Source organism: Streptomyces sp. NPDC013455 (assembly GCF_040632975.1).
Classification (GTDB): Bacteria; Actinomycetota; Actinomycetes; order Streptomycetales; family Streptomycetaceae; genus Streptomyces.
This window is the reverse complement of the sequence record NZ_JBEYCX010000003.1, coordinates 287618-345288: the sequence shown is the minus strand read 5'-3', so window position 1 is coordinate 345288 and position 57671 is coordinate 287618. Positions and strand designations below refer to the sequence as shown.

The window sequence follows — 57671 nt, the reverse complement described above, 5'->3', positions numbered from 1 at the left end:
GGTCTTGCCGTGGGTGCCCGCCACGGCGATCGGGCGCAGGCCGGTCATCAGCGCGGCCAGCGCGTCGGAGCGGTGCACGACCGGGATGCCCAGCTCGGCGGCGCGGGCCAGCTCGGGGTTGTCGTGGCGGATCGCCGACGACACGACGACACAGCTCGCGTCGTCGGCGAGGTGCTCCGCGGCGTGCCCGATGTGCACGGTCGCGCCGAGCGCGCGCAGCGCCTCGGCGGTCGCGGACTCCTTGGCGTCGCTGCCGGCCACCGCGGCCCCGCGCTGGGCGAGGATCTTGGCGATACCCGACATTCCGGCGCCGCCGATGCCGATGAAGTGCGGTCGGTCCATGGCGGTAGGAAGGCCGGGTGCCATGCGTTTCTCCCCAGAGACGGTACGAGCGGAAGCAGACCTAGCCTATGCGCTCGGGCACCGGGTGCCTCGCAAGGAGGGGCACCGGCCGGGGCCGACAGGTGCGGGGACCCGCGCGGTGAGCCACCCGGCACCCGCGACCGCACCCGGCTCCGACGCCCGGCCCGCAGCCCCTGCTCCCTGCTCCCTGCTCCCTGCTCCCTGCTCCCTGCTCCCTGACGGTGCTACGCCTTGCTGTGAGAGAAGAGCTTCAGCACCGGCACCCCCACCTTGTGCCGGGCCCGGGACGCCCAGTCCCGGTGGAAGAACTCCTCCACGTAGTGGGGATCGGTCAGCACGATCACCTCGTCGGCGTTCACCTCGGCGACCAGTGACTTCAGCGCGTCCAGCGGATGGTCCTCGACCAGCCGCCCCTCCGCCCCGCTCCCCGCGGAACGCAACGCCTGGAGCGAGACGTCGAGGGCCTGCCGGCCCACGCTGCGCGCCTCGTGACCCTCCGGCGTCTCCCCTTCCCGCACCGCCTCGTCGAGTTCGCCGAGCGCGATGTCGTCGATGGCCCGCAGCAGCCGGTCCGCCTGGTCGCCGCGGGGCTGGAGCAGCACGTGGAAGGAGACCGGCTCGTCCCCGTGCAAGGTGGTGACGAACTCCACGTCGGCGGAGGTCAGGGCCTTCTCGATCATCAGAACGCTTGTGAACACCAGGCGCCTCTTTTCCTTGGAGGGCCCGGCAGGGCCCCTGCGGAAACCATCCTTCCCCGTGATCGCACGGGTATCGCCGGCCTGTGTCCGCCCAGCCGCCAGCCAACCGGAACAGCAGACTCCGCTACCGTCAGGACCGACGGTAACGACTGAACAGGAATCCGTCCTCCTCCAGCAGGGACACGAGGGAGAACCGGCGCGGCACGGCGACCGACGGCCCCCCGGCGATGCGCTGCGCGTCGCCCGCGGTGAGCATCGGCGAGACGGTCAGGCACAGCTCGTCCAGCACCTCGGCGGCGATCAGCTGGCCGAGCAGCCGTGGGCCGCCTTCGGTGAGCAGCCGGGTGTGCCCGAGTCCGGCGAGGGTCTGCACCGCCCGGGCCGGCTCCACGCCCATGCCCTCGCCGGCGATCACCACCCGGGCGCCGGCCTTCTCGGCGGCGGCGACCCGGTCGGGGGCGGCCGCGGCCCCGGTCAGGATCAGCGTGGGCACCAGGGGCGAGGTGAACAGCGGCAGGGTGAAGTCGAGCTCCAGGCTCGCGCTGACGACCGCGATCGCCGGGACCGGACCCTGTCCGGCCGCCTCTCGGGCCGCGGCGAACTCCGCACGCGCGCGTGCCGGACGGTACCCCTCCTGCCGTACCGTTTCCGCGCCGACCACGACGACGTCCGCGAGGGCCCGCAGCGTGCCGAAGATACGCATGTCGGCGGCGCTGGAGATGGGCTGGGAGCGGCCCTCGTGCTGGGCCGCGCCGTCGAGGGAGGAGACCATGTTGGCCCGCAGCCACGGCCGCGGGCCGCCCGGTGCGGGTGCCGGGTAGGCGTAGGCGGCGGCCAGCTCGGCCAGGCTCCACTCCCGGTCCACGAGCGCGGCGGCCCCGGCCGGTCCCGCGGCGCCCGCCGCACCGGCGCCGGCACCAGTACCGACAACGGCACCAGCACCAGCACCAGCACCAGCACCAGCACCAGGGTGCGCCTCGGCGCCCCCGCCAGGCACCGGGGACCCGGTGGCCACAGGCGCCCCACCGGCGAAAACGCCCTGGCCCGAGGTGGTCGTCCCCTCCCCCGCCGGGCCCCGGCCGGTGGACTCGGCCCCACCGCCAGGGGCCTGGGCTGCTGTTTCTTCGGTCACAGGGAACAGGCGTCGCATGTCGTGCAGTCTGACACGGCGCTTAGCATGAAACCCGTGTCGTCCTCCACCGCCGCCCCTGGATCCAGCCCTCTGCCGGACGCGGGCCCGCTGTCCCTGTGCGCCCGCGAGCCGCACGTCCCCGCCGACCGGCTGGTCGCCGAGATGGTGCCACCACCGCGCTTCGACTCGGTCCGCTTCTCCACGTACATCCCGGACCCGAACCAGCCGAGCCAGACCGAGGCCGTCGGGATCCTGGAAGGCTTCGCGGCCGGGCTCGGCGGGGCGCACGCCGTCGGCGGCGGCAAGCGCGGCCTCTTCGGCTTCGGCAGGCCGAAGGCCCCGAAGACCCCGGCCGGCCCCCGGGGCGTCTACCTGGACGGCGGCTACGGCGTCGGCAAGACCCACCTGCTCGCCTCGCTCTGGCACGCCACCCCGGCCGAGCCCGCGCTCAAGGCGTTCGGCACCTTCGTCGAGCTGACCAACCTGGTCGGAGCGCTCGGCTTCCAGAAGACCGTGCAGACGCTGCAGGGCCACCGTCTGCTGTGCATCGACGAGTTCGAGCTGGACGACCCCGGCGACACCGTCCTCGTCTCGACGCTGCTCGGCAAGCTGGTCGAGGCGGGCGTGGCGCTCGCCGCGACCTCCAACACGCTGCCCGGCAAGCTGGGCGAGGGGCGGTTCGCCGCCGCCGACTTCCTGCGCGAGATCCAGGGTCTCTCGGCCCGCTTCCGCACCCTGCGCATCGACGGTGAGGACTACCGCCACCGCGGCCTGCCCGAGGCGCCGGCGCCCTTCTCCGACGAGGAGGTCATGAAGACGGCCTTCGCCACCGAGGGCGCCTCGCTGGACGACTTCCCGCACCTGCTGGAGCACCTGGCCAAGGTGCACCCGAGCCGCTACGGCGCGCTGACCGACGGGGTCCGGGCGGTGTGTCTGACCGGCGTCGAGCCCGTCCCGGACCAGTCCACCGCACTGCGGCTGGTGGTCCTCGCCGACCGGCTCTACGACCGCGAGGTCCCGGTGCTGGCCTCGGGGCTGCCCTTCGACAAGCTGTTCAGCGAGGAGATGCTGAAGGGCGGCTACCGCAAGAAGTACTTCCGCGCGATATCCCGGCTCACCGCACTGGCCCGGGACGGCAAGGACCTCCTGGGCGCCTGAGCCGTACCTGCCGCGCCCCCTCGGCGCCCGAGCCGTACCTGCCGCGTCCTCGGATCCGGGCATCCTCGGATCCGGGCCTCCTCGCGCCCTCACGTCTCCGCTTCCCCGCGCCCCCGGATCGCCGATCCGGGGGCGCCGTCGCCTGATGCCCGGCGAGGCTCGGAGCGAGCCGCCGGCCGCGGTGGCGGTGGCGGTGGCGGTGGCGGTGGCGGTGACACACGCTCAGAACCCTCCCCCCCCCGGGCACGCCTCGGGTAGCCGCGACAGCGGCCGCTGCCAACAAGTGGCCGGTTTTGGGCATATGACGCTGGCTCAGTCCGCGGTAGCGGACGGCCGTACACCCCTGCGATGGGCAACTCCCGCCGCCACCCGTCGCGGCCGCCAATAGTCGATCCAGCCCGTGCGGGGCAAGAGCGAGTTCACGCCACGTCACCCGCACTTTTCACGCTCTCTTGTGCGCGTAACTCGCAGTTAACCCTGCAAACGGTTTTGCAGGGTTAATGTGTTTCTTGACCATCCATTGACCAAGGCTTGGTCTGGACAAGAAACGTGAACTCTACGGAGGGGGGCTCATGTTCCGAGGCACGACAACCCGGAGCCTGCTTGCCCTCCTCGGCGTGGCCATGCTCGCGTTCCAGCTCTTCACCCCCGCCGGAACCTTCGCATCCGCGCACACACCCGGTCAGGTGTTGGCCAAGGCTGAGCGACCGGAATCGATCCCTCCGTGCCACCAACGCGCGCGAGTCAAGGACACCGTCCGCGCTCCCGGCCACGCGGGGCAGCCCTTGGGCGCACCGCACGCACGCGACCGCCACCGCGGTCCCACCTTCGGCTGGAGCCAGCAACCCTGCCTCATATACGGCCGTTCGGCCGGGGCGGGTTCACCGGGGCCCTGCGCTGCCCCTCACCCCCACGCGCCCAGAGCCTCCCGAGCCCATACACCAGCGGCGCTTCAGGTCTTCCGCTGCTGAGAGCCGGGCCGCTCTCTCTCCCCCCCACATACGAAGCTCGTTCAAGTCCGACGCGCCAGGCAGGCGCGCCAGGAGGAACCCATCACATGCAGCCCCTCATCGACAACGCCCGTACCTTCGGACAGCGCCCTGAGGAGTTCGCCAAGCTCGCCGAAGGCCAGTCCCCGCAGGTGCTCTTCATCACCTGCTCCGACTCCCGGGTCGTCCCGGCCCTGATCACGGGGGCCCGACCCGGCGAACTGTTCGAGCTGCGCACCGCGGGCAACATCGTCCCGCCGTACGCGTCCGAGCACCCCACCAGCGAGGCCGCCACGATCGAGTACGCCGTGGAGGTGCTCGGCGTCCGCGACATCGTGGTCTGCGGCCACTCGCACTGCGGTGCCGTCGGCGCGCTGGTGCGCGGTGACGACCTGAACGCCGTACCGGCCGTGCGCGACTGGCTGGTCACCGCCACCCCGCGCCCGGCCGGCGCGGCCGAGGACCCGGAGGTCGCCGAGGGCGTCCAGAGCCATGTCCTGACCCAGCTGCTGCGCCTGCGCTCGTACCCCTGCGTCGAGCGGAAGGTGAAGGAGGGTCAGCTCGACCTGCACGCCTGGTACTACGAGGTGCACACCGGCGCCGTACGGACGCACCGCCCGCAGACCGACACCTTCGAGTCCCTGTGAGCACGCCGATGACCGACAACCGCACCCTCATATCCCGTTTCCCGCACCTGAAGGAGGACTTCGCGGCCTCGCTCGTGGTCTTCCTGGTCGCGCTGCCGCTGTGCGTGGGCGTGTCCGTCGCCTCCGGGGCACCGGCCGAACTCGGCCTGGTCACCGGCATCGTGGGCGGCATCGTCACCGGATTCATGCGCGGCAGCAGCCTGCAGGTCTCGGGTCCGGCGGCCGGCATGACCGTGCTCGTCTACGAGGCGGTCAAGGAGTTCGGGCTGCCCGTGCTCGGCGTGATCGTGCTCGCCGCCGGCGTCCTCCAGGTGGCCATGGGCCTGCTGCGGCTGGGCCGCTACTTCCGCGCCATCTCCGTCTCCGTCGTCGAGGGCATGCTGGCGGGCATCGGCCTGGTGATCATCGCCGGACAGCTGTACCCGGCGATGGCCACCAAGGCGCCCGACTCCGGTCTGGACAAGATCTTCGGGGTGCCCGGCGCGTTGTGGGACGCCTTCGGCGAGACCAAGGCCCTGGCGTCGCTCGCGGTGGCCGCGGGCACCATCGCGGTGATGCTGCTGTGGAAGCACACCCCGGCGAAGGTCCGCGCGCTGCCCGGTCCGCTCGCCGCGGTCGGGCTCGCCACGCTGGCCACGGTCGCGTTCGACCTGCCCGTGGCCACGGTCGAGGTGCAGGGCCTGCTCGGCTCCATCCAGCCGCCGCCGCTGAGCGCCTTCGGCGAACTGGCCGGCGTCGGCCTGCTGGGCACGGTCATCGCCTTCACCCTGATCGCGTCCGCCGAATCCCTGTTCAGCGCGGCGGCCGTCGACCGGCTGCACTCCGGTCCGCGCACCGAGTACAACAAGGAGCTCCTCGCCCAGGGCGCCGGCAACATGGTGTGCGGAGTGCTCGGCGCGCTGCCGATGACCGCGGTGATCGTGCGCAGCGCGACCAACGTCCAGGCCGGCGCCCGGACGAAGGCCTCCAGGGTGCTGCACGGCGTCTGGCTGCTGCTGTTCGCCGCCCTGCTGCCGGACGTGCTCGCGTACATCCCGATCCCGGCCCTCGCCGGCGTCCTGATCCACGCGGGCTCCAAGCTGATCCCGGTCCGGTCGCTCGCCGGGCTGTGGCGCGAGCACCGTGGGGAGGCGTTCGTCCTGGCCGCCACGGCCGTCTCGATCGTCGCGGTCAGCATGTTCGAGGGCGTGCTCATCGGTCTCGCGCTGGCGGTGGTGAAGACCGCCTGGGAGGCCTCGCACGTCAAGCTGGAGGTCGTCGACAAGGGCGCGGGCCCGATCGAGGCGTACCTCGCGGGGAACGCGACCTTCCTGCGGCTGCCGAAGATCCTCGACAGCCTGGAGTCGCTGCCCCAGGACCGTCCGGTCCGGCTGGACCTGTCCGGGTTGCACCACCTGGACCACGCCTGCCGTACGGCCCTGGACAACTGGGCCGAGCGGCACAGCGCGGCGGGCACCGAACCGGTCAAGCTGCTCACCACGGCCGCGTGAGCGCCCGTAGCTGAGCCCCGCTCGTGGGGCCGGGATCCCGGGACCTCTCGGCATCCCGGCCCCACGGGCCTATCGTGGCAGCAGTGGACAGAACCGGCCTCTGTGCGAGGAGGTCACCATGGTCGAGGACCTGCTGCTGATCCTGGCGGGGGTGGGCTCCGCCGGGGTGGTGTACCTGGCCGCGGCGGCGCGGGTGGTCAAGCAGTACGAACGCGGGGTGCTGTTCCGGCTCGGCCGGCTCGCGGGGGACGTGCGGGCGCCGGGCCTGACCCTCATCATCCCCTTCGTTGACCGGCTGCAGAAGGTCAACATGCAGATCGTGACGCTGCCGGTCCCGGCCCAGGAGGGCATCACCCGCGACAACGTGACCGTCCGGGTGGACGCGGTGGTCTACTTCCGGGTGATCGACGCGGCGAGCGCCCTGGTGAAGGTCGAGGACTACAAGTTCGCGGTGTCGCAGATGGCGCAGACGTCGCTGCGGTCGATCATCGGCAAGAGCGACCTGGACGACCTGCTCTCCAACCGCGAGAAGCTCAACCAGGGCCTGGAGCTGATGATCGACAGCCCGGCGGTGGGCTGGGGCGTCCAGGTCGACCGGGTGGAGATCAAGGACGTGTCCCTGCCCGACACGATGAAGCGGTCGATGGCCCGCCAGGCCGAGGCGGACCGGGAGCGCCGGGCCCGGATCATCAACGCCGACGCCGAGCTCCAGGCGTCCCGGAAGCTCGCCGAGGCCGCCCAGCAGATGTCCGGCACACCTGCCGCGCTCCAGCTGCGGCTGCTCCAGACCGTGATGGCGGTGGCCGCCGAGAAGAACTCCACGCTGGTCCTGCCCATCCCGGTGGAACTGCTGCACTTCCTGGAGCGGGGCGGGCAGCCGACGCTGCGGGAACAGGCCCTCGAGCCGCACGCCGACGGCGGACCGCCCCCCGGCTAGCGTGCCGGGGCGCCCTGCGGGAACCCGGCCGTCGCGCCCGGGCCCCCGGGAGGCAGCCCTGACGGAAGGAGCGTCCGTGCCGAAGAACCCGGCCGGGGAAAAGGACCAGGCCCTGCGGGAGCTGCTGCGGCTGCCGCAGGGCGAGCGGATCGACCTCGCCGGGTACGACGCCGGGGCCACGCCCGGCGCCCCGGACGGCAAGGAGGCCGCGCTGGCGGACGCCGCCCGTACCGGCAGACGGCTGGCGGGGCTCCAGGAGCGGCTGTGGGCGGCGGGCACCGCGGGCGACCGCCGCCGGGTGCTGCTGGTGCTCCAGGGCATGGACACCAGCGGCAAGGGCGGCACGGTCAAGCACGTGATCGGCCAGCTCAATCCGGCGGGCTGCCGGATCACGGCGTTCAAGACGCCCACCGAGGAGGAGCGGCGGCACGACTTCCTGTGGCGGGTGCGGCGCGCGCTGCCCGCGCAGGGCGAGATCGGCATCTTCGACCGCTCGCACTACGAGGACGTCCTCATCGCCCGGGTCCGGCACCTCGCCCGGCCCGCCGAGATCGGCAGCCGCTACGGCCTGATCAACGACTTCGAGCGGTCCCTCGCCGAGGACGGCGTCACCCTCGTCAAGTGCTTCCTGCACCTGTCCCCCGAGGAGCAGAAGCGCCGTCTGCTGCGCCGTCTCGACCGGCCCGACAAGCACTGGAAGTTCGACCCCGGCGACATCGAGGAACGCGCCCTGTGGCCCGCCTACCAGGAGGCGTACGAGCTGGCCCTGGAGCGTTGCGCGGCCCCGTACGCGCCGTGGTACCTGGTGCCGGCCGACCGCAAGTGGTACCGCAACTGGGCCATCACCCGGCTGCTGGTGGAGCACCTGCGGGAGCTGGATCCCCGGTACCCGGACGCCGGGTTCGACGTGGCGGAGTGCCGGGAGCGGCTGCGGAAGCAGACGTGAGGACGTGAGGCCGGCCGGGCGGGGTACCCGTCGGTCATGCGTGAGCAGCGGAAGGTCACCGATTCGTACTGGCTGCGGACCGCCCCCGGGCCGTCCCACCCCGCCCTCGACGAGGACGTCGACGTGGACGTGGCCGTCGTCGGCGCGGGCATCGCCGGGCTGAGCACCGCCCATGAGCTGGCCCGGGCCGGGCGGCGGGTGGCGGTGCTGGAGGCCGGGCGGGTCGCGGCCGGCGTCACCGGCCACACCACGGCGAAGGTGACCGCCCAGCACACCCTGGTCTACGACCGGCTCCGGCGCACCCGGGGTCCGGAGGCGGCGCGGCTGTACGCGCGTTCGCAGTCGGAGGCGATCGGGCACGCGGCGGCGCTGGCGGCCGAGCTGGGTGCCGACTGCGAGTGGGAGACCAGGGACGCCTACACCTACGTCGTGGACCGGTCGCGGGTGGAGGAGGTACGGGCCGAGGCGGAGGCCGCCCGGGAGGCGGGGCTGCCGGCCGAGTTCACCACGGAGACCGGGCTGCCGTTCGAGGTGGCGGGCGCGGTCCGGGTGGCCGGGCAGGCCCAGTTCCACCCCCTCAAGTACCTGCGGGCGGTCACCGCCGACCTGCTCGCGCGGGGCGGCCTGGTGTACGAGGGGACGCGGGTCACCGGCCTGACGGAGGGGGATCCGTGCCGGCTGACCACCGAGGCGGGCGCCACGGTCACCGCCCGGGACGTCGTGATCGCCACCCACTACCCGGTCTTCGACCGGGCCCTGCTGTTCGCGCGGCTGTCCCCGCGCCGGGAGCTGGTGGTGGCCGGGCCGCTCGGCGACTGCCCGGACCCCCGGGGCACGTACATCACCCCCGACGAGAACACCCGCTCGGTGCGCACCGCGCCGTACGGGCCCGACGGGCGGCGGCTGCTCATCGTCACCGGCGAGCACTTCACGCCGGGCACCGGCGATCCGCAGGCCGGTTTCGACCGGCTGGCCGCCTGGGCCGAGGAGCACTTCCCCGGCGCGACCATGGAGCACGCCTGGGCCACCCAGGACAACTCGTCCACCGACACGGTCCCGCTGGTCGGCCTCTTCCACCCGGGCGCCCGGCACACGTACGTGGCCGCCGGCTTCGGCGGCTGGGGCATGAGCAGCGGCGTCATGAGCGGACTGCTGCTGACCGCCCTGATCACGGGCCGGGAGTGCGCCTGGCGGGAGCTGTACGACCCGCGCCGGCTGAAGCCGGTGGTGCGCGAGGCCGGATCGCTGCTGAAGACACAGGCGGAAGTCGCCGGGCACTTCGTCGGCGACCGGCTCAAGCCCGCCGCTTCGGTGGAGGACCTGGCCCCCGGCGACGGCGCGCTGGTCCGGTCGGGCGGTGAACGGCTCGCCGTGCACCGGGACGGCGACGGGACCCTGCACGCCCTGTCGGCCCGCTGCACCCACCTGGGCTGCCTGGTCGCCTTCAACAAGGCCGAGTGCGCCTGGGAGTGCCCCTGCCACGGTTCGCGTTTCGCCGTCGACGGCACGGTGATCCAGGGGCCGGCGGTCAAGCCGCTGGAGCGGCGCAAGCTGGACTGACGGAGGCGGTTCCCCGCCACGCGGGTGACCGCACGGCCGCGCCACCGGTCATATCAACGTATGAACGGATTTCCCGCTCTACGTTCGTGGGGTGATCCCACGAGTACGCCGTATCGCCGCCGCCTGCGTCCTGGGCGCCGCGCTCACCGCCTGCGGCGCGGGCGGCGGGCGCCCGGCCCCGGCCACGCCCTCCGCTTCCCCCTCGCCCGCCCGGCCGCCCGTGCTGGCCCCGGGCCCCGGCGGGCTCACCCCGGTCTTCGAACACGGCCCGCGCACCCGGGGGAAGACCGTCGCGCTCACCTTCGACGCCGACATGACCGCCGACCAGGGGCCCCGCGCGGCCTCCGGGGAACACTTCGACAACCCGGGACTGATCGGCGCCCTGCGCGCGCTGAAGGTGCCGGCGACCGTCTTCATGACCGGCCGGTGGGCCGACCAGTACCCCGCCGAGGCCCGCGGTCTCGGCCGCGACCCGCAGTTCGAGGTGGCCAACCACTCCTGGAGCCACTACGCCTTCACCGACGACTGCTACGGCCTGCCGAGAGTCGCCGCCGACGGCATGCGGGCGGACGTCCGGCGGGCGTACGCCTCGCTCCGCGAGGCGGGCGTACCGAACCCGATGCCGTACTTCCGCTTCCCCGGCGGCTGCTACGACCGGCAGGCGCTGCGCGCGCTGAGCGACCTCGGGGTGACCGCGGTGCAGTGGGACGTGGTGAGCGGCGACGCGTTCGCCACGGACGCCGACGCGGTGGCCCGGCAGGTGCTCGACGGGGTGCGGCCGGGCTCGGTGGTGGTCATGCACTGCACCCGCAGCGCCGCCCCGACCACCGAGCGGGTCGTCCGCACGGTCGTGCCGGAGCTGCGCCGACGCGGCTACCGGTTCGTGAAGGTCTCCGAGCTGATCGCCCAGACCGGCCAACGCCCCTGACGCCGTCCTACGCTGGAGGCATGAGCGACGAGGACTACTGCACGATCACCGGGGCGGTGAAACCGGCGAAGGCCGACGGACCGCCGTACGCCGAGTGTGTGCTGTGCCGGGAGCCGACGGAGTACCCGGAGTCGTACAAGGGGATCACGCTGTGCCCCCGGTGCGAGTGGCAGGAGGCCCAGCGCACCGCGTGTTCCGGGTGAACCGGCCCGCTGCGCGTTGCCGTCGGACCGGCCCGCTGCAGCACCGCGCGTTGATCGGCCCGCCCGCGGCTTCGTAGGGTGGGCTTCCGTGAGCCACCTTCCCGCACCCTCCGCCGACAGTCCCATGCGGCCCGCCCGCCACGCCCGCGACGAAGCGCCGCAGTTCGTGCTGCCGCTCGTCGTACGCATCGAGCGCGGCGCGCCGCCCGCCCGTACGGACGCGCTGGAGACGGCCGCCCGGGCCGTCCTCGTGCTGCTCGGCGACGAGCGCGCGCACGGCGACGGGGAGTGGGCCGAGGCGGTGCGGAACTGGGAGGACGCGCGGATCCGGAAGGTCGTGCGGCGGGCCCGGGGCGCCGAGTGGCGGCGCGCCGGGACACTGCCCGGGATCACGGTGACCGGCGCGTCCGCGGAGGTCCGTGTCTTCCCGCCGATCCCGCTGGACGGCTGGCCCAAGGACCTGGCGAAACTGCAGGTGTCGGGCACCGAGCTGGACGACCCGGAGCCGCCCGCCACCGCGCGAGCCGGGGAGCCGGTGCTGTGGCTCAACCCGGACCTGGAGATGTCGGCGGGCAAGGCGATGGCCCAGGCCGGCCACGCCGCCCAGCTGGCGTGGTGGGGGCTGTCGGAGACCGAGCGCGCCGCCTGGCGGGAGGCCGGCTTCCCGCTCTCCGTCCGCACGGCCGCCCCCGCCGACTGGCCCCGGCTCACCGCCGGCGCGCTGCCGGTGGTGCGCGACGCCGGCTTCACGGAGATCGCGCCCGGGTCGTGCACCGTGGTCGCCGACCACCCCGCGCTGCGTTGAGGGGCCGGAGCGGGCACGGCCCGCACGGCGCCGGGGAGCCGGGCGGTGCGGCCGGGCCGCCGCCCCGTCAAGCTCAAATGTTGCTCTGAACCCGGGGCGCGGGAGGTTGGGGGCCGCGCGCCGGGGCCATACCCCCGTCACTCGACGCGCGAGCGTGATGCCGAGGAGGGGGAGGACGCATGCGGCCACTGGGGACCGGGATCGGATGGCGGCCGGAGATCGCGGACGCCGTGGAACGCATGCCGGGCATCGACTGGGTGGAGGTCGTGGCGGAGAACGTCTGCCCCGGCCACCTCCCGGAGTCGCTGCTGCGGCTGCGCGAGCGCGGGGTGACGGTGGTCCCGCACGGGGTCTCCCTCGGACTCGGCGGCGCGGACCACCCCGACGAGGGGCGGCTGACGGCGCTGGCCGAGCGGGCGCAGGCCCTGGGCGCGCCCCTGGTCACCGAGCACATCGCGTTCGTCCGGGCCGGCGGGGCCCTCACCGCGTCGCCGCCGCTCGAGGCCGGTCATCTGCTGCCCGTGCCGCGCACCCGGGAGGCCCTGGACGTGCTGTGCGAGAACGTCCGCATCGCCCAGGACGCGCTGCCCGTACCGCTGGCGCTGGAGAACATCGCCGCGCTGTTCTCCTGGCCGGACGAGGAGCTGACCGAGGGGCAGTTCCTGTCCGAGCTGGTGGAGCGGACCGGCGTACGGCTGCTGATCGATGTGGCCAACCTGCACACCAACCACGTCAACCGCGGTGAGGACCCGGCCGAGGCGCTGGCCGCGCTGCCCCTGGAGGCGATCGCCTACGTCCATGTCGCGGGCGGCTTCGCACGCGACGGCGTCTGGCACGACAGCCACGCGCACCCCGTGCCGCGCCCGGTGCTCGACCTCCTCACCGGTCTCGCCGCCCGGGTGGCACCGCCCGGGGTGCTGCTGGAGCGGGACGAGAACTTCCCCGAACCGGCCGAACTGGAGCGGGAATTGACGGCCGTCCGGGAGGCCGTGGCCGCGGGCCGGGCACGCGCGGCACGGGGTACGGCGGCCGGCGGCACGGCGCCGGCGGGCACGGCCGGGGCGGTGGCCGGGGGCGTCGGGGTCCTGGCGCGGCCGGCGGCCGGCGTGCGTGAGCGGGTCGGGGTGGCGCAGACCGCCGTGCTGTCGTCCCTGGTGGCGGGGACGCCGGTGCCGGAGGGGTTCGACCGGATACGCATGGGGGTGCAGGCCCGGGCGCTGGCGGCGAAGCGGGCGGGCGTGGTGGCGAAGGTGGCGCCCGAGCTGCCGGTGATCCTCGGGGCGGGGTACCGGCAGGCGTTCCTGGACTACGCCCGGCAGCGGCCGATGCGGGGCGGGTACCGGCAGGACGCGCTGGACTTCGCCGGGCACCTGCTGAAGCTGGGGCGGCCGGCGGACGCGGCGGCGCGGCGGGCCCTGCGGGACTGGTGGCTGGACCGCTCCGGACCCGCACCGCGACGACGGGGGCCGGCGGCGCGGGCGCTCACGGCGCGCTGGTTCCCGCCACGGGGACGCGCGGCGCGGTCGCTCGGGGCACGGCTGCCGCGGCGCGCGGTCTGACCGGGTGCCCCCGGGGGACGACGACCATCCGGGGCACCGCCGTCGCGCACGGCCGCCGCGCCCCGCGCCCGCGGGCCCCTCCCGGACCCCCAGTAATATGCCAGGGCCGCACCTCCGGCGTGCGGTGCAGGAGGCACCATGCGACCGCGTCCCCCCGTCGGCGGCCGAGGCATATTCAGCGGCACCGGGCTCATCATCACCGCCCTGGCGGCCACGGCCGTCGCGCTGCTCGTCCCGCTCTGGTCGTACGCCGACCGGCAGGACCCGGCGAGCGCGAGCGTGCTGGGCGCACGCACCGTGACGACCCCGTACGGCCCGCTGTCGGCGCAGGACCGGGACTTCATCACGAAGGTCCGCCTCGCGGGCCTGTGGGAGCTGCCCGCCGGCGAGCTGGCGCAGCGGAAGGGGACCACGGCGGCCGTCCGTACCGCGGGCGGACACCTGGTGGACGGCCACACCTCCTTGGACGCGCACGTCCGGACGGTCGCCACCCAACTCGGCACGGCCCTGCCGAACGAGCCGAACGACCAGCAGAAGGAGTGGCTCGCCACCCTGGAGGCGGCCGAGGGGCAGGACTTCGACCGCCGGTTCGCCGCCATCCTGCGGCTCGCGCACGGACGGGTGTTCTCCCTGGTCGCGCAGGTCCGGGCCGGCACACAGAACTCCCTGGTCCGCGATCTCGCCGACAACGCCAACGCGACCGTGCTGGATCACATCAAGGTCCTGGAGGCGACGGGGTACGTGGACTTCGCCGCGCTGGCCGAGGAGCTCGCGGCCTCCGCGTCCCCGGTGCCCGCCCCGCCGGGGGTCGACCCGAGCGCGGCGGTGCCGGTCGGGCCCGCGCCGGCGGCCGCCACACAGACGGGCGCCTCGCAGGGCACCCCGCCGCAGGACGACACGTCACGGGCGGGCACCTCGCAAGTGGAGGCCCCCGTCTCCTCGCCGCCCGCCGTCACCGGCCCGCCACCGGTGACGAGCAGCCGCTGACCGCGGCCCGCCGCCCCTGGGCAGCCCGGCGGCCGGTCCGGCAAACGGAACGTCACATACCCACAACACTCGGTCCGCATGCTGGAAAAGGCATGGCGTCCGCCCGGCCCCCTGGCATACAAACACGTCATGTTCTGGGTCCTTCTCCTGCTCCTGGCCTGGGCGTTCGCCGGTACCGCCTGTGCCCGGCTGTGCCTGACGGCCGTCCGCGCGGCCGCCGTGGAAACGCGTGACGCGCCGGCGGGCCGGGAGCGTGATCTGACGCTGTACGAGGCCGCGTTCCTCTCCGGCGGCCCGGCCCGGGTCGCCGACGTCACGCTGGTCTCCATGGCCCGCCAGCGCCGGCTGCTGCTCGCGCACACCGGCTGGGCCACGGTCGTGGACCCGCGCGGGCGCGACGAGATGGAGGAATCCGTCATAGGGGCCATAGGGCCTGAGGGGCAGTCACGGATCGCGCCGGTACGGGCGAGGGCGGCGGGCGCGGAGGCCGTGCGCCGGCTGGCCGACGGGCTGGTGCGGGCGGGGCTCGCGGTGCCCGAGGGCGCGGGGACCGGTGTGGGGTCCGCCGTCCGGCAGGTGCGGGTCGCCGCGCTGGCCGTGGCGGCGCTGGGCGTGACCGCGCTGCTGCTGCCCGTCCCGACCGACACGCCCCGCCTGCTGGTGGGCCTGTGGTTCGCGCTGCCCCTGACGCTGTCGCTGAGCTGCCTGGCCATCGCCCGGTTCGAGGTGCACCCGTATTCGCGCTGGGCCTCCCCCGCCGGGCAGCGGCTGCTGGGCGCCCTGACCGGGGGGCCGGCCGGTGACGAGCGGTCGTTCCTCACCTCGGTCGCCGTCCGGGGCATCCGCGCGATCGGCGAGCCGGAGCTGCGCGCCGCCTTCACCCACCGCGACCAGCCGTGGCGGGAGTGAGGGCGGCTGGGAGGGGCTCATAGGGGGCATTGGAGCCGACACCGGCCGGGTGGTGCTTGCCTTCCCCCGCGGGCGAACGAAACATCCCTTGTGTGCCGCCGGGCCGTGGCCGCCACGCCATCGCCGCCGCGCACCGAAGGGATACGCGATGAAAGCTGCCGCCCTCTACTCGGCCGCCGGGTCCTTGCTCCTGACCACCCTGGCCGCGGCCCCGGCGGGCGGCGCACCCGGCACCCCGGGCACACCGGGGACCGCTCCCGACGCGGCCGAGCGGCACGGCACCGCAGTGGCCTCGGCCCGCGCCCGGGCGGCCGGCATCGACTTCGGCCCCTGCTCCGCCGACGACGTGCCGCAGGCGCCGGCCGGTGTGCGGTGCGGCACGGTGACCGTCCCGCTGGACTACGCCCACCCCGACGGCCGGCAGATCCAGCTGACCGTCAGCCGTGCCCGGGCCACCCAGAAGGACCCGCACAACAGCAAGCGGAAGGTCCCCCGGCGGGGCGCCCTCGTCTTCAACCCGGGCGGCCCCGGCGCGTCCGGCATGTACTTCCCGCTCGTCGGCGCGGTCCCGCAGTGGAAGCGGATCGCCGCCGCCTACGACCTCGTCGGCTACGCCCCGCGCGGGGTGGGCCGGTCCGCGCCGCTGAGCTGCGAGGACCCCAAGCGCCATGTCAAGGCGCCCACCGCGTCCCCGACGCACCCGTCGGAGGCGTACAAGCGGCAGCGCATCGCCCAGGCGAAGGCGTACGCGCGCGGCTGCGCCCAGCGGTCCGGGAGCCGGCTGCGGTTCTACACCTCGCTCGCCAACGCCCGGGACCTGGACGTGCTGCGGGCGGCGCTCGGCGAGGACCGGCTGACGTTCATGGGGGCGTCGTACGGCACCTACTTCGGCGCGCTGTACGCGGCGATGTTCCCCACGCACCTGCGGCGCATGGTGCTGGACTCGGCGGTGAACCCCGACCCGGAGAAGATCTGGTACCGCAGCAACCTCGACCAGTCGGCCGCCTTCGAGGAGCGCTGGGCGGACTTCCGGGACTGGATCGCCCGGCACGACGACGTCTACCGGCTCGGTGACACACCCGCGAAGGTGCAGCGCAGCTACGACACCGCGCGCGAGCGGCTGGCCGGGAAGGCGGCGGGCGGCAGGGTCGGGCCGGGCCAGCTGCAGAACGTGTTCCTGGCGGCCGGCTACTACGACGACTTCTGGCCGAGCCGGGCCGAGGCCCTCTCGGCCTACCTGCGCGGCGAACCCGGGAAGCTGGTCGAGCTGGCCGCGCCGAGCCCGGAGTCGGCCGCCGGGACGGAGAACGGCAGCGCGGTCTACACGGCCGTCGAGTGCAACGACGCGCCCTGGCCGGCCGACTGGAGGGTGTGGGACCGCGACAACACGCGCCTGGCCCGGGTGGCGCCGTTCGAGACCTGGGACAACGCGTGGATGAACCTGCCGTGCGCCTACTGGCCGGCGCCCCGGCAGCGGCCGCTGGACGTGCGGACCGGGCCGGGTGAGCTGCCGCCGGTGCTGATCCTGGCGGCCGAGCGGGACGCCGCCGCGCCGTACGCGGGCGCCCTGGAGATGAACCGCCGGCTGGCCGGTTCGGTGCTGGTGACCGAGCGGGACGCGGGCACGCACGGCGTCGCGGGCGGCCCCAACAGGTGCGTCAACGGCTACCTGGACGCCTATCTGCTGGCGGACCGCCTCCCGGCGCGGCACGCGTGGTGCGCGCCGCGCCCGGAGCCGGCCGCCTCCGGCGGTCCGGCCGGGGAAGAGGCCCGGCGGGACGGCCTCCGGGGGAAGGCCGGGCGGCGTTAGGACCACCCGGTGGGGTGCCGCGCCGTGCCGTCGGCGGCCGGTGGCGGCGGGTCGCGCCCCCGCGGCCAAGCCGCACGCCGCTACGGCCGCGCGCCCCCGCAAGGGCTCAGGCCAGCCCCGCCACCAGTTCGCCGATGTCCTTGCGGCGGCCGGTGAAGAACGGGATCTCCTCGCGGACGTGCATGCGGGCCTCGGAGGCGCGCAGGTGGCGCATCAGGTCGACGATGCGGTACAGCTCGTCGGCCTCGAACGCCAGGATCCACTCGTAGTCGCCGAGGGAGAACGAGGCGACCGTGTTGGCGCGCACGTCCGGGAAGCCGCGGGCCATCTTGCCGTGGTCGGCGAGCATGCGGCGGCGGTCCTCGTCGGGCAGCAGGTACCAGTCGTAGGAACGCACGAACGGGTAGACGCTCACGTAGTTCCGCGGCGTCTCGTCGGCGAGGAACGCCGGGATGTGCGAGCGGTTGAACTCGGCCGGGCGGTGCAGGGCCATGTTCGACCACACGGGGGTGAGCGCGCGGCCCAGCTTCGTGCGCCTGAAGAGGTTGTACGCCTCCTGGAGCTGGTCGCTGGTCTCGGCGTGCCACCAGATCATGAGGTCGGCGTCGGCGCGCAGGCCGGAGACGTCGTAGGTGCCGCGGATCGTCACGTCCTTGGCGGCGAGCTGGTCGAACAGCTCCTGGACCTCGTCGGCGTATCCCGTGCGGTCCTCCGGCAGCGCGTCCTTCAGCCTGAAGACCGACCAGAGGGTGTAGCGGATGACCTCGTTGAGGTCCTTGGCCAGCTTGCCCTTGTTCGGGATCCTGCCGGACTCGGTGGTGGGGGCGTCGTCACTCATGGTCCCTATTCTCCCGCTCCGCCGTGCAGGCTCTGCACCGGGTTGGCCGTGAGCTCGCGGACGCCGGCCGGGTCGCCGTCCAGCCGGTCCACCGCCGCGTACGCGCTCGCGATGCACGCCGGGATGCCGACGCCGTCGTACGGGGCACCGCACACCGCGAGCCCCGGGAGCTTGGCGACCTGTTCGCGCACGCGGGCCACGCGCGCGTGGTGCCCGACGGGGTACTGGGGCAGGCCGTCGGTCCAGCGGGTCACCCTGGTCTCCAGCGGTACGGCGTCCAGGCCGGTGGCCTCCCTCAGGTCGTGCCGGGAGACCTCCACGAGGTCGGCGTCGTCCCGGCCGAGCACCTCCGTCTCGCCGTGGCGGCCCACGGAGGTGCGCAGCACGACCACGTCCGGGTCCTCCTCGGCGATCCAGCCCCACTTCTGCGAGGCGAACGTGGACGCCTTGATGGTGCGGCCGTCGACGGGCGGCACCAGGAAGCCGCTGCCCTCGGGCAGACGCAGGCCGGCGCGCCGGTAGGCGAGCGTGATCAGGGCCATCGAGGCGTACTCGACGGCGGCCAGCTCGGCGGCGGCTGCCGGGGACTCGGCGCGCAGCAGTCCGGCGGCGGCCGGGGCGGGCACGGCGACGATCACCGCGTCGGCGTGCAGCACGCGCTCCCCGGCGGTGATCCGCCAGCCGCCGGCCGCCTCCCGGCGCAGTTCCCGCGCCGGTGTCCCGGTCAGGATCTCGCCGCCCCGGGCGCGCACCGACTCGGCGACGGCGAGCGGCAGCCGGCCGACCCCGCCGGCGATGCCCATGAAGACCGGCCCGGTCTGCTGCTGCGCGGCGGCCTTCGCCTGGATCTCCCGGACGCCCTCGGTGAGGGAGGTGTGGGCGCGCGCGGCCTGGAAGAGCTGCGGGACGGCCGAGCGCATCGAGATGCGGTACGCGTCGCCCGCGTACACCCCGCCCAGCAGGGGTTCGACCAGCCGGTCGACGACCTCGCGGCCGAGCCGGGCCGCCACGTACTCCCCCACGGCCACGTCGTCGCCGACCTCGGTGCGGGGCAGGTCGGTGTCGCGCTCGATGCGGGCCAGGCCCTCCTCGGAGAGGACACCGGAGAGCACGGCGGCGGTGCCGGGCACGCCCATCACATGGCCCTTGGGCATGGGCCGCAGGGCGCCCCGGGTCCAGATCGAGGCGGTGGCGGTGGCCGGCGGCTGGAGCCGCTCGCCCAGTCCCGCCTCGCGTGCGAGGGCCACCGCCTCGGGGCGGCGGGCCAGCATGGACTCGGCGCCCAGGTCGACCCGGACGCCGGCGATCTCGCCGGGCAGCAGCTTGCCGCCGACGCGGTCGCCGGCCTCCAGCACGGTCACGCGGGCCCCGCGCGCCAGCGACCGGTGCGCGGCGGCCAGCCCGGCGATGCCGGCCCCGATGACGACGACGTGCCCCAAGCCCCTACCCGTTGCGCTCATGCCTCCCACTCTCTCAGACCCCGCCTGCGCCCCCGCCGGGACCCGGTGGCCGGCCCGAGTCCGGACCGTGACCGCATCGGGACCGGCGGCGCCCAACGTTCCCGCCCGCTCCGGCGTCGAAGGACCGTCACAGCCCACAGCCCTCGGGGGGTACCGCCCATGCGCACCACACGCACCTCACGCACCACCACACGTTCCGCCCGCTCCGTCCGGGCGCTGTCCGGGGTCCTGCTCGCCGCGTCCCTCGCGCTCGCCGGGTGCAGCGGCGCGGACGACTCGGGCGGCGGCACGGCGAAGTCCGCCGCGGACGACGCCGGCGCCGCACCGGCCGAGGCCCGGGGAGCGGAGAACGGGAAGGCCGCGCGCAAGGCCCCCGAGCTCACCCCGGACGCGATCATCCGCACCGCGTCCCTGACGGTCGAGGTCAAGGACGTGGCGAAGGCCCTGGCGGAGGCCCGGACCACCGCCGAGGACGCGGGCGGCTACGTCGGCAGGGAGAGCACCGGCCGGGACGCCGACGGCCACGAGCACACCCGGGTCGTGCTGCGCGTGCCCACCGAGAGGTACGACGAGGTCCTCGCCGGCCTCCAGGGCACGGGCCGGCTGATCGACCGCACGGCGAAGGCGGTCGACGTCACCGACCAGGTGGTGGACGTGGACAGCCGGATCAGGTCGCAGCGGGCCAGTGTGGACCGGATCCGGGCACTGATGGACAAGGCGACCAAGCTGAGCGACGTCGTCGCCCTGGAAGGGGAGTTGAGCAGCCGTCAGGCCGACCTGGAGGCACTGCTGGCCCGGCAGGCGTCCCTGAAGGACCGCACGAGCCTGGCCACGATCACCCTGTCGCTGTCCGGGACCCCGGCGCGGCAGGCGGACGACGACGGGCCCGGCGTCACGGACGCGCTCGCGGGCGGCTGGCACGCGTTCGTCGCCGTGCTGCGCTGGATCGTCCTGGTGCTCGGCGCCGCCCTGCCGTTCCTGGCCCTGGCCGCGCTCGTGGTGGTGCTGTGGCTGCGGGTCGTGCGTCCCCGGCTGCCGCACCGCACGCGGTCCGCGCCCGCGCCGGCCGCGCCCGCGCTCGGCCCGCTGCCGTCGGCCCGCCCGGCACCCGGCTTTGCGCAGGAGGCGGAGCGCGACTGACGTCCCGCGCCCCGTAGCGTGTGCGGCATGAGCATGAGCGGTGGACGGGACGGCAACGGCAGGGAACGGCTGGTCGTGATCGGCGGCGACGCCGCGGGCATGTCCGCGGCGTCGCAGGCACGGCGGCTGAGGGACCCGGGGGAACTGGAGATCGTGGCCTTCGAGCGCGGCCACTTCACCTCGTTCTCCGCCTGCGGGATCCCCTACTGGGTGGGCGGCGAGGTACCCGAGCGGGACCGGCTCGTCGCCCGTACGCCCGAGGAGCACCGGGCGCGCGGGATCGAGGTGCGGCTGCGCACCGAGGTCACGGAGATCGACGTGGCCGGGCAGCGGGTCCGGGCGCGGGACGTCGATTCCGGCGCCGAGTCCTGGACGCCGTACGACAAGCTCGTCATCGCCACCGGAGCCCGGCCGGTCCGCCCGGACCTGCCCGGCGCGGACGCCGCCGGCGTGCACGGCGTGCAGACCCTCGACGACGGCCAGGCCCTGCTGGACACCCTGACCCGCACGCGGGGCCGCAAGGCGGTGGTCGTCGGGGCCGGCTACATCGGCGTGGAGATGGCAGAGGCGCTGATCAACCGGGGTTTCGAGGTGACGGTCGTCAACCGCGGCAGGGAGCCGATGTCGACGCTCGACCCGGACATGGGCCGGCTGGTGCACCGGGCCATGGAGGGCCTCGGCATCACCATGGTGAACGACGCCGAGGTCACCAAGCTCCTCACCGGGGAGGACGGCCACGTCCGCGCGGTGGCCACGGAGGACGCCGAGTACCCCGCAGACCTGGTGGTGCTCGGTATCGGCGTCCGCCCGGAGACCTCCCTGGCGCGGGCGGCCGGCCTGCCCCTCGGCGCCCACGGCGGGCTGCTCACGGACCTCGCGATGCGGGTGCGCGGGCACGACAACATCTGGGCGGGCGGCGACTGCGTGGAGGTGCTGAACCTGGTCTCCGGTCAGACGCAGTACGTCCCGCTCGGCACCCACGCCAACAAGCACGGCCAGGTCATCGGCACCAACGCCGGCGGCGGCTACGCCACCTTCCCGGGGGTCGTCGGTACGGCGGTCAGCAAGGTCTGCGACCTGGAGATCGCCCGCACCGGCCTGCGCGAGAAGGACGCCCGCCGGGTCGGGCTCCGCTTCGAGACGGTCACCATCGAGTCGACCAGCCGCGCCGGCTACTACCCGGGCGCCGCCCCCATGACGGTCAGGATGCTCGCCGAACGCCGTACGGGCCGGCTGCTGGGCGTGCAGATCGTCGGCCGGGAGGGAGCGGCGAAACGGGTCGACATAGCGGCGGTGGCGCTGACCGCGCGGATGACGGTGGAACAGATGACGGCCCTGGACCTGGGCTACGCCCCGCCGTTCTCACCGGTGTGGGACCCCGTGCTGGTAGCGGCGCGGAAGGCCGCCTCCGCGGTGCGGGCGGCCGAGATCCCCTAGGCCGTCCCGCTGATCCGCGGCAGGGACGTGACCGCCGTGGAGGCGGCCGCCGGCTGCTCGCCGGAGGGCCTGGCGTGGGAGGCGGACGGCCGGGCCGAGCGCAGGCGGTGGCTCACCGCCTCGTCCAGCGTCACCGGCCGCTGCATCTGCGAGGCGAGCCGCCCCGCCTCCTGACCGAGCCGCGCCAGGTCCTCCCAGGGGAGCCGTACCACCAGGGAGAGCTCGGCCTCGCCGTCGGGCAGCGCGTGCATCGCCGGAACCTGCGGAGTGTTCGTCATCGCCTGATCCTCACGTCGGTTGAGGAGACATACGCACACCCGCCCGGCGGCGTTCACCGATTCACCCGCCCCGTCGCGGGCACTACTCCTGTGTGGTCATCCCCGTCCATGACGTGAATCCGGTGCGCCGCACCCCCTGGGTGACGTACGCCCTCATCGCCGCCAACGTGCTGGCGTTCATCACCACGCCCGGCATAGCCGGTTCCGTGGCCGGCACCGGCGAGCTGGTCCAGCTCTGCCACCTCCAGGCCTTCATGGACCACTACGCCGCGGTCCCCCGCGAGCTGATCCACCATCAGATGCCCAGGGTCGTCCCGACCGGCGAGGTCGCCGTGGGCCCGCACGGCCCCGGCTGTGCGGTGGGACCGCCCGCCTACGACAAGTCGCCGGCGCTGTCGGTCTTCACGGCGATGTTCCTGCACGGCGGCTGGCTGCACCTGCTGGGCAACATGCTCTTCCTGCTGATCTTCGGCAACAACGTCGAGGACCGGATGGGCCACATCCGCTACTTCCTCTTCTACGTCGCCTGCGGCTACGCGGCCGGCTACGGCTTCGCGCTGCTCAACGACGGCTCGGGCGACCCGCTGATCGGCGCGTCCGGCGCGATCGCCGGCGTCCTCGGCGCCTATCTGGTGCTGTACCCGAAGGCCAGGGTGTGGGTCCTGGTGCCGTTCCTGGTCTTCCTGCCGCTGCGGCTGCCCGCCTGGCTGGTGCTGGGTTTCTGGTTCGGGCTGCAGGCGGTGTACTCGTCCGGGCACGGGGTCTCCGGCACCGGCACCGTGGCGTACGCGGCCCACGTGGCCGGCTTCCTGGCGGGCATGCTGCTCGCCTGGCCGCTCAAGCCGGGCACCCCGCCGCCGCCGGAGCCGCCCGGCCTGCTGTTCGGCAGGCGCGCGCGGCCCCACTACTCGTGGTGAGCCGGCGGGCGGCTCAGCGCCTGGTGGCGGTGTGGACGTACTCCACGAGCCGGGTCAGCGCGTCCGGGTCGGTGTTCGGCATGACGCCGTGGCCGAGGTTGAAGACGTGCCCCTCCAGGCCGGCGGCGGCGTCGAGGACCTCGCGGGCCTTGGCGGCGACGGTGTCCTTGTCGGTGAACAGGACCGTCGGGTCCAGGTTGCCCTGGAGCGCCTTGCCGGGGCCGATCCGGCGCCGGGCCTCGTCCAGCGGGACGCGCCAGTCGACGCCGACGACGTCCGCGCCGGCCTCGCCCATGAGGCCCAGCAGCTCGCCGGTGCCCACACCGAAGTGGATGCGCGGGACGCCGTACCCGGCGACCGCGTCGAAGACCTTTGCCGAGGCGGGCATGACCGAGCGCCGGTAGTCCGCCGGGGCCAGGGCGCCGGCCCAGGAGTCGAAGAGCTGGACGGCGCTCGCGCCGGCCTCGATCTGCACCTTCAGAAAGGCGGCCGTGATCTCGGCGAGGCGGTCCAGCAGGTCGGCCCAGAGCTCGGGGTCGCCGTACATCATCGCCTTGGCGTTCTCGTACGTGCGCGAGGGGCCGCCCTCGACCAGGTAGCTCGCGAGGGTGAAGGGCGCGCCCGCGAAGCCGATCAGCGGGGTGGCGCCCAGCTCGCGGGTGAGCAGGCCGATGGATTCGGTGACGTAGGGGACGTCCTCGGGGCGGAGGTCGCGCAGCCGGGCGAGGTCGGCGCGGGTGCGGACCGGCTGCTCGACGACCGGGCCGACGCCGGGCTTGATGTCGAGGTCGATGCCGATGGCCTTCAGCGGGACGACGATGTCGCTGAAGAAGATCGCCGCGTCCACGTCGTGCCGGCGCACCGGCTGGAGGGTGATCTCGGTGACCAGCTCGGGCCGCATGCAGGACTCCAGCATGGGAACGCCCTCGCGCACCTTGCGGTACTCCGGCAGCGAGCGGCCGGCCTGCCGCATGAACCACACGGGGGTGTGCGGAACGGGCTCGCGCCTGCACGCCCTGAGGAAGGCGCTGTCGTACGTCGCTGTCGGCTGCGTGGTGTCATTGGCGGTCACGGGGCAAGTCTCGCACGACACCGGTGACCGGCGGCGCGGGGTGTCTTGCCCTCCACGGGGCCCCGCTTCCCCTTACTCTTCCCCGCATGGCTGCGGCTCACGGACGAATGTCGGACAGCGGTGATGGAACGGACGACGTGAAGGACACCGAGGAGGCGGACCGGCACTCCAGTGCCTCGGGTCCGCCGGCTTTCCGCTCCGCGGTCGAGGCCCTGCGCGGCAGCCGGCTGCGGCCGCAGGTGGAGGTGGAGCCGACGCCCGCCCCGCAGCGGCTCGCCCCGTACGCGTACGCGCTGGAGGCGGTGGTGGTCGACGGTGAGCAGGAGCTGGCCGACGGCCGGCTGGTGCTGCTGCACGACCCGGCCGGGCACGACGCCTGGCGGGGCACGTTCCGGCTGGTGACACTGGTGCGCGCGGAGTTGGAGCCGGAGATGGCGGCCGATCCGCTGCTGCCCGAGGTGTGCTGGTCGTGGCTGACCGGGGCGCTGGCGGCGCGCGGGCTGGGCTACGGCGAGCCGAGCGGGACGATCACGCGCGCGAGCTCGCACTACTTCGGGGGGCTGGCCGAGCGGCCGGCCGCCTCGCAGATCGAGATCCGGGCGTCCTGGACGCCCCGGGAGGGGCTCGGCGGGGTGCCGGACACCGCGGCCCATCTGGCCGCCTGGTGCGATCTGCTGGCGCAGGTCGCCGGCCTGCCGCCGGCCGGTCCGGGCGACGCGTCGGTGGTGACCCTCCCCCAGCGCAGGGGCCCGCAGTCCCGCTGATCCGCTGATCCGCTCCGGCGGAGGAACACCCGGCCCCGCCGGTCCCGCCGCGGCACGGGAGCACGGAGACCCGCCGAGCCTGCCGCGGCACGGGAGCACGGAGACCCGGCGAGCCTGCCGCGGCGCGGGCGCACCAAGACCCGCCGACGCCCGCCGCGGCGCCGCGGGAGCCCCAAGACCCGTCGAGCCCCCGTCAAGCCCCCGTCGACCCCTGGCAGCGACCCCTCGCAGCGAAACGCCCCATTGACCATCTCTTTGTCGATACGGCCACTTTCCGCACTCGAATCGCACCCGCTTGAAACGACTCGATCTTCGGATGATCGATCGCGTGTCCGAATTGCACAGATTGTTACTCACTAGATCGTGATCATTCTCTAAAGGCGGACGAGTTTGCTGCCGAAGACGACTGTGACCTTGAAAGCACGGTTCGTCCCGGCTTCATCCCCACAAGCCGGCCCCGTCCCCCACCCAGGAGGCCTGGTGTCCGTTCTCCTTGAGCAACCCGCAAGCCTGGTCGCCTACCGCCCGAACAAGCCGACCGCCATGGTGGTCGTGGCCGACCCGCGCGTCCGCTCCACCGTCACCCGCCACCTGTGGGCGCTCGGCGTGCGCGACGTCATCGAAGCCTCGTCCATCGCGGAGGCTCGTCCCCGCATCGGCAACCCCCGCGACATCTGCGTCGCCGACGTCCACCTCCCCGACGGCTCCGGCCTCACCCTGCTGTCCGAGACCCGCGCCGCGGGCTGGCCCAACGGACTCGCCCTCTCCGCCGCCGACGACATCGGCGCCGTCCGCAACGCCCTGGCCGGCGGCGTCAAGGGCTACGTCGTCACCGGCACCCGCACCAACATCGGGCTCCCCACCCGGCCCGGCGCCGCTCCCCTCGGCGCCGCCGCCCGTATGCACCGCCGCCCCCCGGGTGCCCCGAGCCACCCGGGCGGCTACCGCGAACTGTCCGGACGCGAGGTCGAGGTGCTGCGGCTGGTCGCGGAGGGCCAGTCGAACAAGGCGATCGGCGTCTCCATGGGCCTGTCCGCTCTCACCGTCAAAAGCCACCTCGCCCGCATCGCCCGCAAGCTCGGCACGGGCGACCGGGCCGGCATGGTGGCCGTGGCCCTGCGCACCGGGATCATCCACTGAGCCCACCGGATGCCCCCATCGGCGGAACCGGGCGTTCATCCAGGTGAACGGGACAGAGCCCGGAGCTGACTGGTTTACGCCCCTGCGGCGCCCGTCGACGGAACGTTCCGTCGACGGGCGCCGTCCACACACGGATACCCTTGACAGGTGACCGACGCCCAAGAGACCGCAGCAGACAGCTCCCTGCGCACCGCCGGAGGCACGCCTCCGGACGATGCCGGATCTTCTGTGATGGGGGCGCCGACTCCGCTGCTCGAACCCCGCGAGGGAATCCCGCCCGTGATCGCCGACGAGGCGGGCCTCGCCCGGGTGGTCGCCGCCTTCGCCGCCGGTACCGGCCCGGTCGCCGTGGACGCCGAGCGCGCCTCCGGCTACCGCTACGGCCAGCGCGCCTACCTGGTGCAGCTGCGCCGCGAGGGCGCCGGCAGCGCGCTGATCGACCCCGTCGCCTGCCCCGACCTGTCCGGCCTCGGCGAGGCCCTCTCCGGTGTGGAGTGGGTGCTGCACGCGGCCACCCAGGACCTGCCCTGCCTGCGCGAGATAGGCATGGTCCCGGCCCGCCTGTTCGACACCGAGCTGGCCGGCCGGCTCGCCGGCTTCCCGCGGGTCGGCCTCGGCGCCATGGTGGAGGGCGTCCTCGGCTTCGTCCTGGAGAAGGGCCACTCCGCCGTCGACTGGTCGACGCGGCCGCTGCCCGAGCCGTGGCTGCGGTACGCCGCGCTCGACGTCGAGCTCCTGATCGACCTGCGGGACGCGCTGGAGAAGGAACTGGACCGGCAGGGCAAGCTGGAGTGGGCGCGCCAGGAGTTCGACGCGATCGCGTCCGCGCCCCCGGCCGAGCCCCGCAAGGACCCCTGGCGCCGTACGTCCGGGATGCACAAGGTGCGCCGGCGCCGGCAGCTCGCCGTCGTACGGGAGCTGTGGGAGACGCGGGACCGGATCGCGCAGCGCCGGGACGTGTCGCCGGGCAAGGTGCTGAGCGACGCCGCCATCGTCGAGGCCGCGCTGGCCCTGCCGGGCAATGTGCACGCCCTCGGCGCGCTGAACGGGTTCGGGCACCGGATGGGACGGCGGCAGCTGGAGCAGTGGCAGGCCGCGGTGGACCGGGCCAAGGCCCTGCCGGACACGGCGCTGCCGCAGCCGGGCCAGCCGGTGACCGGGCCGCCCCCGCCGCGGGCGTGGGCCGACAAGGACCCCGCCGCCGCGGCCCGGCTGTCCGCCGCCCGGGCGGGGGTGACCGCTCTGGCCGAGCGGCTCGCCATGCCCCAGGAGAACGTGATCTCCCCCGACACCGTGCGGCGGATCTGCTGGGAGCCGCCGAAGGTGGTCGACCCCGGCTCCGTCGAGGCGGCGCTGGCCGGGTACGGCGCCCGGCCGTGGCAGGTCGAGCTGGTGACCCCGGTACTGGTGGACGCGCTGGCGGCGAAGGGCGGCTGAACCGCGTCACCTCGTCGCCGCACGGAAGCGGAACAGCAGCGTCGAGATCACGCCAAGATCCTGCGACGGCACCGGGGGAAGGGGTCTCCCGGTGCCTTCCCTTCGTCCCCCCGGCCTCGGACGTGAAGCCGGCCGGGGGCCGGAAAAACGTCGCCGTCACCTTCGCATACGTCCGGTGGAACGGCTGCCGCGCGCCGGGGCCGTCGGCGGCCGGCCCGGTGCCGGCCCCGGCGGGTCGACGGCGTCACGAGGGGTGTGACCTTCGCCGCTCCACGGGTGGGGACTGTGCAGCTACGTTACTCATAAGTAGCATGGGTCCTGAGCGCGCGCTCAGCGCATCGCAGCAGTGCCATCCCGCACCCTGGAGGAGAGCCATCGTGCCTCGTACCGTCAGGGACGTCGTCTTCGTCGACGGCGTCCGCACCCCGTTCGGCAAGGCGGGCCCGAAGGGCATCTACCACGAGACCCGTGCCGACGACCTTGTCGTGAAGGCGATCCGGGAGCTGCTGCGCCGCAACCCCGGTCTGGACCCCAAGACGGTCGACGAGGTCGCCGTCGCCGCCACCACGCAGGTCGGTGACCAGGGCCTCACGATCGGCCGTACCGCGGGCATCCTCGCCGGTCTGCCGCAGTCCGTGCCCGGCTACGCGATCGACCGCATGTGCGCCGGCGCGCTGACCGCCGTCACCACCGTCTCCGGCTCCATCGCCTTCGGCGCGTACGACGTCGCCATCGCCGGCGGTGTCGAGCACATGGGCCGTCACCCGATGGCCCAGGGCGCCGACCCGAACCCGCGGTTCGTGAGCGAGAAGCTGGTCGACGAGTCCGCCATGTTCATGGGCATGACCGCGGAGAACCTGCACGACCGCTACCCGCACATCACCAAGCAGCGCGCCGACGAGTACGCGGTGCGCTCGCAGGAGAAGGCCGCCAAGGCGTACGCCAACGGCAAGATCCAGCCCGACCTGGTCCCCGTCTCGGTGCGCCGTACCAACCCCGAGGCCGGCGAGACCGGCTGGGGCCTGGTCACCGCCGACGAGCCGATGCGCCCGGGCACGACCGTGGAGGCCATCGCCGGCCTCAAGACGCCGTTCCGCGTGCACGGCCGGGTCACCGCGGGCAACGCGGCCGGCCTGAACGACGGCGCGACCGCGTCGATCATCGCGAGCGAGGACTTCGCCCGCGAGAACGGCCTGCCGGTCAAGATGCGGCTCGTCTCCTACGCCTTCGCGGGCGTGGAGCCCGAGGTCATGGGCTACGGTCCGATCCCGGCCACGCAGAAGGCGCTCGCCAAGGCGGGTCTGTCCATCTCGGACATCGGTCTCTTCGAGATCAACGAGGCCTTCGCCGTCCAGGCCCTGGCCTTCCTCGACCACTACGGCATCGCCGACGACGACGCGCGCGTCAACCAGTACGGCGGCGCCATCGCCTTCGGCCACCCGCTGGCCGCCTCCGGCGTCCGGCTGATGACCCAGCTGGCCCGCCAGTTCGAGGAGCAGCCCGAGGTCCGCTACGGCCTGACCACCATGTGCGTCGGCCTGGGCATGGGCGCGACGGTCGTCTGGGAGAACCCGTACTTCGAGGGGGACAAGTGAGCACCACCGCCGAGCTTCTGCAGCAGGCCTCCGGCCTGTTCCCCGACGAGGTCGTCACCAGTGCGCACGTGCGCCACTTCGACCTGCCGTTCGGCGCCGGCCGCTTCGCGCTGATCACGCTGGACAACGGCCTGGACCACACCAAGCCGACCACCTTCGGCCCGGCTTCGCTGGCGAACCTGAACACCGCCATCGACCAGGTGGAGAAGGAGGCGGCCGACGGCGAGATCGTCGGTGCCGGCATCACCGGCAAGCCGTTCATCTTCGCGGTCGGCGCCGACCTCAAGGGCGTCGAGCTGCTGAAGGAGCACGAGCACGCGCTCGCCATCGGCAAGGGCGGCCACGAGGTCTTCAAGCGCCTGTCCCAGCTGGCCGTTCCCACCTTCGCCTACTACAACGGCGCGGCGATGGGCGGCGGTGTCGAGGTCGGCCTGCACTGCACCTACCGGACCGTGTCCAAGGTGATCCCGGCGTTCTCGCTGCCCGAGGTCTTCCTGGGCCTCGTCCCCGGCTGGGGCGGCTGCACCCTGCTGCCGAACCTGATCGGCGCCGACAAGGCCGTCTCGGTCATCATCGAGAACAGCCTGAACCAGAACAAGCAGCTCAAGGGCCAGCAGGTCTTCGACCTCGGCATCGCCGACGCCATCTTCGAGGGCGCCGACTTCCTGGAGCAGTCGCTGATCTGGACCGCCCAGGTGCTCAAGGGCGACATCGAGGTCGAGCGCCCGGTCATCGACCGCGGTGAGGGCTGGGACCAGGCCGTCGCCAGGGGCCGCTTCATCGCGGACTCCAAGGTGCACGGCGCCGCCCCGGCCGCCTACCGCGCCCTGGACATCATCGCCGCGGCCAAGAACGGCGACCTCCAGCAGGGCTACGACGCCGAGGACCAGGCTCTCGCCGACCTGATCATGGGCGGCGAACTGCGCTCCGGCATCTACGCCTTCAACCTGGTGCAGAAGCGCGGCAAGCGCCCGGCCGGCGCCCCGGACAAGAGCCTGGCCCGCCCGGTCACCAAGGTCGGTGTCGTCGGCGCCGGTCTGATGGCCTCGCAGCTCGCCCTGCTGTTCCTGCGCCGCCTGGAGGTGCCGGTCGTGCTGACCGACATCGACCAGGAGCGCGTCGACAAGGGTGTGGGCTACGTCCACGGCGAGATCGACAAGCTGCTCGGCAAGGGCCGTATCGGCCAGGACAAGGCCAACCGCCTCAAGGCGCTGGTGACCGGTGTCCTGGACAAGGCCGAGGGCTTCTCCGACGCGGACTTCGTCATCGAGGCCGTGTTCGAGGAGATCGGCGTCAAGCAGCAGGTCTTCGCGGAGGTCGAGGCGGTCGCCCCGGCGCACGCGATCTTCGCCACCAACACCTCCTCGCTGTCCGTGACGGAGATGGCGTCGAAGCTGAAGCACCCCGAGCGGGTCGTCGGCTTCCACTTCTTCAACCCGGTCGCCATCCTCCCGCTGCTGGAGATCGTCCGCGGCGAGAAGACCGACGACGCCTCGCTGGCCACGGCGTTCGCCGTCGCCAAGAAGCTGAAGAAGACCGCCGTCCTCACCAAGGACGCCCCGGCGTTCGTCGTGAACCGGATCCTGACCCGCTTCATGGGCGAGATCCAGAACGTCATCGACGAGGGCACCCCGGTCGAGGTCGCCGAGAAGGCCGTCGAGCCGCTCGGTCTGCCGATGTCCCCGCTGGTGCTCCTGGAGCTGGTCGGTCCCGCGATCGGCCTGCACGTCTCCGAGACCCTCAACCGGGCCTTCCCGGACCGCTTCAAGGTTTCCCCGAACCTCAAGGCGGTCGTGGAAGCGGGCAAGCGCGGCTTCTACGTCTACGACAGCGGCAAGCCGGAGCTGGACCCGGAGGTCGCCGCGCTGCTCAAGCAGGGCGATGTCGTGCTCAGCGAGGAGCAGGTGCGCGACCGTGTCCTGGACGCGGTGGCGCAGGAGATCGGCCTCATGCTGGACGAGGGCGTCGTCGCCGAGGCCCAGGACATCGACCTGTGCCTGATCACGGGCGCCGGCTGGCCCTTCCACCTGGGCGGCATCACGCCGTACCTGGACCGCGAGGGTGTCTCCGAGCGGGTGAACGGCAAGAGGTTCCTCGCCCCGGGCGTGGCGAGCGTGCCCGCGTAACGCCTCACCGGTGAACGCCGGGTGCCCGCGCCCCTGCCGGGGTGCGGGCACCCGGCGTTTCCCGTCCGGAGCCCGCGGCCTCCGGCCCTTCCCGCGATCCCCGGACGGGCCAGGGAGCCCGGGCTGATCGGCGAGACACCCCCTAGATCTCCCGCCACGCCTGGAGCGCCAGCCCCGGCTCGTCCTTCCGCCGCGTCAGCAGCAGCCGCCCGGTGGACGGGGACAACGTTGCCGCCACCACGCGGCCCTCCGCGTCCGTCGCGAGGCACACCAGCGCGTCCAGCGGGAGTTCGGGGCCCGACTCGGTCCACCAGGCGCCCGCCGACTCCAGCTCGGTCGGGTACGCGGCGAAGGCGACCCGGCGGTTCTCCGACCGCTGGACCAGCAGCGTGCAGTCGTGGCCGTCCAGTTCGCAGCGGACCGCGGACACCGGGCCGGGGCCCGCCGCCGGCAGCAGCGCGGCCGGCTTCCCGCCCGGGCGCCAGGCGCACAGGTCGCCGGAGGTGTCGGTGTAGAACACGGTGGTGCTGTCGGGCGAGGTGGCGAGGGCCCGCAGCGTGCCCGGGCGGACCGGGGCCTTCAGGGCCTCCTGGAGCACGGGCTGGGCACCGGGCTCCTCCTGACGCCAGTACAGCAGGCCCTGCGGCACGGCCGCGTACAGTTCGACCCGGCCCGACTCCCCCGTGACCGCGGCCAGTTGGTCCCGCACCTCACGGCCCTTCAGGTCCCGCCAGGGGTCCCAGCCGCCCTTCTCCTTCTGCGCGAGCATGCTGACCCCGCCGTCCTTGTTCGGGACGAACACATGGGCGCGGCCCTGCGCGTCGACGGCGACGGCCGGGGTGCCGGTCCGGTCGCCCTTCTTGTGCGGGTGGCCGATCGGGTTCCAGTCCAGGGCCGCGAGGTGCGGACGGAAGTGCGTGGAGTGCACCAGCCCGGACTCGCCCTTGACCGTGGGCCGCCAGGAGACCAGATGGGCGTAGCCGTCGGCGCCCTGGCCGACCGCCAGGACGCGGTGCAGTCTCTGTTCGCCGCCCACCGTGCGCGGGGCGGACCAGGGGCCGCCGGGGCCGCGCTCCGCCCGGCACAGGACGGCGTCGCCCGACAGCTGGTAGACACTGAGCCGGCCGTCTCGGCCGCGGATGAGCCAGTCGCCGTTCACCGGTTCACTTTAAGCCGCCGGGCACCGGAGCCGGGGCCCGGCCCCGGCTCCGGACCGTGGCACCCTTGGCCCCATGGAGTCCCCCGACACGCCCGCCGGTCCCGCCCCGCTGCTCGTCGTCGTGGACGGCGCGAACGTCGTCGGCTCGCGGCCCGACGGCTGGTGGCGCGACCGCAAGGGGGCGGCCGAGCGGCTGCGGGACCGGCTGGCCGGCGAGGGCCTGCCCGGGCACCCGGGAGCCGTGGAGATCGTGCTCGTGGTCGAGGGCGCGGCCCGTGGTGTGGCGTCCGTGCCGGGCGTCCGGGTGGAGTCGGCGCCGGGCAGCGGGGACGACCGGATCGTCGAGCTGGCCGCCGCGAGCGCGGACCGGGCCCGTCTGGTGGTGACCGCCGACCGCGAGCTGCGGCGCCGGGTGACGGAGCTGGGCGCGGAGGTGACCGGCCCGCGCGCGGTACTCGACTGAACCGGGCGCGGAGGTGACCGGCCCGCCTGCGGTGCCGGGCTGAGCCGGGGCCGAGCCGGGTCCGCTACTTCCCCGGCACCCGGGTGTACAGCACCGCCCCGTCCACCCTGCCCGCCTCGGTGTACCCGGCCGCCAGCAGGCGGCGCAGCGCGGGGACGTGGTCGGGGCCGTACGGCTTGCCCCGGGAGTCGTCGACGACGAGGGCCGGGGGGTGCGCGGTCAGCTCCCGCCGGAAGAGCGGCCAGGCGCCGGGCACGGCGTACCTCTCGCCGACCCGTGGCCCGTCCCGGCCGCCGCTCCAGTTGGTGAGCAGGCCCGCGGTCAGGTAGCGGGTGGCCGGGGTGCGGTCGGCCAGCCAGTACGTCTCGGGGTGTATGCCCCAGACCAGCACCCGGTCGGCGGCCGTCGTGCGGACGGCGAGCGCGGCCGCCAGCCGCTCGGCGTGCGCGAGTTCCGCGCGCGGGGCGAGCAGGCCCCAGCCGACGAAGAGGGCGCAGGCGCAGGCCGAGACGCGGACGGCGGCCCGTGCCCGCTCCCGGGGCAGGACGTGCAGCGCGGCGGTGGCCAGCAGGGCGAGCGGCGGGATCAGCTGGAGGTAGTAGTGGCCGAAGAAGTGGCAGCCGGCGGCCACCGCGACGGCCGAGGAGGCCGTCCACAGCCACAGCCCTGCCGTGTCGCGGGCCCCGCGCGCGGCCCGGACGACGGGCGGGATCAGCCCCGCCGAGGCCACGGCCAGGATCGCGGTGTTGGTCACCGCCCGGGTCAGGACGTGCAGCTCCGAGCCGGTGACGGAGGCGTACGCGGCGGAGCCGGTCACCGTCCAGAACAGGAAGCCCGCCGGGTCCGTCAGCAGAGCCGCGCCGAGCACGGGCAGGGCGGATCCGGCCGCGAGCAGGGCCGGGCCCGCGCGCCTCGGGCGCCGGCGGTACAGCAGCCAGGCCGCCGGGAGCAGCACCGCGCCACCGGTCTGCTTGGTCAGGAACGCGGCGGCGACGGCGGCCCCGGCCGCGCCCCAGCGTCCGCGGTCGGCGCACCACATGGCGGCGGCCGTCCAGGGCAGCATGAACACCTCGAAGGTGGCGGCCTGCGCGTCCTCGGGGTTGAGCCCGACCGAGACCAGCAGGTACAGCACCCCGGCGGTGCGGCCGGCCCGGTCGCCCCAGCGGCGGCGCGCCAGGGAGGCCAGCAGCACGGCGGTGGACAGCTGGGCGAGGACGGCGAGCACCCGCAGCGGGGTCAGCGAGCCGGAGCCGCAGAGCGCGAAGGCGGCCTGGTACAGCCAGGGCAGCAGCGGCGGCTTGCGGTCCACGACCGTGCCGTACAGCTGCCCGCCCTCGGCGAGCAGCCGGGCCTGCACGGCGAGGAAACCCTCGTCCGGGTTCCACAGGGGCCGGGTGAAGGAGGGGAGGCGGGTCAGGCAGGCCAGTGCCGCCAGCAGGGGCAGGAGACGTGCCCAGTACGCCGTCCGGGTGACCGTGGTCCGTGCGGGGGCGAGCGGAGCGGCGAGCATGGTGAGCACGCTATCGGGCCCCGCCGTCCCACCCGAAGCGGGACATACGGGGCCGGAGCGGGAGTCGTGCGGGGGCTACTGGGCGGTTCCGCCGGGCGGGCGCATGACCTCGCCGACCGTGGTCTCCTCGTGCCGGCCGAGCCGGCTGTGCGAGCGGCCGTAGAGGAAGTAGACGAAGAAGCCGATGACCATCCAGATGGCGAACCGGATCCACGTCTCGGCGGGCAGGTTGAGCATCAGCCACAGCGAGGCGCACACGGACAGGATCGGTACGACCGGGACCAAGGGGGTGCGGAAGGCGCGGTGCAGGTCCGGGCGGGTCCGGCGCAGGATGATGACGCTGAGGGCGACGACGACGAACGCGAACAGCGTGCCGATGTTCACCAGCTCGGCCAGTTCGCTCAGACTGGTGAAGCCGGCCACGATCGCGATGACCCCGCCGAGCAGGATGGTCGACCGGTACGGGGTGCGGAACGTCGGGTGGGTGTGCGAGAAGAAGCGGGGCAGCAGCCCGTCGCGGCTCATGGCGAAGAAGACGCGGGACTGGCCGAGCAGCAGGATCATGCAGACCGTGGTCAGGCCGACGGCGGCGCCGAAGCTGATCAGGCCCGCGTACCACGGGTGGCCGGTGGCCTTGAACGCGTCGGCGAGCGGCGCCTTCACCGACAGCGCGGTGTACTTCTGCATGCCGGTCACGACGATCGACACGGCGACGTAGAGGGCCGTGCAGATGATCAGCGAGCCCAGGATGCCGCGCGGGACGTCGCGCTGCGGGTGGCGGGTCTCCTCGGCGGCGGTGGCGACGACGTCGAAGCCGATGAACGCGAAGAAGACCACGGACGCCGCGGTGAAGATGCCCATGACGCCGAAGTCGGAGGGCGCCCAGCCGAACATCAGCTGGATCAGGGGCGCCTTCAGGTTCCCGCCCGCCTCCGCGGACTGGGCCTTCGGGATGAACGGGTCGTAGTTGCTGCTGCGGACGAAGAAGGCGCCCGCGATGATCACGACGAGGACCACGGCCACCTTGATCGCGACGACCACGGAGGTGACCCGCGCGGACAGCTTCATGCCGACGACGAGGATGACGGTGAGCACCAGGACGAGGGCCGCGGCGAGGATGTCGAACCCGAACCCGGTGGCGCCGTCCCGGCCCGAGAGCGCCTCGGGCATCTGCCAGCCGGCGTTGTCCAGCAGTGAGTGGATGTAGCCGGACCAGCCGACGGCGACCACCGCCGTGCCGAGCGCCAGCTCCAGGACCAGGTCCCAGCCGATGATCCAGGCGGGGAGTTCGCCGAGGGAGGCGTAGGAGAAGGTGTACGCGGAGCCCGCCACGGGGACCGTGGAGGCGAACTCGGCGTAGCAGAGGGCGGCGAGCGCGCAGACGACACCGGCCACGACGAAGGACAGTGATACGGCCGGACCGGCGGTGTTCTTGGCCGCCGTACCGGTGAGGACGAAGATGCCGGTGCCGATGATCACGCCCACGCCGAAGACGGTCAGGTCCACGGCGGTCAGCGACTTCCTGAGCGAGTGCTCGGGTTCCTCGGTGTCCAGGATGGACTGCTCGACGTTCTTCGTCCGGAACAGCGCGTTGCTCACGTGCCTGCCTCCCACGCTTGTGAGGCCTCGATATGGCTCAACATGATCGAGAGGGTCGGGGAGCGAGTTCCCCGGCACAGGCAGGTTCACGCAAACGGGCCGGTTCCGCCACCGGGGGCGCAACCGGCCCGTGGGCGGGCACTCCGCTAGTCGCGCGCGGGTTCCACGGAGTCCGCGGCGTCCGAGCGGTCGAACCGTCCGTCCAGCTTGGCGACCAGTCCGGTGACCTGGCGGGCGATGTCGGGCGCGGTCAGCCCGATCTCCGCCATGACCTCGGCGCGGGAGGCGTGGTCGAGGAAGCGCGGCGGGATGCCGAAGTCGCGCAGCGGCACGTCCACGCCCGCGTCCCGGAGGGCCTGGGCGACGGCGGAGCCGACACCGCCGACGCGGCTGTTGTCCTCCACGGTGACGACGACCCGGTGCCGCTCGGCCAGCGGGGCCATGGCCTCGTCGACGGGCTTGACCCAGCGCGGGTCGACCACGGTGGTGGAGATGCCCTGCCGCTCCAGCAGCCCGGCGACCTCCAGGCACATCGGGGCGAGGGCGCCCACGGAGACCAGCAGCACGTCCGGGCGGTCGGTGCCGGGCTCGCGCAGCACGTCCATGCCGCCGACGCGGCCCACGGCGGGTACGGCGGGGCCGACGGCGCCCTTGGAGAAGCGCACCACGGTCGGCGCGTCCTCGACCTCGACGGCCTCGCGCAGCTGGGCCCGGACCTGCTCGGCGTCGCGCGGCGCGGCGAGCCGCAGCCCCGGCACGACCTGGAGGATCGACATGTCCCACATGCCGTTGTGGGAGGCGCCGTCGGTGCCGGTGACGCCGGCCCGGTCGAGCACGAAGGTCACCCCGCACTTGTGCAGGGCCACATCCATCAGGACCTGGTCGAAGGCGCGGTTGAGGAAGGTGGCGTACACGGCGAAGACCGGGTGCACCCCGCCGTGCGCGAGGCCCGCCGCCGAGACGGCGCCGTGCTGCTCGGCGATGCCGACGTCGTAGACGCGTTCGGGGAAGCGCTTGGCGAACTTGTCCAGGCCGACCGGCTGAAGCATGGCCGCGGTGATCGCGACGATGTCCTCGCGCTCTTCGCCGAGCCGCACCATCTCGTCGCCGAAGACCGAGGTCCAGTCGGCGCCGGAGGAGGCGATCGGCAGTCCGGTGTCCGGGTGGATCTTGCCGACGGCGTGGAACCGGTCGGCCTCGTCCTGGAGGGCGGGCTGGTAGCCGCGGCCCTTCTCGGTCAGGCAGTGCACGATCACCGGCCCGCCGAACCGCTTGGCGCGGGCCAGCGCCGACTCCAGCGCCTCGATGTCGTGCCCGTCGATCGGGCCGACGTACTTCAGGCCCAGGTCCTCGAACATGCCCTGCGGGGCGATGAAGTCCTTCAGCCCCTTCTTGGCGCCGTGCAGGGTGTCGTACAGCGGCCGGCCGACGACCGGGGTGCGCTCCAGGACCTCCTTGGTCCGGGCGAGGAACCGCTCGTAGCCGTCCGTCGTGCGCAGCGTCGCCAGGTGGTTGGCGAGACCGCCGATGGTCGGGGCGTACGACCGCTCGTTGTCGTTGACGACGATGACCAGCGGGCGGTCCTTGGCGTCGGCGATGTTGTTCAGCGCCTCCCAGGCCATGCCGCCGGTGAGCGCGCCGTCACCGATCACGGCGACGACATGGCTGTCGCGCCGGCGCAGCTGGTTGGCCTTGGCGATGCCGTCGGCCCAGCCGAGCACGGTCGAGGCGTGGCTGTTCTCGATGACGTCGTGCTCGGACTCGGCCTGGGAGGGGTAGCCCGACAGGCCGCCCTTCATCTTCAGCCGGGAGAAGTCCTGCCGCCCGGTGAGCAGCTTGTGCACGTACGACTGGTGGCCGGTGTCCCACAGGACCTTGTCCTTCGGGGACTCGAAGACCCGGTGCAGGGCGATGGTCAGCTCCACCACACCGAGGTTGGGGCCGAGGTGTCCGCCGGTCTTGGAGACCTCCTGGACGAGGAAGGTCCGGATCTCCTCCGCCAGCCGGGCCAGCTCTTCCAGGCTGAGCCGGTCCAGATCGCGCGGTCCCCTGATGCGGGTCAGCAGCGGCACCCGTGCCTCCTTGCAGTAGCTGATCGAGCTTTCGCCGGGCTCGCCAGAGTCTAATGTTCCGGCTTCCCGGCGCATGACAGCGCCCGGCACCCTGGAGGCACCGGGCAGAGCAGGAAGGGGCGCGGGGCACCGCGGGCCGGCCACAGCCGGCCGGTCCGCGGTACCACCACGCCCCGACGGTGACTAGGCGTTACGCACGCCCGGCCGTCTTCTGCGTCTTGCGGGTGATGGAGTCGATGACCACCGTGGTCAGCAGCACAGCCGCGGTGATCATGTACTTGACCGGCTCCGCGATGGACTCCAGCTGAAGACCGTACTGGATGGACACGATCACCAGCACACCGAGCAGCGCGTTCCAGGTGCGGCCCCGGCCGCCGAAGAGGGACGTGCCACCGATGACGGCCGCGGCGATCGCGTTCATCAGCAGGTCGCCCGTACCGGCGCTCTGGTTGGCGGAGGCGATCTTGGAGGCCAGGAACAGACCGCCGATCGCCGCGAACCCACCGGAGACCGCGAAGACGGAGATCCGCACCGCGGTGACGCTGATACCCGCACGGCGGGACGCCTCGACGCTGCCGCCGAGCGCGAAGATCTTGCGGCCGTAGCTGGTGCGCCGCAGCACGAAGTCGGTGAGCACCAGGAAAGCCAGGAAGATCACCGTGGCCAGCGGCAGGCCCTTGTACTGGTTGTACATGTAGGCCGCCGCGAAGGAGACCACGGCCAGCAGCGCCGTGCGCAGGGCGGTGTCGCTGAGCGGCCGGGACGGGACGCCCGCGGCCTCCCGGCGCCGGTTGCCGAGGTAGGAGCTGAGGAAGAACAGCACGACCACGACGACGGCCAGGCCGTAGGCGGCGGCGACGTCGGTGAAGGTGTACGTGGTCAGCTTGCCGATCAGACCGTCGCTGTCGAGGTTGATCGTGCCGTCCTCGCCCAGCACCTTCAGCATGAAGCCGAGCCAGAAGAGCAGACCGGCCAGGGTCACGGCGAAGGCGGGGGCGCCGAGCACCGCGAAGAAGAAGCCGTGCAGCGCGCCGATGGCGGCACCGGCGGCGATGGCGACGAGCACGGCCATCCACTCGGGCCAGCCCTGGTTGACCGTGAGGACGGCGGCGAGGGCGCTGGCCGCGCCGCTGACCGAGCCGACCGACAGGTCGATCTCGCCGAGCAGCAGCACGAAGACGATGCCGACGGAGATCATGCCCGTGCCGACCATCGTGACCGTGATGTTGCTGATGTTCTGCGCGGAGAGGAACTCCGAGTTCAGCACCTGGAAGATGATGCAGATGATCGCGAGGCCCAGGACCACCGGGAGGGAACCCAGCTCGCCGGCCTTCATCTTGCGCTTGAACTCGTTCCAGTACCCGAGCAGGCCCTGCTCGCGCACCAGGAGGCGCGGGTCGACCGCGGTGACCGCGGCGGCCGCGGCCTCGGGGTTCTCGACGGCGTGCTCGTCCTGCGGGGTCGCGGAGGTCTTGTCGATGCTCACTTGGAAACCTCCCCGTTCGTGCGCGCCGCACGGCGGGTCACGGCGTTGTCGGTGGCGCCGGTGATGGCGGAGATGATCTCCTCCTGCGAGGTCGTCTTGACCTCGAAGACGCCGTTGTTGCGGCCGAGGCGCAGGACGGCGACCTTGTCGGCCACCGCCTTCACGTCCGCCATGTTGTGGCTGATGAGGATGACGGCGTGGCCGCGCTCGCGCAGGCGCTCCACGAGGTCGAGGACCTGGGCGGTCTGCTCGACACCGAGCGCCGCGGTGGGCTCGTCGAGGATGACCAGCTTGGGGTCGCCGAGCATGGAGCGGGCGATGGCCACGGTCTGGCGCTGACCGCCGGAGAGCGAGGCGATCGGGATGCGGACGCTCGGGATGCGGATCGAGAGCGTGGTGAGCAGCTCGCGGGAGCGGCGCTCCATCTCGACCTCGTCGAGGACGCCCCACTTCTTCAGCTCACGGCCGAGGAAGAGGTTGCCGACGACGTCGATGTTGTCGCACAGGGCGAGGTCCTGGTAGACCGTCGCGATGCCCAGGGCCTGGGCGTCGTGCGGCTTGCTGATCGACACGGGCTTGCCATCCCACTCGATGGCACCCTCGTCGATCGGGTGGACGCCGGCGATCGTCTTGACCAGCGTGGACTTTCCGGCACCGTTGTCGCCCACCAGGGCGACCACCTCACCGGCGTGGACCTCAAGCTCTACGTCGGTGAGCGCCTGAACGGCACCGAACCGCTTGGAGACCCCGCGCAACGCCAGCACGGGCGTAGCGGACACGTGAACCATCTCCTTCGCCGCCTGACCCGGCGGGAGGTTGTGCATGAATGCAGGGGGGGGTGGGTTGGGAGCAACCCTCGGGGGTGGGTTGGGAGCAACCCTCGGGGTGGGTCGGGAGCAACCCTCGGGGTGGGTTGCCGGCAACCCTCGGGGGTTCCGTCCGGCGCCCCGGGCCGAGCTTGCGGGGCTGTCTGATGCGCCGGGGCGCCGGAGGAGACCTGGGGGCGGCGGGCCGCCCTCACCGCGGGCGTTCACGGGGTGAACGCCCGTGGCCGGTCGGCGACCGGAAACCGCCTACTTGGTGAGGCCGAGCTTCTCGCAGGCGGCCTTGTACTTGCCGGTGCAGATGTCGGCGGCGGTGTAGACGCCGTCCTTGATGACCGTGTCCTTGATGTTGTCCTGGGTCAGCGAGGTGACCGGGACGAGCACCGCGGGGACGTCCTTCTGGGAGGCGCTGGAGACCTTGTCCTTGGCGAGCGAGTCCAGCGACTTGCCCTGGGCGAGCGCGACGGCCATCTCGGCGGCCGCGGCGGCCTCGGGGGCGTACGGCTTGTAGACGCTCATGTACTGCTCACCGGAGACGATGCGCTGCACACCGGCGAGCTCGGCGTCCTGGCCGGTGACCGGGACCTTGAGACCGGCGGCGTTGAGGGCGGTGATGATACCGCCGGCCATGCCGTCGTTGGCGGAGTACACGCCCGCGATCTTGGTCTTGCCGACCGAGGAGATCGCCGCCTCCATCTCGGAGTTGGCGTTGTCCGGCGACCACTCCTTGGTGTCGTACTCCTTGGCGATGGTGACCTTGCCGTCGAGGACGGAGTGCGCGCCCTTCTTGAACTGGGCGGCGTTCGGGTCGGTCACCGAGCCGTTCACCATGACGATCTTGGTGGACTTCTTGGCCTTGTCGCCCAGCGCCTCCAGCAGGGCCTCGCCCTGGGTCTTGCCGACCTGCTCGTTGTCGAACGAGGTGTAGGCGCTGATCGGGCCCTCGGCGAGGCGGTCGTAGGCGACGACCTTGATGCCCGCGTCCACGGCCTTCTGGACGGAGTTCTGGATCGCCTTGGCGTCCACCGCGTCCAGGATCAGGACGTCCACCTTGTTGGTGATCATGGTGTCGACCTGCTGCGCCTGCAGGTTCGCGTCCTGGCGGGCGTTGTTGTAGTCGACCGTCGCCTTGCCGTTCGTCAGCTCGCTGATCTTCTTCTCGATCAGCGGCTTGTCGAACTTCTCGTAGCGTGCGGTCTTGTTCTCCGGAAGCAGCAGGCCGACCTTGATGTCGTCGCCCTTCTTGGCCGACGCGGAGGCGGAGTCGTTGTTGCCCTTCGACTCCTTGGCGCTGCCACAGGCCGCGAGCGAGACGGCCATCGCACCGGCGGCAACGACAACGGCGGCACGACGCATACGTGCGTTCACTTCAGAAACCTCCCTGACGAGGCCGCGTCGTTGCGGCCGAGGTGGCTGGAAGTCAACTCGGCCACACGTGCGACGTCAAGAAGTAAATCCTTAACGAGATGGCAACGGTGCCATCCGTTCTCTAAGTGAAGGCAGGGGCCGCCACGGGCACGGCCCCCTCCAAAAGGGTCGAATCGCCCATCTCGCTGAGGGCGAGGGCGAGCGCCCCCAGCACCTCGGCGCGGCCGCCAAGTGCCCCCGGGAGAACGGACAGTTGACGCGCCGCGCTGGGGATGGCGTAGCGGCCGACGGACTCCCTGATGGGCCCGAGCACCAGCTCACCGGCCTCGGCGAGATCACCGCCGAGGACCACCCGGCTCGGGTTCAGCAAGTTGCAGAGATTGGCCACTCCACTGCCGATGTGGCGGCCGACGTCGGCGATCACCCGACGGCAGCCCGGGTCACCGTCCCTGGCCAGCCGTACGACGCCCTCCATGGTCAGATCGGTGCCGTGACTGGGCTGGAGCAGCGGCAGCACATAGCGTGCGGCCGCGAAGGTCTCCAGGCAGCCACGGTTCCCGCAGCGGCAGACCGGGCCGGATTCATCGAGTGTAATATGTCCGATTTCGCCCGCAGTGCCGCCGGGACCGCGGTAGATCTTCCCGTCGATCACCAGACCGGCGCCGACACCGCTGGCGACCTTGATGTACGCCAGGTCGCGCACGCCCTTGCCGCTGCCCCAGACCAGCTCGCCGAGGGCGCCGAGGTTGGCGTCGTTGTCCACGTGCACGGGCACGCCGAGCCGCTCGCGCAGCTCCTCGGCGGGTTTGGTGCCGCCCCAGCCCGGCAGGATGGCGGTGGAGCCCAGCGTGCCCGACTCCACGTCGATCGGACCCGGCACGCCGAGCCCCACGCCCGCCACCTTGGCCCGGTCCACGCCGGTCGCCGCGATCAGCCGGTTGACCAGCTGCTCGGCCCGGTCGAAGCCCTGGTCGGCGGAGGCGTCGACGTCGAGCGGCTCGGCCTCCTCGGCCAGCACCTGGTGGGCCAGGTTCCCGATCGCGACGCGCAGATGGGTGTGCCCGAAGTCGACGCCGATCACGATGCCGGCGTCCCCGCTCAGGCTGACGCTGCGGGCCCGGCGCCCGCCCGCCGACGTGGGCGTGACCTCGACGGTTCCGCCGTCCTTCAACTCCCGCACGATGTTGGAGACGGTGGCGGCGGACAATCCGGTCGTCCGCGCGATCTCCGCCTGCGTGAGGGAACCGGCCAGGCGTACGGCCCGGACGACCCGCTCCAGGTTGGCTCGGTGCAGCGATGACTGCGACCCTGGAGTCTCCACGACGACCTCCTGAGCGCGGGGCCGCTTCGGCGAGGCCCCGTGTATGTCCAACTAGTGAACTCTAAGCTGAGCCGTTCGGGGTGACATACGTCAAGAGGTTGAACCGTTTCCGGGCAACCGGCCACACAGGCGCGCACGCCGCCCGGAAGCCCGGAGCGGCGTGCGCGCGCACGGTCGCGACGTGCGGTTACTTCAGCGTGGCCGAGGTCAGACCGGCCTGGACCTGGCGCTGGAAGGACAGGTAGACCACCAGCATCGGGACCATGGCGATGGTCACACCCGCGAACAGAACGGGCAGGTCGGAGGCGTACCCCTGCTGCTGCTGGAGCTGGATCAGGCCCTGGGTGAGGACGTACCGCTCCGGGTCGTCACCGCTCTGCGGCTGCATCAGCACCGTGGGCAGGATGAACTGGTTCCACTGCCCCAAAGTGTTGAAGATCCCCACGCTGATCAGTCCGGGTTTCGCCATCGGCAGCATCACCTGGAAGAAGGTCCGGGTGTGCGAGGCGCCGTCCAGGACGGCCGCCTCGAAGACCGCCGTGGGCAGCGTCCGGAAGAAGGCGTGCATGAAGAAGACCGTGAACGGCATCGAGTAGGCGATGTAGACCAGGATCAGCCCCTGGTAGGTGTTCAGCATGTCCAGCCGCTTGACCATGAAGAACAGCGGCACGAGCGCCAGGAACACCGGGAACATCGCGCCGGCCACGAAGAAGTAGTAGAGCAGCCGGTTGCCCCAGAACCGGTACCTGGCCAGCACGTAGGCGGCCATCGACCCGAACAGCATGGTCAGCGGCACGGAGAAGACCAGGACGATCACGGTGTTGAGGAAGTAGTCGCCGATGCCCTTGTCCCAGGCGCGTTCGAAGACGTCGAGGGACCAGTGCCGCGGCCAGCCGAAGGCCGAGCCGCCGATCTGGGTGTCGGTCTTGAAGGAGCTGAGCACCAGCCACAGCAGCGGCAGCACGATCAGCAGTCCCCACAGGGCGAGGAAGCCGTGTGAGAAGACGTTCAGGACCACGCCCTCGCCGCGCCGGTCGCCGGGGCGGACCGGGACCTTGGCGGCGGGCCGCTCGGGACGGGCCGGGGCGGTTTCCTTCAGAGGTGCGCTCATCGTCGTCTCTCCCGCTCAGAACTCGATGCGCTCGCGGCGGGTGGCGCGCAGCGTGACCACGGACAGGACCAGCGTGAGCAGCAGCATGACCACGCCCATGGCACAGGCGTAACCGCTCTTGCCGTAGTACAGGAAGTTCCGCATCATCACCGTCGACATCACGTCGCTGTGGTGGTCCGGCCCGCCGCCGTAGGCACCCATGTTCTGGGTCATGGACGAGACCAGTACGAACATGTCCATGGCGACGATGCCGAGGTAGACCCAGGCGGTCTGCACGGTGTCCCACAGCAGGGGCAGGGTGATGCGGAAGAAGGACTGGTTGCGGCCGGCGCCGTCGATCAGGGCGGCCTCGTAGATGTCCCGGGGGATGGACTGCATGGCTGCCGAGAACAGCACCAGGTAGAAGCCGACGCCGTGCCAGACCACGACCAGCAGCAGCGCCCACAGCACCATGTCGGGCTCGTTGAGCCATTCGACGGGGTCGTTCGCGTCGACCAGTCCCAGCTTGATCAGGAAGCCGTTGAGCAGACCGCCGCCGTCACTGCGGTACACCGCGTTGAACAGCACCGCGAGGATCGCCAGCGACAGTACCTGCGGGAAGAAGTAGACGATTCTGTAGAACTTCGATCCGGCGACCCCCTGCACCCCGCCGGCCCTGCTGCGGCCGCCCGCGTTCAGCATGAAGGCGAAGAACAGGGCGAGCAGAATCGTGATCACCGGGATGAAGACCAGGAACAGGATGTTGTGCCAGATGGCCTTCAGGAAGACGTCGTCCTCGAACAGCGCCCTGTAATTGTCCAGACCAACGAAACGGAAGGTCTGCGACTGCCCCTTCCAGTCGGTCAGCGAATAGCCGAACGTCTGGATGTACGGCCAGATCACGAAGATCACGTAAAGCGCCACGGGAACGAGGAGAAACCCCGCGACGAACCGGTACTGCCCTTTGCGCATGGACTTTTCCCTGCCCTGTGGTGTATCGCCCCGGAAAGGGCGCGGGGCTGTATCGATATGCGGCTCCGCCGCGGGGGCGCGACCGGCCAAACGCACATGCGGCCGAGGCCGACAGCCGGACCGGGCTCGCGCCGGCGCACCCGCGCCCCCACGGCGCCAGGCGCGCCTAATCCCGGTGGTTCTTCTTCGACGCGGGGTCCTTCGCCTGCTTGTCCACGGCCGCCTGACAGCGCTTCAGCCACTCCTTCGGCTGAATGCGCTTGGCCATCAGTTCGTTGGAGGCGGCCTCGATGGCGGTGCCCATCTCGCTGTACCACTCGGTGTACAGGTACCGGAAGGTGTGGTCACCGGCCGCCTTGGACGCCTCGACCGTGGACTGGGTGCCGGGCCGCAGCCGGACGCCCGGGTCGACGCCGTCCTTGAGGATGGTGAGCGAGTTGGCCTGCTTGGCGAAGAGCGTCGACCACTCCTTGGAGAGCATGCGCCGCATGAACTCCATGGCGGCCGGACGGTTCTTCGCCTTGGCCGGGATGATGAAGGGCTCGCCCGAGCCGGCCCGGATGGCCTCGAACGGCAGTTTGCTGCCGGACAGCACCGGCATGGGCAGGAACTTCATGTCGAAGTCCGTCGGGGTCTGCTTCAGCTGCTCGTTCTCCAGCCAGGAGCCGGAGGTGATGAACACGGCCTTGTACTGGTTCCAGCGGGTCTGCGACTCGGTGTGGGTCAGGCCGTTCGTACCGGGCATCAGATAGCCCTTCTCGACGACCTCGTAGACGGCCTCGACGGCGGCCTGCGCCGCCTCGGAGCCGACGAACGCCTTGGGGTCGAGGTTGTCGATCGCCTTCATGGCGTCCAGACCGCCCGTCTTGGCGATCAGGTCCATGATGGCGACGTTGATGTAGTACGGGTACTTGCCCTGGTGGGCGAGGCCGCCGATGTTCTGCGACTTGGCGTCCTTGCAGATGGCGAGGAAGTCGTCCCAGGTCTTGGGCTCCTCCCAGCCCTTCTCCTCGAAGAGCTTGCCGGAGTACCACAGGCCCCACACCGTGTAGATGTAGTTCAGCGCGACGACCTTGCCCGCCTGCATGCCCGGGTCGAGCGTGCCGGGGATCAGGGTGTCGCGGACCTTCGTCGCGGGGTCGTCCACCGACGGCGCGTCCAGCACCTCGGCGAGGTCCAGCAGCTGCCCGTTCCGGTACAGGACGTCGACCTCGATCTGCTGCGCGCCGGAGTCGTCCACGATGTCCGGCGGGTTGCCGGCGTTGAAGCGCGGCTGGAGCTTCCCGGTGATCTCCTGGGTGCCGGTGTGGGTGGAGGTGATGCCGAGCTTCTCGCTGAAGTCGGCCTCCCACGCCTTGGCGTAGTCGTCGCCGTACCCGCCCTTGAAGACGACGACGTCGAGCTTGCTGCCCTTCTTGGCGCCGAAGGGGTTGTCCTTGGACGCCTTGCCCTTGGTGGTGCCGTCGTCGGAGCCGTCGCCCCCGCCGCCGCTGGCACACGCGGACAGCAGGCCCATGGCCGGCACGCCGGCCAGGCCGAGCGCGGCGGACCGCTTGATCAGGTCGCGGCGGCCGACACCTGCGGAACCGTGGTTCCCGTCGGAAGTGGATCCCATGCTCAAGTCCTCGCCTTCTCCAGGACTCAGGCGGTGAACCGGATCCTCCCCGGCACCGCTGTCGGGTCAAGCTGGGTGGTGCAGGAAGTACTGGGTGCGCGTTCTGCCGGAAGTGCGTTCGTACCGGGCGCCGACAGGTATAGTCCACTTACCGTCGGCGGAGCAAGATCGAATGCAAGGTTCGCGATGGGTCTTTTCCGAGTTGAGACCTCGCGGAAATATGAGTCCCGGTCGCCTGTCGCGCGAGAAAAATTCGCGACATAAGTCCCTGAATGCCACAGCCAACACCCTTGACATCACGGACCACTTGACGACCTACTGGTTCCTGCGCCCCGTAACTGACAACGTTGTCCGAAGGGGGCGCAGGAGGGGAAATCCGTAGATGCAGCGGAGAACTCGGCACAGATGGGATCCGGCGGTCGTCCTCACGGCCGCCTTTGTCATGGCCGTCGGCGCGCAGGGCGCGGCGGTCGCCCGGCCCGCCAAGGCTCCCGCGCCCGACCGGGAGTTCGCATCCTCGTTCGAGACGGGCGATCCGGCGCCGGACTGGCTGAACACGGTGGACACCGGGCCGGACGGCGGCAAGCGCGCCTCGGGCGTCGACGGCGGCTACACCACCGGCATCCCCGGCAACGTCACCGACCATGTCACCGAGGTCCGGGCGAGCGGCGAGAACGCGGGCGCCGGCGAGGTGAAGGAGAACCTGGTCGACGGCGAGCCCGGCACCAAGTGGCTGACCTTCGCGCCCACCGGCTGGGTGGAGTTCGAGCTGGACAGGCCGATCGAGATAGCGACGTACGCGCTCACCTCGGCCAACGACTTCGCCGAGCGCGACCCCAGGGACTGGACCCTGAAGGGCTCCACCGACGGCAAGGACTGGAAGACGCTCGACACCCGCTCGGGCGAGACCTTCCCCGAACGCTTCCGGACGAAGTCGTACGACCTCGCCGAACCGGTCGCGTACCAGCACTTCCGGCTGGAGGTGACGAAGAACGACGGCGCCCCGGACATCCTCCAGCTCGCCGATGTGCAGTTCTCCACCGGAGGCGGCGGCGGGCCGGTGCCGCAGGACATGCTGACCCTGGTCGACAAGGGCCCGAGCGGCTCGCCGACGGCCAAGGCGCGGGCCGGCTTCACCGGGAAGCGTGCGCTGCGTTACGCCGGCCGGCACACCGCTGACGGCCGGGCGTACTCCTCCAACAAGGTCTTCGACGTCGACGTGAAGGTGGGCGGCGACACCCGGCTGTCCTACCGCGTCTTCCCCTCGATGGCCGACGGCGACCGTGACTACGACGCCACCAACGTCTCCGTCGACCTGGCCTTCACCGACGGCACCTATCTGAGCGGCCTGGGCGCGCTGGACCAGCACGGTTTCCCGCTCACCCCGCGCGGGCAGGGCGCGTCGAAGGCGCTGTACGTCAACCAGTGGAACAGCGTCAGCGCGCGGATCGGCTCGGTCGCGGCCGGCAAGACCGTCGACCGGATCCTGGTGGCGTACGACTCACCGGACGGCCCGGCGAAGTTCCGCGGCTGGCTGGACGACGTGTCCCTGAAGCCGGTGCCACCCGAGAAGCCGAAGGCGCACCCGGCGGACTACGCGCTGACCACCCGCGGCACCAACTCCAGCGGCAGCTTCTCGCGCGGCAACACCTTCCCGGCGACGGCGCTGCCGCACGGCTTCAACTTCTGGACGCCGGTGACCAACGCGTCCTCGCTGAGCTGGCTCTACGAGTACGCACGTGCGAACAACGCCGACAACCTGCCCACCGTCCAGGCGTTCAGCGCGAGCCACGAGCCGAGCCCGTGGATGGGCGACCGGCAGACCTTCCAGGTGATGCCGTCGGCCGCGTCCGGAACTCCGGACACCGGCCGTACGGCGCGCGGGCTGGCCTTCCGGCACGAGAACGAGACCGCGCGGCCCTACTACTACGGGGTCCGGTTCGAGAACGGGCTCAAGGCCGAGATGACCCCGACCGACCACGCGGCCGTGCTGCGCTTCACCTACCCCGGCGACGACGCGAGCGTGCTGTTCGACAACGTCACCGAGCAGGCCGGCCTGACGCTCGACGAGGAGCACGGGACCGTCACCGGCTTTTCGGACGTGAAGTCGGGGCTGTCCACGGGTGCGACCCGGCTGTTCGTGTACGGGGAGTTCGACCGCCCGGTGACGGACAGCGGCGCGAGCGGGGTGAAGGGCTTCCTGCGCTTCGACGCGGGCGCCGACCGCACCGTCACCCTGCGCCTGGCCACCTCGCTCATCGGCCTCGACCAGGCCAGGGACAACCTGCGCCGGGAGATCCCGGACGGCACGTCCTTCGAGACGGTCAGGCAGCGGGCCCGGCAGGCCTGGGACGCGCTGCTCGGCCGGGTCGAGGTGGAGGGCGCGACCCCCGACCAGCTGACCACGCTCTACTCGAACCTGTACCGGCTGTACCTGTACCCGAACTCCGGCTTCGAGAAGGTCGACGGGAAGGACAGGTACGCGTCCCCGTTCTCCCCGATGCCGGGCCCGGACACCCCGACCCGCACCGGCGCGAAGATCGTGGACGGCAAGGTGTACGTCAACAACGGCTTCTGGGACACCTACCGGACCACCTGGCCGGCGTACTCCTTCCTGACCCCCGCGCAGGCGGGCGAGATGGTCGACGGGTTCGTGCAGCAGTACAAGGACGGCGGCTGGACCTCCCGCTGGTCCTCCCCCGGCTACGCCGACCTGATGACCGGCACCTCCTCGGACGTGGCCTTCGCCGACGCCTACGTCAAGGGCGTGAGGTTCGACGCGGAGGCGGCGTACGACGCGGCCGTGAAGAACGCGACCGTCGTCCCGCCGATGCCGGGCGTGGGCCGCAAGGGCATGACCACCTCGCCCTTCCTCGGCTACACCTCCACCGACACCCACGAGGGCCTGTCGTGGGCGATGGAGGGCTACGTCAACGACTACGGCATCGCCAGGATGGGCGAGGCGCTCCACCGGAAGACGGGCGAGAAGCGCTACCGGGAGGAGTCGGAGTACTTCCTCAACCGGGCCCGGGACTACGTGCGGCTCTTCGACTCCAAGGCCGGCTTCTTCCAGGGCCGCGACGCCCGGGGCCGCTGGCGGGTGGACTCCGCGGCGTACGACCCGCGGGTGTGGGGCCACGACTACACCGAGACCAACGGCTGGGGCTACGCCTTCACCGCCCCGCAGGACAGCCGGGGCCTGGCCAACCTGTACGGCGGCCGGCAGGGACTCGCCGACAAGCTGGACGAGTACTTCGCGACCCCGGAGACGGCGTCGCCCGACTACGTCGGCTCCTACGGCGGTGTCATCCACGAGATGACCGAGGCCCGGGACGTCCGGATGGGCATGTACGGCCACTCCAACCAGGTGGCGCACCACGTCATCTACATGTACGACGCGGCCGGCCAGCCGTGGAAGGCACAGGCGTACGTGCGCGAGGCGCTGTCCCGGCTCTACACCGGCAGTGACATCGGGCAGGGCTACCACGGCGACGAGGACAACGGCGAGCAGTCGGCCTGGTACCTCTTCTCCGCGCTCGGCTTCTACCCCCTGGTCATGGGCAGCGGCGAGTACTCCATCGGCTCGCCGCTGTTCAAGAAGGTCACCGTGCACCTGGAGAACGGCCGGGACCTGGTGGTGCGGGCGCCGCGCAACAGCGCGAAGAACGTGTACGTGCAGGGTGTCATGGTCAACGGCCGCCCCTGGACGTCCACCTCGCTGCCGCACTCGCTGCTGTCCAAGGGCGGGGTGCTGGACTTCTTCATGGGCCCCAGGCCGTCGGCGTGGGGCTCCGGCGAGAAGGCGGCGCCGGTCTCGGTCACCCAGGACGACGAGGTGCCGGTGCCCCGCGTCGACGTCCTGGAGGGCGCGGGCGCGCTCTTCGACGACACCTCGGCGACGAGCGCGGCGGTCACCTCGGCGGACCTGCCGGCCGGGGGTGCGGTGCGGCCGGTGCAGTACACGCTGACCTCGGCGGCGGACCGCGCGAAGGCGCCGGCCGGCTGGACCCTGGAGGGCTCCACCGACGGCACGACCTGGCGGACCCTGGACCGGCGCTCGGGCGAAACGTTCAGCTGGGACCGGCAGACCCGTGCCTTCACCGTCGCGGCACCGGGCACCTACACGAGGTTCCGCCTGGTGCTGGACGGCGAGTCGACTCTCGCGGAGGTGGAACTGCTGGCCTGACCGCGAGCGCGCACCACGGCGGCCCGCTCCCCGGGATTCCGGGAGCGGGCCGCCGTGTACGCCCGGGCCGCCGTGTACGCCCGGGCCGCCGTGCGCGCCCGGGCCGCCGTGTACGCCCGGGCCGCCGTGCGCGCCCGGGCCGGCCTGCGCCGCGGGCCGGCCTGCGCCGCGGGCCGGCCTGCGCCGCGGGGCTCGGATCAGCCCGTGGCGAGGGTGAACACGTGGATGTCCGCGTCGTGCGGGAGCGTGACGCTCCGGATGTGCTTGCCGGCCGGGGCCCGGTAGGGCTGGGTGGCGAAGACGTACGTCGTCACCGGGTCCCGGTCCGCGCCGGCCACGTTGCGGTACGCGGTCCTGGCGACGATCTCGTTGCCGTACCGGACGGTGCCGCTGCCGCCGCCGACGGTCCAGTCGGTGAAGGACAGGTCGACGGCTCCGGTGCTGCCGTCGGTGTAGGTGACGGCCGCCGTGGCCCGCTGGTCGCCGTTGACCGCGCTGCCGATGAACGACAGCGCGTCCGCGGGAGCGGCCGGCCGGATGGTCTGGCCGGCCGCGGAGGCGTTGTCGGGGCGGCCGGCGGGCGAGTCCGGCCAGGTGAAGGAGAGGCCGCCGACCGTGGCGCGGGCGCCCGGGGTGAGGCCGGCCGCCGCGAGGGCCTGGCGGGAGTAGCTCCAGCCGCCGCCGTCGTAGTCGGCCTCGTCGTGGTCGCCGTCGTCGTCGGAGACGCCGGTGTTGTCGTAGGCGGCGAGCAGGGTGCCCGGCGCGGCCACGGTGAGCGTCACCGGCTGCTCGTACGACGCGTCGCCCGAGGTCACCGCGACGCCGACGTCGGCGAAGCCCTGGGCGGCGTCCGGCGCCGCCGTGAGGGTGATCTCCCGGGCGCCGCCGGTGACCGTGCCCTGCGCGGGCGTGGCCGTCACCCCGGCCGGGACCCGGACCCGGAAGCGCACCTCGGGCCCGGTGCCGCCGGTCAGCGACAGCGCCCGGACGGTGATCCTCGTGCTGTCACCGGGGGCGAGGGTGGCGGCGGTGGGCCCGACGCCGATCTGGTACGGCTGCTCGCCCTCCCGGAAGGACGGCGGCGGGCTGTCCGCGCCCCAGCCGCGGTCCGGGACGGCGGACAGGGTGTAGTCGAGCCGGCCGCCGTCCCGGACGAAGGACGCGGGCAGCCAGGGGCGGTCGCTGCCGCGGCCGTCGACCTTGAGGGAGTGGACGTAGGGGGCGTCGGCGGCCGCTCCGGCCGCGCGGACGGAGATGTCGTTGCCCTCCGGCCTGCTGATCTCGATGCGCTCGAACAGCGGGGAGGCGAGGACCAGTTCGGCGCGGGAGGGCACCTGCGGGTACATGCCGAGAGCGGAGAAGACGTACCAGGCGGACATCGCGCCGAGGTCGTCGTTGCCCGGGATGCCGCCGGGCTCGGTGGACCACAGCCGCCGCATCGCCGCGCGGACGGTCTCCTGGGTCTTGTAGGGCGCGCCGGCGTAGTCGTAGAGGTACGGGACGTTGATCGACGGCTCGTTGTCCAGCTCCGACTTGGTGCCGCCGCGGCCGGTGAAGGCCCAGTCGCCGTCCGCGTCGTGGAAGAAGTCGTCCAGCCGGGCGAGTGCCCGCTCCCGGCCGCCCATCGCGGCGAAGAGGCCCGCCGGGTTGTGCGGGACCATCCAGGTGTACTGGGCGGCCGTGCCCTCGACGAACCCGTTGCCGGTACCGGGGGTGAAGCCGGTGACCCAGCTGCCGTCGGCCTTGCGGTTGGCGATGTAGCCGCCGTCGGGGCCGGCCGCGATGTCGAAGTTGTTCTGCCACCACTGGGAGCGGCGGGCGAAGACGTCCGCCGTCTCCTCCTCCCCCGCCGCGCGCGCCAGCCGGGCGAGCGCGTAGTCCGCGGTGGACATCTCCAGGGTCTCGGCGGCGCCGCCCCAGGCGTTGGACACGGACGGCATGTAGTGCAGCTTCAGGTACTTGTCGAGGGAGGGCCGCTGCCCCACCGAGAGCACGGGCTTGCCGGCGGCGGACAGGTCCCGCGCGGTGGGGACGGTGGCCGCCCGGACCAGGGAGGCGAGCGCGCCGCGCAGGTCGAAGCGGGTGCCGCCGAAGGCGTGGATGCCGGCCAGCGCGGTCGGCGCCGGGTCGCCGTTCATGACATGGGTGCCGCTCGCGCCGTGCAGCCAGCGGTCCCAGACCCCGCCGTTCTGCCGGGCGAGCGCGTAGAGCGACTGGGCGATGTCGGAGCCGGTGTCCGGGTCGAGGAGGGTGAGCAGCTGGACCTGGTCGCGGTAGACGTCCCAGCCGGAGAAGGTGCCGTACTGGGCCCGGTGGCCCCTGCCGACCGTGTGCACCCCGCCGTCGGCACCGCGGTACCGGCGGTCGGCGTCGCTGATCACGTTCGGGTGCAGCAGCGAGTGGTACAGCGCGGTGTAGAAGGTGGTGCGCTCGGCGTCCGTGCCGCCGCCGACCCGTACCGCGCCCAGCCGCTCCCGCCAGGCCCGCCGGGCCGCGTCCCGGACGGCGTCGAACGAGCGGCGCGGCGGGTTCTCGGCGGCGAGGTTCGCCGCGGCCGCCGCCGCGCTGACGTAGGAGATGCCGACCTTGACGTGCACCGGGCCGTCGCCGGGGGCGAACTCGACGTACCCGCCGGCGCCCTTGCCGGCCACCGGCCGTCCGCCGTGCGCGAAGCCGCCGGTGCCGCCGGACGCCTCCCGGGAGCCGGGCCGCAGCGTGTCGTCCTGCCAGGTGCCGGTGGACCGGAAGGCGCGGTCGAAGCGGGCGGTGAAGTGGAGGGTGTAGTAGGCGCGCCGGCCTTCGGGGTCGAGGTGGCCGCAGAAGTTGCCGGAGGTGACCGAGCCGGAGACGGTGCGCGTGTCCGGGTCGATCCTGACCGTCGAGTCCGTCGAGCCCACCTCCGAGTTGGCGGTGCGCACGAGGAGGGACGCGGGCTTGCCGGCCGGGTAGGTGAAGCGGGCCGAGCCGGTGCGCGCGGTGGCGGTGAGGTCGGCGGTGACGCCGGAGGCCAGGCCGACCCGGTAGTGGCCGGGCTCGGTGGTCTCGTCGACGTGGCTGAAGTCCGCCGCGTAGACGGCGTCCTTCGTGTCGCTCGCCGGGGAGGAGGTGACCTCGCCGGCGTACGGGAAGAACGGGATGTCGCCGCTGCCGCCGGCGCAGCCGGTGCCGGACATGTGGGTGAGGCTGAAGCCGCGGATGCGGGGGGCGTCGTAGTGGTAGCCGCCCGGGGCGGCGGTGCTCGTCGCGTCGCCGCGGGTGTTCTCCGGGCTCCAGGAGAGCATGCCGAACGGCACCACGGCACCCGGGAAGACGTCTCCGCCGTTCCTGGTGCCGATCAGCGGGTCCACGTACGGGGTCGGGTCCTCGACGAGGGCGGGGGGAGCCGCGCTCGCCGCGAGGGCGGGGGATGTGCCGCCGGTCGCGAGAAGCACGGCCAGCAGCAGGGACGTGGGTCTGAAACGCATGCGCGGCCCTTCCTCCTGACGGACGGGGCGCGCACCACAGGTCGCACAAGCCGCAGGGACAGTAGCGTGCGCCAGCCGTACCACGGAAGACCGCCCGCGCCCCCGCAGGCACGCCCCGGGGTCACCCGGCCGGGTCGCACCAAGTGGCTTGACATCGTTGTCCGTTGGGGCGGTAGAGTTGTACAGACCATAGGACAACGTTGTCGCGCGCCGACCGGCGCACAAGCCGCACGATCATCCTGCTCACGGCATCTCCACACGTCACCCCCTCCGGACAGGTCCCCCACCCCCCTCCCCTGTCCGGCTCGCGGACCCGGTGCCCCTGTCCACCGGGTCCGCCCAGAGCACAGCCCGCGCCGGAGCGCTCACGCACACGGCACACGTGGTGCGCAAGTGACGAGATGCGACCAGTGTTTCCGGTGAGGCGGCAAAAACATGCGTCCAACTACTGGGACGCCGTAGTCACGACCATCTGCCAGTGCTACAAATGGCGCATGTCGGACCGATTCGCCCGATTCAGGCGTATTGCATGGCGTGCCGTGGTCGGCCGAAGCCCGCGCAGTGTCGCGGGGCAGGTTCTGCTCCTTCAGGTGGCGCTGGTGGTCGCGCTCGTCATCTGCGGCGTCATCGCTCTCGTCCTCCAATCGGAACGTGACACGAGCACGGAGGCCCGGCGGCGCTCCATAGCCGTCGCGCAGACCTTCGCGCACTCCCCCGGCCTGCTGCGGGCCCTGGACTCGGCGAACCCGTCCGCGACGCTCCAGCCGCTCACCGAGGCGGGACGCAAGTCCGCGGGCGTCGACTTCATCGTGGTCATGGACACCCACGGCATCCGCTACACCCATCCGCTGCCGGGCAAGATCGGCCAACGGTTCGTGGGCGCCATCGGCCCCTCGCTGGCCGGGAAGGTGTACACGGAGAGCGTGCACGGCCCGCTCGGCGACGAGGTGCAGGCGACCGTCCCGGTCACCGACGCCCGCGGCCGCGTGACCGCCCTGGTCTCCGCCGGGATGAAGGTGAAGAACGTGACCAGCCAGGTGGACCGGCAGCTGCCGATCATCCTGGCCGCCGGCGCCGGAGCGCTCCTGGTGTCGATCGGCGGTACGGCCCTGGTGGGCCGCAGGCTGCGGCGGCAGACCCACAGCCTGGCCCCGGACGAGATGACCCGGATGTACGAGCACCACGACGCGGTGCTGCACTCGGTGCGCGAGGGCGTGCTCATCGTCGGGGACGACGGCCGGCTGCTGCTCGCCAACGACGAGGCCAGGCGGCTGCTGGAGCTGCCCGCCGAGGCGGAGGGGCGAGACGTGCGGGAGCTGTCCGACCTGGAGCCGGCCATGGTGGAGCTGCTCGTCTCCGGGCGCGAGGCGAGCGACGAGGTGCACTTCGCGGGCGGACGCCTGCTGGCGGTCAACCAGCGCCCGACGGACCACGCGGGCGGCCCCAGGGGCACCGTGGTGACGCTCCGCGACTCCACCGAGCTCCAGGCCGTCTCGGGCCGCGCGGAGGTGGCCAGGGAGCGGCTGGAGCTGCTGTACGACGCGGGCCTCGGCATCGGCACCTGCCTCGACGTGGTCCGCACCGCCGACGAGCTGGCCAAGGTCGCCGTCCCGCGGTTCGCCGACTTCGTCACCGTGGACCTGGCCGACGGCGTGCTGCACGGCGAGGAGCCGTCCCCCACCGCGACGTACATGCGGCGCGTCGCCGTGGGCGGCATCCGGGACGACCACCCGCTGTACGAACAGGGCCGGCTGATCGACTTCCTGCCGTCCACACCCCAGGCCCGCGGCTACGGCTCCGGCCGCTCGGAACTGGTCACCGATCTGTCGGCCGCCGAGGGCTGGCAGGCGCAGGACCCGGAACGGACCCGGCAGATCCTGGACTACGGCATCCACTCGCTCATCGCCGCCCCCATCCAGGCCCGCGGTGTCGTGCTGGGCATGGCCAACTTCTGGCGCTCCAAACGGGAGCCCTTCGACGAGGAGGAGCTGTCCCTGGCCGAGGAGCTGGTGGCCCGGGCCGCCGTCAGCATCGACAACGCCCGCCGCTACACCCGTGAACACGCGCTGGCGGTCACCCTCCAGCGCAGTCTGCTGCCGCGGGCCCTGCCCGAGCAGAGCGCCCTGGAGGTCGGCTACCGCTACCTGCCCGCCCAGTCGGGTGTGAGCGGCGACTGGTTCGACGTGATCCCCCTGCCGGGCGGCCGGGTGGCGCTGGCCGTCGGCGACGTGGTCGGGCACGGCCTGCACGCCGCGGCGACGATGGGCCGGCTGCGGACCGCGATACACAACTTCTCCACCCTGGATCTGCCGCCCGACGAACTGCTCAGTCACGTGGACGAGCTGGTCGGCCGCATCGACCAGGAGGAGGCCTGCGCCCAGTCGGCGGGCGAGGTCGTCGGCGCCACCTGTCTGTACGCGATCTACGACCCGGTGACACGCCACTGCGTCATGGCCCGGGCCGGGCACCTGGCGCCCGCGCTGGTCGCGCCGGACGGCAGCGTCACCTTCCCCGAGCTGCCGGCCGGACCGCCGCTGGGCCTGGGCGGCATGCCGTTCCTGACGGCGGAGTTGGTGCTGGCCGAGGGCAGCCAGCTCGTCCTGTACACCGACGGCCTCATCGAGGACCGCTCGCGCGACCTGGACGAGGGCATGGAGCTGCTGCGCCGGGCGCTGGCCGGGCACCCCGGGCGGTCTCCGGAGGAGAGCTGCCAGGCGGTGCTGGAGGAGCTGCTGCCCGAGCGCCCGGGGGACGACGTCGCCCTGCTCATCGCGCGCACCCGGGCGCTGCCGGCCGGGAACGTCGCCGACTGGGACGTGCCGCGCGACCCCGCGGCCGTGTCGGGGATGCGCCTCGCCATCTCCGAGAAGCTGGAGGAGTGGGGCCTGTCCGAACTGGGCTTCGGCATGGAGCTGGTGCTGAGCGAGCTGATCACCAACGCCATCCGCTACGGCTGCGATCCGGTCCGGGTCCGGCTGATCCGCGACCGCACGCTGATCTGCGAGGTGGCCGACGGCAGCAGCACCTCGCCGCACCTGCGGTACGCCGCGACGACCGACGAGGGCGGCCGGGGGCTGTTCCTCGTCTCGCAGCTGGCCGAACGCTGGGGCACGCGCTACTCGCCGCAGGGAAAGGTCATCTGGGCCGAACTGACACTGCCGGACCCCGGCGGTCTGCTCGACTGCTGAGCGCGGCCCGGGGCACGTGCTGACCGCGT

43 protein-coding genes (1 of these 43 cut by a window edge) are annotated in these 57671 nt (G+C 72.6%); 24 read left to right on the top strand and 19 right to left on the bottom strand.

Features of this window, described 5'->3' with window-relative positions:
• From murC to ABZ576_RS07970, 3 genes are all read right to left on the bottom strand, one after another.
• On the bottom strand, positions 1-366 hold the 5' portion of the coding sequence (murC, locus tag ABZ576_RS07980; protein ID WP_360737269.1) for a UDP-N-acetylmuramate--L-alanine ligase. It extends 1023 nt beyond the left edge of the window; 366 of the gene's 1389 nt are visible here — the first part of the coding sequence; the start codon lies at positions 364-366; its stop codon lies beyond the left edge, outside the window.
• A gap of 221 nt (positions 367-587) precedes the next feature.
• Positions 588-1061 carry an indole-3-glycerol phosphate synthase gene (locus ABZ576_RS07975; protein ID WP_360737266.1) on the bottom strand — a complete coding sequence of 158 codons (474 nt, stop codon included), beginning with the start codon at positions 1059-1061 and terminating at the stop codon, positions 588-590.
• A 130-nt stretch (positions 1062-1191) separates the two neighbouring features.
• A complete protein-coding gene (locus tag ABZ576_RS07970; RefSeq protein WP_360737264.1) occupies positions 1192-1926 on the bottom strand; it encodes a pyrimidine reductase family protein in 735 nt (244 codons plus the stop codon).
• Between the two features lie 321 nt (positions 1927-2247).
• Between ABZ576_RS07970 and zapE the strand changes: the two genes are divergently transcribed.
• The 13 genes from zapE to ABZ576_RS07905 all read left to right on the top strand — a co-directional run bounded on the left by zapE (position 2248) and on the right by ABZ576_RS07905 (position 17121).
• Positions 2248-3351 (top strand): cell division protein ZapE, encoded by a 1104-nt coding sequence (gene zapE, locus ABZ576_RS07965; protein ID WP_360737262.1) that lies wholly within the window; start codon positions 2248-2250, stop codon positions 3349-3351.
• 1057 nt (positions 3352-4408) lie between these two features.
• Positions 4409-4987, top strand: a complete 579-nt coding sequence (locus ABZ576_RS07960; RefSeq protein ID WP_360737260.1) for a carbonic anhydrase — start codon at positions 4409-4411, stop codon at positions 4985-4987.
• Between the two features lie 8 nt (positions 4988-4995).
• Positions 4996-6477, top strand: a complete 1482-nt coding sequence (locus tag ABZ576_RS07955; protein ID WP_360737257.1) for a SulP family inorganic anion transporter — start codon at positions 4996-4998, stop codon at positions 6475-6477.
• Between the two features lie 118 nt (positions 6478-6595).
• On the top strand, positions 6596-7414 hold the full coding sequence (locus tag ABZ576_RS07950) for a slipin family protein (RefSeq protein ID WP_360737254.1): 819 nt from the start codon (positions 6596-6598) through the stop codon (positions 7412-7414).
• A 76-nt stretch (positions 7415-7490) separates the two neighbouring features.
• Entirely contained in the window at positions 7491-8360 is an 870-nt protein-coding gene (locus ABZ576_RS07945; RefSeq protein ID WP_360737252.1) for a PPK2 family polyphosphate kinase, read from the top strand.
• Between the two features lie 36 nt (positions 8361-8396).
• The gene (locus ABZ576_RS07940) at positions 8397-9920 is read left to right on the top strand and encodes an FAD-dependent oxidoreductase (RefSeq protein ID WP_360737249.1); all 1524 of its coding nucleotides are present in this window, start codon (positions 8397-8399) and stop codon (positions 9918-9920) included.
• 91 nt (positions 9921-10011) lie between these two features.
• Positions 10012-10848, top strand: coding sequence for a polysaccharide deacetylase family protein (locus tag ABZ576_RS07935; RefSeq protein ID WP_360737247.1), 837 nt, complete (start codon positions 10012-10014; stop codon positions 10846-10848).
• A gap of 20 nt (positions 10849-10868) precedes the next feature.
• Positions 10869-11051, top strand: a complete 183-nt coding sequence (locus ABZ576_RS07930) for a hypothetical protein (RefSeq protein ID WP_360737245.1) — start codon at positions 10869-10871, stop codon at positions 11049-11051.
• A 124-nt stretch (positions 11052-11175) separates the two neighbouring features.
• Positions 11176-11856 carry an aminoacyl-tRNA hydrolase gene (locus ABZ576_RS07925; protein ID WP_360737633.1) on the top strand — a complete coding sequence of 227 codons (681 nt, stop codon included), beginning with the start codon at positions 11176-11178 and terminating at the stop codon, positions 11854-11856.
• A gap of 179 nt (positions 11857-12035) precedes the next feature.
• Positions 12036-13415 carry a DUF692 domain-containing protein gene (locus tag ABZ576_RS07920; protein WP_360737242.1) on the top strand — a complete coding sequence of 460 codons (1380 nt, stop codon included), beginning with the start codon at positions 12036-12038 and terminating at the stop codon, positions 13413-13415.
• A 138-nt stretch (positions 13416-13553) separates the two neighbouring features.
• Positions 13554-14402 carry a DUF4142 domain-containing protein gene (locus ABZ576_RS07915; protein WP_360737240.1) on the top strand — a complete coding sequence of 283 codons (849 nt, stop codon included), beginning with the start codon at positions 13554-13556 and terminating at the stop codon, positions 14400-14402.
• Between the two features lie 129 nt (positions 14403-14531).
• Complete coding sequence (locus ABZ576_RS07910; RefSeq protein WP_360737238.1) at positions 14532-15311, top strand: TIGR04222 domain-containing membrane protein; 780 nt, start codon at positions 14532-14534, stop codon at positions 15309-15311.
• A gap of 148 nt (positions 15312-15459) precedes the next feature.
• The gene (locus ABZ576_RS07905) at positions 15460-17121 is read left to right on the top strand and encodes an alpha/beta hydrolase (RefSeq protein ID WP_360737235.1); all 1662 of its coding nucleotides are present in this window, start codon (positions 15460-15462) and stop codon (positions 17119-17121) included.
• Positions 17122-17227: 106 nt separating this feature from the next.
• Here ABZ576_RS07905 and hemQ read toward each other — a convergent pair whose 3' ends face one another.
• A complete protein-coding gene (gene hemQ, locus ABZ576_RS07900) occupies positions 17228-17959 on the bottom strand; it encodes a hydrogen peroxide-dependent heme synthase (protein WP_360737233.1) in 732 nt (243 codons plus the stop codon).
• Between the two features lie 5 nt (positions 17960-17964).
• On the bottom strand, positions 17965-19419 hold the full coding sequence (gene hemG / locus ABZ576_RS07895; protein WP_360737231.1) for a protoporphyrinogen oxidase: 1455 nt from the start codon (positions 19417-19419) through the stop codon (positions 17965-17967).
• A gap of 159 nt (positions 19420-19578) precedes the next feature.
• On the opposite strand from hemG, the gene ABZ576_RS07890 reads away from it, so the two are divergent.
• Both ABZ576_RS07890 and ABZ576_RS07885 read left to right on the top strand, forming a co-directional pair.
• Complete coding sequence (locus ABZ576_RS07890; protein ID WP_360737228.1) at positions 19579-20559, top strand: DUF4349 domain-containing protein; 981 nt, start codon at positions 19579-19581, stop codon at positions 20557-20559.
• Positions 20560-20586: 27 nt separating this feature from the next.
• Positions 20587-21996 (top strand): FAD-dependent oxidoreductase, encoded by a 1410-nt coding sequence (locus ABZ576_RS07885; protein WP_360737226.1) that lies wholly within the window; start codon positions 20587-20589, stop codon positions 21994-21996.
• Here the strand turns inward: ABZ576_RS07885 and ABZ576_RS07880 are convergent.
• The gene (locus ABZ576_RS07880) at positions 21993-22274 is read right to left on the bottom strand and encodes a hypothetical protein (RefSeq protein WP_360737223.1); all 282 of its coding nucleotides are present in this window, start codon (positions 22272-22274) and stop codon (positions 21993-21995) included. The genes ABZ576_RS07885 and ABZ576_RS07880 overlap by 4 nt on opposite strands.
• A 92-nt stretch (positions 22275-22366) precedes the next feature.
• Between ABZ576_RS07880 and ABZ576_RS07875 the strand changes: the two genes are divergently transcribed.
• Positions 22367-23191 (top strand): rhomboid family intramembrane serine protease, encoded by an 825-nt coding sequence (locus ABZ576_RS07875; RefSeq protein WP_360737220.1) that lies wholly within the window; start codon positions 22367-22369, stop codon positions 23189-23191.
• Positions 23192-23204: 13 nt separating this feature from the next.
• Here the strand turns inward: ABZ576_RS07875 and hemE are convergent, their stop codons facing one another.
• A complete protein-coding gene (hemE, locus tag ABZ576_RS07870; RefSeq protein WP_360737218.1) occupies positions 23205-24263 on the bottom strand; it encodes a uroporphyrinogen decarboxylase in 1059 nt (352 codons plus the stop codon).
• 86 nt (positions 24264-24349) lie between these two features.
• Here hemE and ABZ576_RS07865 point away from each other — a divergent pair, with 86 nt between their 5' ends.
• From ABZ576_RS07865 to ABZ576_RS07845, 5 genes are all read left to right on the top strand, one after another.
• A complete protein-coding gene (locus tag ABZ576_RS07865) occupies positions 24350-25027 on the top strand; it encodes a DUF3000 domain-containing protein (protein ID WP_360737215.1) in 678 nt (225 codons plus the stop codon).
• A gap of 480 nt (positions 25028-25507) precedes the next feature.
• Entirely contained in the window at positions 25508-26167 is a 660-nt protein-coding gene (locus ABZ576_RS07860; RefSeq protein WP_030777669.1) for a response regulator transcription factor, read from the top strand.
• 147 nt (positions 26168-26314) lie between these two features.
• Complete coding sequence (locus ABZ576_RS07855) at positions 26315-27604, top strand: ribonuclease D (RefSeq protein WP_360737213.1); 1290 nt, start codon at positions 26315-26317, stop codon at positions 27602-27604.
• Positions 27605-27981: 377 nt separating this feature from the next.
• On the top strand, positions 27982-29199 hold the full coding sequence (locus ABZ576_RS07850; protein WP_360737211.1) for an acetyl-CoA C-acyltransferase: 1218 nt from the start codon (positions 27982-27984) through the stop codon (positions 29197-29199).
• Entirely contained in the window at positions 29196-31325 is a 2130-nt protein-coding gene (locus ABZ576_RS07845; RefSeq protein WP_360737208.1) for a 3-hydroxyacyl-CoA dehydrogenase NAD-binding domain-containing protein, read from the top strand. Before ABZ576_RS07850 ends, ABZ576_RS07845 begins: the two co-directional genes overlap by 4 nt.
• A gap of 142 nt (positions 31326-31467) precedes the next feature.
• Here the strand turns inward: ABZ576_RS07845 and ABZ576_RS07840 are convergent, their stop codons facing one another.
• Positions 31468-32484: a hypothetical protein gene (locus ABZ576_RS07840; RefSeq protein WP_360737206.1), complete on the bottom strand. Its 1017-nt coding sequence runs from the start codon at positions 32482-32484 to the stop codon at positions 31468-31470.
• A gap of 73 nt (positions 32485-32557) precedes the next feature.
• Here ABZ576_RS07840 and ABZ576_RS07835 point away from each other — a divergent pair, with 73 nt between their 5' ends.
• Entirely contained in the window at positions 32558-32947 is a 390-nt protein-coding gene (locus tag ABZ576_RS07835) for an NTP pyrophosphohydrolase (protein ID WP_360737203.1), read from the top strand.
• A 64-nt stretch (positions 32948-33011) separates the two neighbouring features.
• Here ABZ576_RS07835 and ABZ576_RS07830 read toward each other — a convergent pair whose 3' ends face one another.
• The 10 genes from ABZ576_RS07830 to ngcE all read right to left on the bottom strand — a co-directional run bounded on the left by ABZ576_RS07830 (position 33012) and on the right by ngcE (position 46804).
• Positions 33012-34457 (bottom strand): glycosyltransferase family 39 protein, encoded by a 1446-nt coding sequence (locus ABZ576_RS07830; RefSeq protein WP_360737201.1) that lies wholly within the window; start codon positions 34455-34457, stop codon positions 33012-33014.
• 75 nt (positions 34458-34532) lie between these two features.
• Complete coding sequence (locus tag ABZ576_RS07825; protein ID WP_360737198.1) at positions 34533-36056, bottom strand: amino acid permease; 1524 nt, start codon at positions 36054-36056, stop codon at positions 34533-34535.
• 146 nt (positions 36057-36202) lie between these two features.
• Positions 36203-38128, bottom strand: coding sequence for a 1-deoxy-D-xylulose-5-phosphate synthase (gene dxs / locus ABZ576_RS07820; protein WP_360737196.1), 1926 nt, complete (start codon positions 38126-38128; stop codon positions 36203-36205).
• A gap of 190 nt (positions 38129-38318) precedes the next feature.
• Positions 38319-39614: a sugar ABC transporter permease gene (locus ABZ576_RS07815; protein WP_360737193.1), complete on the bottom strand. Its 1296-nt coding sequence runs from the start codon at positions 39612-39614 to the stop codon at positions 38319-38321.
• Positions 39611-40402, bottom strand: a complete 792-nt coding sequence (locus ABZ576_RS07810) for an ATP-binding cassette domain-containing protein (RefSeq protein ID WP_360737191.1) — start codon at positions 40400-40402, stop codon at positions 39611-39613. Before ABZ576_RS07810 ends, ABZ576_RS07815 begins: the two co-directional genes overlap by 4 nt.
• Before the next feature lie 285 nt (positions 40403-40687).
• A complete protein-coding gene (locus ABZ576_RS07805) occupies positions 40688-41794 on the bottom strand; it encodes a substrate-binding domain-containing protein (RefSeq protein WP_360737631.1) in 1107 nt (368 codons plus the stop codon).
• A gap of 133 nt (positions 41795-41927) precedes the next feature.
• On the bottom strand, positions 41928-43127 hold the full coding sequence (locus tag ABZ576_RS07800) for an ROK family transcriptional regulator (RefSeq protein ID WP_360737189.1): 1200 nt from the start codon (positions 43125-43127) through the stop codon (positions 41928-41930).
• A 187-nt stretch (positions 43128-43314) separates the two neighbouring features.
• The gene (locus ABZ576_RS07795) at positions 43315-44238 is read right to left on the bottom strand and encodes a carbohydrate ABC transporter permease (RefSeq protein ID WP_360737187.1); all 924 of its coding nucleotides are present in this window, start codon (positions 44236-44238) and stop codon (positions 43315-43317) included.
• Between the two features lie 15 nt (positions 44239-44253).
• Positions 44254-45189, bottom strand: coding sequence for a sugar ABC transporter permease (locus tag ABZ576_RS07790; RefSeq protein WP_360737185.1), 936 nt, complete (start codon positions 45187-45189; stop codon positions 44254-44256).
• Between the two features lie 166 nt (positions 45190-45355).
• The gene (ngcE, locus tag ABZ576_RS07785; protein WP_360737183.1) at positions 45356-46804 is read right to left on the bottom strand and encodes an N-acetylglucosamine/diacetylchitobiose ABC transporter substrate-binding protein; all 1449 of its coding nucleotides are present in this window, start codon (positions 46802-46804) and stop codon (positions 45356-45358) included.
• Positions 46805-47186: 382 nt separating this feature from the next.
• Between ngcE and ABZ576_RS07780 the strand changes: the two genes are divergently transcribed.
• Positions 47187-50990: a GH92 family glycosyl hydrolase gene (locus ABZ576_RS07780; RefSeq protein ID WP_360737181.1), complete on the top strand. Its 3804-nt coding sequence runs from the start codon at positions 47187-47189 to the stop codon at positions 50988-50990.
• Positions 50991-51187: 197 nt separating this feature from the next.
• Here ABZ576_RS07780 and ABZ576_RS07775 read toward each other — a convergent pair whose 3' ends face one another.
• Positions 51188-54454, bottom strand: coding sequence for a GH92 family glycosyl hydrolase (locus ABZ576_RS07775; protein WP_360737178.1), 3267 nt, complete (start codon positions 54452-54454; stop codon positions 51188-51190).
• Between the two features lie 494 nt (positions 54455-54948).
• On the opposite strand from ABZ576_RS07775, the gene ABZ576_RS07770 reads away from it, so the two are divergent.
• Positions 54949-57642 (top strand): SpoIIE family protein phosphatase, encoded by a 2694-nt coding sequence (locus tag ABZ576_RS07770; protein ID WP_360737176.1) that lies wholly within the window; start codon positions 54949-54951, stop codon positions 57640-57642.
• The last annotated feature ends 29 nt before the right edge of the window (positions 57643-57671 follow it).

Coding starts and splice junctions, on each gene's coding strand:
- ABZ576_RS07960 (WP_360737260.1), top strand. CDS start 4,409: ATGCAGCCCCTCATCGACAACGCCCGTACCTTCGGACAGCGCCCTGAG.
- ABZ576_RS07955 (WP_360737257.1), top strand. CDS start 4,996: ATGACCGACAACCGCACCCTCATATCCCGTTTCCCGCACCTGAAGGAG.
- ABZ576_RS07950 (WP_360737254.1), top strand. CDS start 6,596: ATGGTCGAGGACCTGCTGCTGATCCTGGCGGGGGTGGGCTCCGCCGGG.
- ABZ576_RS07940 (WP_360737249.1), top strand. CDS start 8,397: ATGCGTGAGCAGCGGAAGGTCACCGATTCGTACTGGCTGCGGACCGCC.
- ABZ576_RS07930 (WP_360737245.1), top strand. CDS start 10,869: ATGAGCGACGAGGACTACTGCACGATCACCGGGGCGGTGAAACCGGCG.
- ABZ576_RS07925 (WP_360737633.1), top strand. CDS start 11,176: ATGCGGCCCGCCCGCCACGCCCGCGACGAAGCGCCGCAGTTCGTGCTG.
- ABZ576_RS07920 (WP_360737242.1), top strand. CDS start 12,036: ATGCGGCCACTGGGGACCGGGATCGGATGGCGGCCGGAGATCGCGGAC.
- ABZ576_RS07915 (WP_360737240.1), top strand. CDS start 13,554: ATGCGACCGCGTCCCCCCGTCGGCGGCCGAGGCATATTCAGCGGCACC.
- ABZ576_RS07910 (WP_360737238.1), top strand. CDS start 14,532: ATGTTCTGGGTCCTTCTCCTGCTCCTGGCCTGGGCGTTCGCCGGTACC.
- ABZ576_RS07905 (WP_360737235.1), top strand. CDS start 15,460: ATGAAAGCTGCCGCCCTCTACTCGGCCGCCGGGTCCTTGCTCCTGACC.
- hemQ (WP_360737233.1), bottom strand. CDS start 17,959: ATGAGTGACGACGCCCCCACCACCGAGTCCGGCAGGATCCCGAACAAG.
- hemG (WP_360737231.1), bottom strand. CDS start 19,419: ATGAGCGCAACGGGTAGGGGCTTGGGGCACGTCGTCGTCATCGGGGCC.
- ABZ576_RS07890 (WP_360737228.1), top strand. CDS start 19,579: ATGCGCACCACACGCACCTCACGCACCACCACACGTTCCGCCCGCTCC.
- ABZ576_RS07885 (WP_360737226.1), top strand. CDS start 20,587: ATGAGCATGAGCGGTGGACGGGACGGCAACGGCAGGGAACGGCTGGTC.
- ABZ576_RS07880 (WP_360737223.1), bottom strand. CDS start 22,274: ATGACGAACACTCCGCAGGTTCCGGCGATGCACGCGCTGCCCGACGGC.
- ABZ576_RS07865 (WP_360737215.1), top strand. CDS start 24,350: ATGGCTGCGGCTCACGGACGAATGTCGGACAGCGGTGATGGAACGGAC.
- ABZ576_RS07835 (WP_360737203.1), top strand. CDS start 32,558: ATGGAGTCCCCCGACACGCCCGCCGGTCCCGCCCCGCTGCTCGTCGTC.
- ABZ576_RS07830 (WP_360737201.1), bottom strand. CDS start 34,457: ATGCTCGCCGCTCCGCTCGCCCCCGCACGGACCACGGTCACCCGGACG.
- ABZ576_RS07810 (WP_360737191.1), bottom strand. CDS start 40,402: ATGGTTCACGTGTCCGCTACGCCCGTGCTGGCGTTGCGCGGGGTCTCC.
- ABZ576_RS07805 (WP_360737631.1), bottom strand. CDS start 41,794: ATGCGTCGTGCCGCCGTTGTCGTTGCCGCCGGTGCGATGGCCGTCTCG.
- ABZ576_RS07795 (WP_360737187.1), bottom strand. CDS start 44,238: ATGAGCGCACCTCTGAAGGAAACCGCCCCGGCCCGTCCCGAGCGGCCC.
- ABZ576_RS07790 (WP_360737185.1), bottom strand. CDS start 45,189: ATGCGCAAAGGGCAGTACCGGTTCGTCGCGGGGTTTCTCCTCGTTCCC.
- ngcE (WP_360737183.1), bottom strand. CDS start 46,804: ATGGGATCCACTTCCGACGGGAACCACGGTTCCGCAGGTGTCGGCCGC.
- ABZ576_RS07780 (WP_360737181.1), top strand. CDS start 47,187: ATGCAGCGGAGAACTCGGCACAGATGGGATCCGGCGGTCGTCCTCACG.
- ABZ576_RS07775 (WP_360737178.1), bottom strand. CDS start 54,454: ATGCGTTTCAGACCCACGTCCCTGCTGCTGGCCGTGCTTCTCGCGACC.
- ABZ576_RS07770 (WP_360737176.1), top strand. CDS start 54,949: ATGTCGGACCGATTCGCCCGATTCAGGCGTATTGCATGGCGTGCCGTG.